This is a genomic window from Dyadobacter endophyticus, from assembly GCF_014641595.1.
Classification (GTDB): Bacteria; Bacteroidota; Bacteroidia; order Cytophagales; family Spirosomataceae; genus Dyadobacter; species Dyadobacter endophyticus.
The window spans coordinates 1,211,103-1,268,773 of sequence record NZ_BMIA01000001.1; the positions used below are offsets into that span (position 1 = coordinate 1,211,103).

Here is a 57,671-nt window from a genome sequence, read left to right on the forward strand (position 1 = left end):
TGCCCGTGACGATCCCGGACTTCAAGGCAACGCAGCTAAGCCCGGAAGAACTGGATCTGTACGCGGGTACTTATGCGAGCCAGCAGATTCCCCTGAAAATGACAATCACCCATTCCAATAACAAGCTGTTCGGACAGGCAACAGGCCAGCCCGCGTTCTTGCTGACGCCCGTCAAAAAGGACGTATTCAAGTTCGATGCTGCGGGCGTAATGATGGAATTCCGGCCCAAAATGCGTGAACTCACCATTACGCAGGCTGGACAAGCCTATCTGTTTACTAAGTGATCGGCGCTGAAATATGATAGGTATGTGAAATTTAGTATGTTAGCGAAACCCTTTGCTGTCAAACATCCGTCTATCCTATGTCGTCAACCAGCGAAACCACCAAAAAGGCGCTCCATGCGATGAGCGCCCTGCAAGATCTTGAACAGCTATTAGAAGACATCAAGAACAAACCGGCCAGTAAGACGCCGCCGGAGAGTTTACCTGCCGAACTACCTGTTACGGTCGAGGGGATCAGGAAACGACTTGAATTTCTTCTGGAAAAAACAAACAGCGATTTCCCTTATCTGAGCGGGGAACAGCAATTATCGGATCTGGCGAGGTTGGAAGGGAATATTGAAAACTATATAGGGATGTCGATGGTGCCGACGGGCATCATAGGGCCGGTGTCGGTGTTGGGGTCCATGGCAAAAGGCGATTTTTATGTGCCGCTGGCGACCAGCGAGGGCAGTTTGCTTGCATCGTACCATCGCGGCGCCAGGGCATGTTACCTGGCCGGTGGCGCAACGTCGGTATGCCTGATCGACGGCGTACAGCGGTCTCCGGTTTTCAAGTTTGATAATTTGGGTAACCTGGGCACTTTTTTGGTTTGGATATTGGGTCAAATCGAAGAATTTCGCAGCATTACTGAATCGGCCAGCCGCTATGCGAAGCTGATCGACCTGAAATCCAATGTCGAGGGCAACCACCTCATTCTTACATTCGAATATCACACAGGCGATGCCTCTGGCCAGAATATGGTCACGATCTGTACAAACGCCATTTGCCAGTATATTATCCAAAACGCGCCGGTACAGCCGCAATTCTGGTTCATAGAGAGTAATTTCTCGGGCGATAAAAAAGCTACTTCACAATCATTCGCGAATGTGAGGGGCAAGAAGATCACCGCCGAAATTACGCTCACGCAAAAAATCGTGAACAGCGTACTGAGAACGACCCCTGAGGCAATGGCCGAATATTGGCGGTCTTCTACAATCGGCACTATTCAAAGCGGTTCGATAGGAGCGCAGGGCCATTATGCGAACGGACTTACGGCATTGTTCATCGCCACGGGCCAGGACGTAGCGTGCGTTTCGGAAGCTTCCGTAGGCATTACCCGCATGGAGCTTACCGCCGATGGCGGCCTGTATGTGTCGGTGACCCTGCCCAACCTGATCGTCGGAACCGTGGGTGGGGGAACTTCGCTGCCCACGCAGAAGGAATGTCTCGAACTGCTAGGCTGTTATGGCGCTGGCAAAACCCGGAAGTTTGCCGAAATATGTGGAGCATTGGTCCTGGCAGGCGAAATATCCATCGCGGCCGCGCTATCGTCGGGTCAGTTTTCGGCGGCACACCAGAAATTCGGCAGGAAGAAATGAAGCTGCCGATCCAGGGAAATGCGTTCAGCAACGCGGAAGAGAACGGTGCACCGTTTTTCCGCAGGTTTTATATTTACCAAAAAGAGCGCTTTCCGTTGCTGGGGCACGGCTTGCTGGTGGCTGCATTCAGCTTTTCGGCTATTTCCTATTCGCGTATATGCCGGGGTGCCGACGGCTTCGTGGCTATCCGGACATTCGTGGTCGGTATTTTTACGACCATATCGCTTTTCCTGCTTGTCAGGATCTTCGACGAATTCAAAGATGCCGATGACGACGCCCGATTCCGCAAAGAGCTGCCGGTTCCTCGCGGGCTCATTACGTTTCGGGAGCTGGCCGTAATCGGCGTGGTGGTAGCCCTGGTGCAGATTGTCGTAAACCTGGTTTTCTTCCCGAAAATGCTTTGGATATATGCGGTGGTCGTCGGGTACCTTTTGCTGATGGGGAAAGAGTTTTTTGTGGCCGAATGGCTCAAAAAGCACCAGTTCTGGTATGTAACCTCGCATATGTTCATCATCCCGCTGGTCGATATTTACGCGAGCGGCCTCGATTGGCTTCTGGCCGGTGTGCAGGCGCCTGTGGGGTTGTTCTTCTTTTTCGCCGTGTCGTATATGAATGGTATTGTACTGGAAGTGGGCCGGAAAATCCGCGCGCCTGAACGGGAATCAGAAGGCGTGCTGACCTACACCTCGATGTTGGGAGTGCCCGGAGCCATCCGGCTTTGGCTTGCCGTGCTCACGGTAACCCTGTTGCTGAGTATTGCTGCATCGGTATTTGCGGGTTATGGAAATGGCGTGCTGGCGGTACTGATCATTGTATTTCTCATCTGTGCGCTCCCGGCGGCGTTTTTTCTAAGGAGCCGAAATGTGAAACTTTCAAAAATGATCGAATATGCATCGGCGGCCTGGACGATCGCGATGTATCTCACGTTGGGAGCCGGGCCTATGATCTCAAAATTGCTGTTCCATTGATGCATTTTATATCCGATACAGAGCCACAAAAAGCGGCTGGCGTCACGATTGGCGGCAAGGCCGAAAACCTGTTTCGTCTGAAAAGGTTCGGAATGCCTGTACCGCGCTTCGTCGTAATCCCCTGGGAAACGTTGCTCGCCGGTTTTTCGGAATCCGAAATGGTTGCTTGCCTGACGGATGCATTTGGTAACACCAGTCAGTTCGCCGTGCGTTCGTCGGCGACCGGCGAAGATGGCGAGGCATTTTCATTTGCGGGCCAGTTTGAAAGTTACTTGTCGGTGCGGCCCGATGAATTGGCCGGGCGGATCGAAGATGTCCGTCGGTCCGCATTTTCGGAGCGGGTAACTGCCTACCGGAAACATCACGGGCTTCCCGGGGTGAGTGGGGTGGCGGTGATTGTTCAGGAAATGGTCGATGCAGATGCGGCGGGTGTAGCATTCGGGGCAAACCCGCTGACGGGCAACCGGCATGAGAAAGTGATCAACGCTGTTTTCGGGCTGGGCGATGGGCTGGTTTCCGGCGAGCGCAATGCCGATCAGTTTGTTTTGAACGGGGTTGAAATACAATATATTCCATCCAATGACCAGGCTGAACCTGCGCTCACCGATGCGCAGATCTACCGGCTTGGCGAAATACTGGATACGCTTGCAAGGGAGCTAGGCCAGTCGCAGGACATTGAGTTCGCGGTCCGGAACGACGAGATTTATTTACTGCAAACCAGGCCTATCACGACATTAGCGGAAAGGCCGGCAGGTAACTACATTCTCTGGGACAATAGCAACATCGTTGAATCGTACCCGGGCGTAACCACCCCGCTGACGTTCTCTTTTATCAGCAAATCGTATGAGGTTGCATACAAGCTTTTCAGTGCTTATCTGGGAGTGAGCGAACCGGTTATCAGGAAAAATGAAAGAGTGTTTGCTAACACGCTCGGTTTCCTGAACGGACGGGTTTACTATAACCTTAAAACCTGGTATCATATGCTTGCGATGCTGCCCGGTTACAGCATCAATGCCCGGTATATGGAGAAAATGATGGGCGTAAAGGAGCAGTTCGATATCCCGGAATCCTACCGGTTGCCGAAGGGGAAGGCCTGGTGGAGCATTCTGAAAATGGCTGTGCAAATGCTATTCCGGTTCAAGGCCCTGCCGCGCAAACGGCGCGAATTTATGCAGCTCGTCGACAGCACGATCGCTGCGTACAAGGCCATCCCTTTTGCAGAAAAAAGTGCCGGCGAGCTCATGCAGCTGTACCTCGATTTTGAACAAAAACTATTGCTGGAATGGAAAGCCCCGCTGCTGAACGACTTCTTTGCCATGATTTGGTTCGGTATGCTCCAAAAGCAGTGCGAGCAGTTTACGGGCGGGAAGAATCCCAACCTGCATAACGACCTGCTATGCGGTAGCAACGATATAATCTCGGTCCAACCGGTACACCGCAGCATTGCTATCGCCGCACGGATTGCCGGGGCCCCTGCGTTGAAAAACCTGTTTTTGCGACAAAATGAACACCAGATCCACCAAACACTGCTCGCCAGTACCGACCCCGAATTCGCAGGGGTAAGCGCCGATATTGAGCGCTACATCGCCGATTTTGGCGAACGCTGCGTAGGTGAGCTGAAACTGGAAACGATCTCCTACGGTCAGGAACCGGCAAAGTTCATTAAAGTGCTGAAATCCTACGTGGAAACGGGCATTACCGGGGCGCAATTTTCAGGCGCAAGAGAAGATGTGATCCGTACGAATGCGGAGCAGGAAATAGCCAGGTGCTTGAAAGGCAAAACCTTGCAGCGGTGGAAAATGGGGCTCACGCTGCGCTACACGCGTGAGCTTGTGAGCGCCCGCGAGAACCTGCGCTACGAGCGCACACGGGCATTCGGGATTGTTCGGGAGATTTTTACATTTATCGGTAAACGGTTTTATACCGATGGCGTGCTCGGCAATGCAAGGGATATTTTTTACCTGACCAAAGAGGAAATTTTCGCGTATATCGAAGGCACGGCGGTTACGCAGGACGTCAAAGCGCTGGTTGCGCTCCGGCAAGAGGCATTTCAAACCTACACCCGGCGTGGCACGTTGTCAGAGCGATTTGCTACTTATGGTGTACCCTACCAGGGCAATGATTTTTTCAGTACCGATAGAATTGAAAAGCCGAAGGGTGATTTGAAGGGTATCGGATGTTCGCCCGGGAGGGTGACCGGCCGGGTGAGGGTGGTGCTGGACCCTGCGGAAGTACCTTCGCTGAATGGCGACATTCTCGTCGCGTCCAGCACTGATCCGGGCTGGGTCACGCTTTTCCCCGGCGCGCTGGGTATCATCGTCGAGCGCGGGAGTTTGCTGAGCCATTCGGCGATTGTTTCTCGCGAAATGGGCAAGCCTTGCATTGTAGGCGTAACCGGCTTGCTGAAAATGCTGAAAACGGGCGATGAAATCGAAATGGATGGCAGTACGGGCATAATCAGAATGATCGCACGATGACGAAAGAAGATTTAACGAAAAGGGTCAATTTTGAAATTATCCGGTATGCCAACTGCTGGGAGGACGCGGATATTCTGCTGGCCGGCCTTTCACCCGCGCCGGGCAGCCGGGTGTTGTCGATCGGTTCTGCCGGGGATAACAGTTTTTCCTTCCTGGCAACGGATCCCGAACTGGTCGTAGCCGTGGATATTAACCGTACCCAGCTTTTCCTGATCGAATTGAAGAAGGTTTGCATTCAAAACCTGGAATGGGAGGAGGCGCTGGCATTCCTTGGTTTTTTGCCTTCCGAAAACCGGGCGCATTGCTTCCATTCTTTGAAAAGCCAACTGGGCAGCGCCGCGCGAGCCTATTGGGAAACCAATCTTGCACTGATCGCGGACGGCGTCATTCATCAGGGAAAATTTGAGCGATATTTTCAACTGTTCAGTGGAAAAATACTTCCATGGATCCATTCAAAGCGGGTAGTGAATGTACTTTTCAAATGCAAAACAGAAGATGAACAGCTGCATTTTTATCAAAACAAATGGAATACCTGGCGCTGGCGGCTATTGTTCCGCATCTTTTTCAGCAGATATGTGATGGGGAAGTACGGGCGCGACCCCGAGTTTCAGAAACAGGTGCAAGGTTCTGTTTCAAAATTTATCTTCGAAAAGGCGTCCAGCCATCTTGCTTCGGTAGCCGCGCAGGACAATTATATTTTGAGATACACCCTCACAGGCGGCTTCGATGGCCTTTTGCCGCATTATCTTCAAAAAGAGCATTATCCGCTGATCCGAGCGAACCTGGGCCGGCTACATTTGAAGGAAGGCTTCGCGCAGGCTGCTATCGGGCATTACGGCAAATTTCACTGCATGAACCTCTCCGATATTTTTGAATACATGGATGCCGGTCTGTTCCGCGAAGCGGCCCGGACGCTCCTGGCAGGTACCGAAATGGGCGGAAGGCTCGGCTACTGGAACCTGATGGTGCCGCGCCGGATTTCCCAAATTTTGCCAGAAAGCGCCGAATATATGCAAACGGAAGCCGAACGTCTGACGGCGATCGATAAGGGCTTTTTTTATAAAGGGTTTATTGTCGATAAGGTAATCCGGTAATACGCCACATTGATTAGCTATGAAAGAAATCATCCCTCCGCTCATTCTTGCCTGCTGCTTCCTCGCGCTGTTCGGCGTTTCCGAATGGCTGTACCATGTCGGAAAGGTAAAGGCCGAATGGACACGTAAGATCGTACATATTGGTACCGGGTTGTTGACATTGCTTTTCCCGGTGGTGCTCGCCAGTCACTGGCAGGTACTGTTCCTCTGCGTCAGCTTCCTGGTAATTTTGCTGGTCAGTCTGAAATTCACCTGGCTGCCTTCCATTAATGCGATCGACCGTTTTTCCTACGGCAGTATTTTGTTTCCCGTCATCGTTTACGCGCTTTTTCTGGTATTTCAAATGGCGGGTAAGGGGTTGATCGTCTTCTACTTGCCGATCCTGATCCTTGCGATTTGCGACCCGGTGGCCGCGCTGGTCGGGAAGCGGTTTCCTTTCGGGAAGTATCAGGTTTTGGGGGGCGACAAATCAGTTACCGGCTCGCTCGCTTTCCTTGTGAGTGCATTGCTGGTGACGGCAGTCACGATTTTTGCATTCCATGATGTGACGTCGCGGATGCTGCTGATACTCCTGGTGCCAGCGATCGCAACAGTTGCGGAGGGATTGGGCGTCAAGGGAATGGATAACTTCACGATACCGGCAAGTGTTGTGTTAACCCTGTTGATGACATGATGATCACGATCACCGAAACCGACCCCGGCCACGCAGATTTTCATTTGTTTACGGAGCTGCCAAAGCGCATTTACCCCGCGGATAGCCTCCGTTTCAAAACACAGGACTCCATTCCAACCGACTTCCTGAGAGCGTGCTATTTGTTGAAAGATGGAGAAAATGTAGTGGCAAGGGCAAGTATTTATGACAATCCGCTCCTGCAATATGAGGGAGATCACGCTTTTTTGATTGGTAATTATGAGTGCGCCGACCGTGGGGAATATGCCACGGCGCTGTTGGCGCACGTTGTTTCCCGCGTAAAAACCTGGGGAGGCAAGTACCTGATCGGCCCCATGAATGGCAGTACCTGGGAGAGTTACCGCTTTCTCGCCGATCACGACAACCCGTTGTTTTTTACGGAGCCTTACCATCATTTGTATTACAATAAGCAGTTCGCGCAGGCAGGTTTTGAGACCATTGCACACTATTATAGCAATATCGACCGCGGTATAGTGCTTGATGCTCCCGAAATATTGGTCCGTGAGCGGGAGTTGCAGGCCCTGGGTGTGACCATCCGGCCGATTGACCTTGCAAATTTTGAAGCGGAAATCGTGCGGGTTTATGACTTTAACTTGCTGGCTTTCAAGACCAACTTTCTCTACACACCGATCAGCAGGGAGGCCTTCATGAAAAAGTATATGCAAACAAAGGCCTATATCAATCCGGAACTGACGCTGCTGGCGGAGGACGCGGAGGGTAACCTGGTCGGCTACTTTTTCTGTATCCATGATTTTTACAATACGGAAAGCAAGTGTTTGATCGTCAAGACCCTGGCTCGCCATCCCGGCGCGGAATGGAGAGGGCTGGGGCACGTGGTAGGGAATGTGATTTACCGCAAAGCTGTGGAACTAGGCTATACAAGCGCCATTCATTCGTTTATCTATGAGCAGGGCACGTCCACGAAGTTATCCACCCATTTCTCCGGATCCCATTACAGGGATTACCTATTGTATGGAAAACGTATCGCCTGACCGGTTCAACGTCGTCGACCTTTTTGGTGATGCGGCCCGTAGCACCCCGCGTAAAGCGGCGATCATCGACCACGACAGGACGATTACTTTCGGGGACCTTGAAAGAGCGGTAAACGAAACCGCGGCCCATTTCCTGGCCAGGGGCATCCGCAAAGGCGACCGCGTGCTGGTATTCGTACCCATGAGCGAGGACCTGTACCGTACCGTGCTGGCGCTTTTCAGGATCGGGGCCGTGGCGGTATTTCTTGATGAATGGGTGAGCGTCAAAAGGCTGGTTGCTTGTTGCCGGGTGGCTCAATGCGCTGCATTCATCGGCACATTTAAGGGACGTGTGCTCGCCCGCCTTTTGCCTGGTTTGCGATCAATTCCGCTGCATTTGGGCTTGAAGTATAATGTCTGCCGGGACATTCCGGCCTTTCCCGAAACTGGGAGGGACGATATCGCGCTCATTACTTTTACAACCGGCAGTACCGGCATTCCGAAAGCGGCGATACGGACGCATGGGTTACTTTTCGAGCAATTCCAGGCACTGATCCCACTGATCGAGCCGACTCCCGACGATGTTAGCATGCCGGTTTTGCCAATCGTTTTACTCATTAACCTGGGCGCGGGTGTAACGTCTGTAATCGCCGACTTTAATGCGCGCAAACCGGACGCGATGAAGCCGAAGAAAATTTTCGATCAGATTCACCGTTACAGAGTCACTTCGATCATCGCTTCGCCTTTTTTTGTCAAGCAATTGGCATTGTATTCGAGCAGTAATAGGTTGATTTTAAATACAATAAAAAAAATACGAACTGGCGGTGCTCCCGTTTTCCCCACGGAGGCGAAAAGCTACCGGGATGCATTCCCGCGTGCGGATATCGCGATTGTGTATGGCTCAACGGAGGCTGAGCCGATGAGCGCCATTTCGGCCGATGAACTGATCGTCTCCGAAACGAACAGGGGATTGAATGTAGGAAAAGTCGAACCCGGCGCGACGGTAAAAATCATTTTCATCAGCAACGATGCCATCACCGCGGTTGACGAAGATGCATTTGCAAAACTGGAAGTGCTACCCGGCACGATCGGTGAGATCATTGTCACAGGAAAGCATGTTTTGCGGGATTACCTGCACAATCCCGAAGCTTTAAAACGAAACAAGATTTTTGTAGGAACCAAATGCTGGCACCGCACAGGCGACAGCGGTTTTTGGGGCGACGATGGCAATCTCTACCTTACAGGCAGGTGCGCATCCCTTATCCGTACACCCAAAGGCCTGCTATCGACTTTCCTTTACGAAAACAGATTCCAGGCAATTGAAGGGGTGCTGATGGGCACGATTATGTTGTTGGGTGATCGACTCACGGCGATTATTGAGGTAAGCGACCCGTCCCGCGAGGCAGCTGTTAGATCGATGATGAAGGCATTGCCTGAGGCGTTCGCAGACATTGTCTTCGTATCCAAGGTGCCGAGAGACCCGCGGCACAACTCGAAGATCGACTATGAAAAGTTAAGGCTATTACTACTACGCAGAAGCTAAAAGCCGACCAGGATTGCTCCCGGCCGGCTTTTGTTCATGGTGAATTGATCAGTCAGACAAGATCGAACCGGTCCAGGTTCATCACTTTGTTCCATGCAGCCACAAAGTCCTTGACAAACTTCCCGCTGGAATCGGAGCTGCCGTATATTTCGGAAATCGCCCTGAGTTCCGCATGCGAACCGAAAACCAGGTCGGCGCGGGTGGCAGTCCATTTGGGCTGGCCGGTAGCACGGTCGGTTCCAAGATAGGTTTCCCTGTCGGGCCCCATGGCTTTCCAGGAGGTGCTCATATCCAGCAAGTTTACAAAGAAATCGTTCGTGAGTACACCCGGGCGTTGCGTGAACACGCCGTTTTTCGAACCATCAAAGTTGGTATTCAATACACGCAACCCGCCGAGTAGAACGGTCAACTCCGGTGCGCTGAGGGTAAGCAATTGCGCTTTGTCGATCAGCAGCTCTTCTGTCATTACCCTGGAATTCGTACCGCGGTAGCTGCGGAAACCATCGGCGAGCGGTTCCAGGTAGCCTACCGATTCTACGTCGGTCTGGTCCTGGGAGGCGTCAGTGCGGCCAGGCGTGAAAGGAACGCCAATAGCGTGTCCGGCATCCTGCGCGGCTTTTTCTACACCGGCTGCACCTGCCAATACGATCAGGTCAGCAAGTGAAATCTTTTTCCCTGTCGACTGCGTGCTATTGAACTCCTGCTGAATGCTTTTCAGCGTGCCCAGTACTTTTTGCAGTTGTGCGGGATTGTTTACCTCCCAGTCTTTCTGCGGCGCAAGGGCAATGCGGGCACCGTTGGCACCACCGCGTTTGTCGGAGCCGCGGAATGTCGAAGCCGAAGCCCAGGCAGTCGAAACCAGCTCGGAAACGCTTAAACCAGATGCAAGAATGTTGGATTTCAGGCCGGCGATATCGTTTTCGTTTACCAGCTCGTGATCCACAGCCGGAACCGGATCTTGCCAGATCAGGACTTCCGTGGGCACATCTGCGCCCAGGTAGCGGGCACGCGGCCCCATATCGCGGTGCGTAAGCTTGAACCAGGCGCGCGCAAATGCATCGGCGAATGCGTCAGGATTTTCAAGGAAATGTCTTGAAATCTTTTCATATGCAGGGTCGAGGCGCAATGAAAGGTCGGTTGTCAGCATCGTAGGACGGTGCTTTTTGGAGCTGTCGTACGCATCTGGAATGATCTCGCCTGCGTCTTTGGCTACCCATTGGTGCGCGCCGCCGGGGCTTTTGGTAAGCTCCCATTCGAATGCAAAGAGGTTTTCGAAGAAATTGTTGCTCCATTTAGTTGGTGTGGTGGTCCAGATCACTTCCAGGCCGCTTGTGATCGTGTCCGCACCCTTGCCTGATCCGAAGCTGTTGTTCCAACCCAGTCCCTGATGTTCGAGATCGGCACCTTCGGGCTCTGCACCTACATGGTCGGAAGGCGCTGCTCCGTGGGTTTTTCCAAAGCTGTGGCCGCCGGCGATCAATGCAACGGTTTCTTCGTCGTTCATCGCCATTCGGCCGAACGTTTCGCGAATGTCACGGGCAGCGGCGATCGGATCGGGGTTACCGTCCGGGCCTTCGGGGTTTACGTAAATAAGCCCCATATGTGCCGCACCAAGCGGTTCTTCGAGGTGACGTGAATGAATGTTGCCGTCCGCGTTTTCATCGGCAGGTAGCACCGCTTGCTCTGCAGGGCCGGGTTTGCCGTGCGCATAACGGCGGTCGTTGCCAAGCCAGGTATTCTCCGATCCCCAGTATACGTCCTCATCAGCCTCCCACACATCGGCACGTCCACCGGCGAAACCGAATGTCTTGAAGCCCATCGATTCCAGTGCAATATTCCCAGCCAGGATCAGGAGATCGGCCCAGGATATTTTGTTTCCATATTTCTGCTTGATTGGCCACAGCAAGCGACGGGCCTTGTCGAGGCTGACGTTGTCGGGCCAGCTGTTCAGCGGCGCAAAACGCTGCTGGCCTGAGCCGCCACCGCCACGACCGTCGAACACACGATAGGTTCCCGCACTATGCCATGCCATGCGGATAAACAATGGCCCGTAATGTCCGAAATCAGCCGGCCACCAATCCTGCGAATCGGTCATGAGCGCATGAAGGTCCGTTTTGACTGCTTCCAGATCGAGGCTTTTGAACGCTTCTGCGTAGTTGAATTGTTCGCCCAATGGATTGGATAAGGACGAATGCTGACGCAGGATGCTTAATTTCAATTGGTTTGGCCACCAGTCGCGGTTCCTGGTGCCGCCACCGCCTACGTTGTGATTCAGTGTCCCGTTGTGAAAAGGACATTTGCTAATGTCGTTTGATCCGTTTTCCATTACGATTAGTTCATGTGTTAAACCATATTGCCTGCTTCTGGTATTTGTGCAGCGGGATAAAGGTATAATACTGAAATTTATTGTCAAAATCGATTAATTCTATAATTCAATAGTGAAAATCTATTTCGCTGCACATTCAGCCTGTTATAGTGCAAGTTACCTGGCATTAACACAGAAATTATCTTGAGTTGTAGGAACGGGACGGGGCAATGCGGGGTCAGGAAGCTGTCAGATAGCCTGCCGTAGCAATGTCTGTCAGCAGGTCCGGGGCACATGGTTGCCAACCGAGCACTTCACGCGTTTTCGCGCTCGACGCGACACAGCTGATGGCCGCAAAATGTTCGAACCAGGTGAAATGTGCCGCGGCCGCTTCGCCGGTTTTACTTACCACGGGCAGTTTCAGGCCTGTTCCGATTGCCTGCGCAATATCCCTGAACGCAATGCCTTGCTCTGCCGCCGCATGCAGCACCTTCAGCGCCGGACGTTGCTCCACGACCAGCCGGTACAGCACGGCCGCGTCGAGCCGGTGTACTGCCGGCCATTGGTTGCCGCCGTGGCCAATGTAGGCTGATTCGCCCTTTTCTTTGGTAATGCCAATGATCATAGGCACAAATCCGTGGTCGCCCGCGCCATGCACACTGGGAGGGAGGCGCACAAGATACACGTCCACTCCTTTGGCCGCCACGGCACTCGCCGCCTCGTCGGTGGCCGCACGGGGGATTGCGTCCGACTTGACATTCAGGGCATCGTCTTCGGTGACTGGCCGGTCGTACCGCAAAAGACCCATTCCGGTGGTGATCACAATTGGTTTCCCCGAGCCCGCCAGGGCTTCGCCCAGCGTTTCAATCACTTTGCGGTCGGCTTCGCAGCTCGCCTTGAATTGGGAAAAATCGTGGTTGAAAGCAGTGTGAATGACGGCATCGCACTCTGCTGCACCTCGGCGCAGCATCTCAGGATCGTTTACATCACCTTGAAGCGGTATCGCACCGGCGGCTTTGATTTGTACGGCCGCATTGGTGGAGCGCACCAGGCCCAGTACTTCATGGCCGTTCTTGATCAGTTCATTCAGGATAGCGGAGCCTACAAATCCCGAGGCCCCCGTTAAAAATACGCGCATGTTGTTTCAATTTTGTTTGATGCAAAATTGAAACCCTGCCCATGGGCAAACAAGGTCATTTGTCCATAATTCCGGCCTCGCGTTGCTGCTTCGCGTGGCGTATGCGCGTGAGGGTTTTCAGGGAAATACCCAGGTAGGCGGCCACCATGCGCAGCGGCAGCCGTGCCAGGTAGTCGGGGTAGGTGTTTATAAAATCGGCGTAACGCTCCTCCGGCGTTCCGCTCAGGATTGTGAGGATGCGGTTGCGGTTGTGGTAAATGGTCCTGGCAATGAGGCTTTCAGAAAACTTTTTGAGTGCTGGAATATCTTTTAGCAACTTGTCAAAATCCGGTCTGGTCCAAAGCAAAACCACACTCCGTTCCACTGCTTCAATATTCACCAGCGCCGGCGTTTGCTTGTCGTAACTTTCCACGTCGAGCGTCCACGTGTGCTGAGGAGAAAATTGCAGGATATGCTCGCTGCCATCCGTCCGGAGATAGTATGACCTGAGCATTCCGCTTATAATGAATACTTTATGACGGCATATTTCCCCTGCGGTCAGAAGCGCCTCGTTTTTGGCTAATCGCCGTAAGGTAGCCACACTACCGATATGGCGGATAGTTTCAGCAGGCAGATCGGTTTGGGCAGCCAGATAGTTTTCGAATTCGGTATGCATTGTGCCATATATAATTGGATCCCGCAAAGATATCCCCGCAGGCCCAATTACGGATATGTCTTCAACTAAAACTCACACCATCGCAGATCGCCTGCGCGAAGGAGAGCGTCGGCTTGCCCCTTTATTTGTACAAGTAGTCTAATATCAGAACCTGCCTTCCCGGACCGGGCAATTGATTTTTAGCCGGGCGGAAGTTTTTTTTAAATAAATCAGGCCGCGGTTGTGGTTTTGCTACGGTTACCTTCTTACCTTAGGCGCCACAGAGGCCGGCATTTCCGGTAGTACTACCCCGACATAGTCAATTCAATGCGTAAAACAGCACTGATTACCGGGCCCACATCGGGCATCGGCCGCTTTACTGCCCTCGAACTTGCGCGCAGGGGGTACGATTTGATACTCGTAGCCCGCAATGAGGCAAAAGCCCGCCAGCTGCAACTGGAAATAGGGGATGCGGTGAGCACCGGCTTTATTCAATGCGACCTTTCCAGTATTGGCTCCGTCAAGCAGGCGGTGGAGGAAATCACCACCAATTACCACCGGATTGATCTGCTCGTCAACAATGCAGGGCTTATCGTGCAGCACCGGCAGACGACCGCCGATGGCATCGAGCTTACTTTCGCAACCAACCACCTGGGGCCGTTCATACTGACGACGGGCCTGGTCGATCTGCTCAAAGCGGCTGAGTCCGCGCGGATTGTAAACCTGGCGTCAGCAGCGCATTTCTTTGCATTCAGGTACCGGACGGCCAAACTGGCTAACCCGCAGCATTACCACGACCTGTTGATTTACAGCCGCTCTAAACTGGCCAATATCCTCTTTTCCAATGAGCTTTCGGAGCGACTGGCGCCATTTGGCATTACTTCCAATGCCGTACATCCGGGTACGGTATCGAGTAGTTTCGGCGGCAACGGCAATGGGGCCACATCGTGGTTTATGAAATACTTCAAACCCTTTTTTCGCACGCCCGAACAAGCAGCCGCAGACATTATCCACGTGGCTACCGCACCCGAGCTGAATGCTGTCACAGGTCGTTATTTTGCCAATTCCAAGCCGGCCAGGTCGTCGGCAAAAGCTAAAAACAGGGCGCTGGCGAGGGAGTTATGGGCGTTTTCCGAAGTGCTGGCGGAGGCTGTTTTGATTTAAAATCTATTAAATCCATAGACTTTAAATACTTTTTTACTTAAATGTTTGGAAATTGAATAGCCGCTGCATTAACTTTGCATGCAGTTTAATCAATCAATCGAGCTGAGAACCACCCGAAGCTGTGTCCAGTTGCTAACGACATCGCATATGCGTTCGATTCAAATTTCACATATCGCCCCTTTATCCGGCCGTCCCGCCGCCGTTCTGTCTGCTGCCAACTGGGCAGAGTGTTGTTGTTGCTAGTAAAGTCCTTGTACGCCGGATGTTTCCGGTAAGCTCCCTCTTTTTCTCTTTACCAACACGTCGCCCGTCACCGGTGCGACCAATACTTTCTATGCAACATGAAATTCACTGACAGTCATATCTATTACGAAATTCTCATTCTTTTTGCGGTTATCAGCATTGCGGAAGCAATTACAGGCCTTTATAAAAGCGAGAAATGGTCTAAAAATGAGTGGTATATCAACTTTGCCGGCCTTTTCCTGTCCAGTATCATCACGCGGCCACTCAGCTTCCTGCTTTCGGCCTACGTGCTCAATTATTTCTTTGCGGATTACTATAATGTCTTCGAAAACGTGCCGCTATGGGCTGCGGTGCTGATTACCGCATTGCTGGAAGACTTCACACAATACTGGTGGCATCGTGCCGCGCATACCTACACGTGGCTTTGGAAGGGCCACCGTGTGCATCATAGTGCGCCGGAGATGAGCGTGTTCCTTACGGGCCGCAATTCCTGGGTGTACCTGCTGCTATTCCCGCCGCGCATTGTTTCCACGGTACTGATCTTCCTCGGTTTCGGACAGGCGTTCCTGATCGGCTACTTTTTCAAGGCACTGATCGGCATTTCTGCGCATTCCAGCGTGCGCTGGGACAAGCCGCTCTACGCGATCAAATGGCTGCATCCGCTGATGTGGGTACTCGAACGCACCATTTCCACTCCTGCGACGCACCATGCACACCACGCCGCTACCGACGCCGACGGCATTGGCGTTATCAACGGCAACTATGGTAACATGTTCTTTATCTGGGACATGTTGTTCGGTACCGCGAAAATCACCCGCGAATTCTCGGAACACATTGGTCTCGAAGACTACCAGGAAGAACCCTGGTACGTGCAGCTTGGGTACCCGCTGTTTAAGTCCAGGGACGAGCGGAGCGAGCTTTCGAAGTGAATTTTAAATGGCTGAATGACCCGGTTATTCAGCCAAAATTGAACACCCCCATGGTAAAGACTCTACTCACCGCCTTGCTCCTAACGTCATTTCTCGCCCGTGCGCAGGTCGCAACTTTTGATGTTATCATGGCCGGGCATACGATCGGATCGGTGAAGGTGCTGGAACTGAACGGTACGGAACGCCTGCGGAAGCGGATCGAGGCGGAGTTCAGCGTTCCCTTCTATTCGGGGAGTTTCGTCTCCGAAAACCAGTTTTCCGATGGCACCCTGCACAGTTCGCTCACCGAGCAAACCGTAAATGGCAAGCGACGCGAACAGACGATCACGACACGGGTGGCCTCACAGCATTACCGGTTCGATTTATCTGAGAAAGCCGACCGAAACCGTAAATGGGAGGTTACAGCGCCCATCGCGCACACCATCACCGGGCTGTATTACCAGGAGCCGGCGCAAGTGCCGGCGGTCTATTCCGAGAAGTACGGAGCCATGTGCAAGATCCGGAAGCTAGGAAATGGCCAATACAGTGTGGAATTACCCAATGGCAAGGAGAGTGTTTACAGTTATGAGCACGGGAGTTGCGTGCGGGTAGTGACCGAGCTGGCAGGCGTGAAACTGAGTATTGTCAGAAAGCAACGACCACTTTGAGCGGCAAGCTGCCGTGGCTATAACTTCGTATAGATATCACCGTTCGAGTGTTGCAGAGGTTGTTATTCGTGTACAGAAAGACTGAATCTAACCGCGTGGTGGTATGGTACCGGATTTCCTTACACCCGGGTTGCGAAATTTACCCCGGAGCGGGTTAATTTTTTATTTTTGTATATTAAATCTATAATTATACTAGGTTATTATATTCCAATGAAAAAATTATCCATTGTGATTATCTTCTTGCTGGCATCTGTGCAGGTTGTGCAGGCGCAGCAACCTGCACCCAAAAATATTGTCAAACCCGATCCGCAGGCATTGGCGCAAATCAAAGCCGGAAAAGCTTATCTCGTGGATGTACGCACGCCGGAGGAATTTGACGGCGGACATTTGCAGTATTCCAAAAACATCAACTTCAACAGTCCGGACTTTAAGGCGGAGGTTGCCAAGCTAGACAAAAGCAAACCTGTTTACCTCTATTGCCGCTCGGGTAACCGCAGCGGAAAGGCTGCTGACACGCTCAAAGCATTGGGTTTTCACTCGTATTACAACATTGGCGGTTTCGAGCAGCTGAAAACCGACGGCTTTCCGGCTGAACAATTGCAAACCAGCGCATCCAGGAAATAACGCACACATCGTTTTGCTCGAAAGTATGATGAAACGGGCCCGGTGATTCTTTTTGCTTCGCCTGTGTGAAATTTCCCAGCTGTTATGACGCTCATGGGTGTACGATTTTGTGCACCCAAAGAGAAATAATAACTTTGGGGCACATCATCGACAAATCGGCCGGCCATTTATGTTTACAATTAAGAACCTGCTTTCAAAATTCAGAGGATCCAATGCGGATCAACAGGCTGATCCTGAATATTATTTATCTATTTGCTGCATTGTAAAAGACGAAAATGACTACCTGGCCGAATGGCTGGATTACCACCGGAAAATCGGTGCGGAACATTTTTATATTTATGATAACGGGAGCAGAAAACCTGTCAAAGAGGTAATTAATGCGCTGGGTTATGGTGAGTTGGTGACGGTTACGAACATTCCCGGGCAGAATATGCACGTGAAAGCCTATCAGCATTGTCTTGATACCTTCGGTTATAGATCGAGGTGGATTGGGTTCATCGACATGGATGAGTTCATCGTACCTAAAAACGAAAGTGCCAGCCTGTCGCAACTGCTTGAAAAATACGAGGATTACGGCGGATTAGGCGTTTCGTGGCTGATATTTGGCTCCAATAGCCATATTGATAAACCTGCCGGGAGTCAATTGGAGAATTTCACCAGGCGATCGGAAGCCTCGTTTCCGCCGAACAGGCATATTAAAAGTATTGTCCAGCCGCGGCATGTCCAATCCGCTTACAAATCGCATTGTTTTAAATTCAAGCGGGGGTTCTCCTGTGTGAACGAGCATTTTGAGCCCATCGAAGAGGCGCTGGCCGACGTAAGCGTAGACACGATCCAGCTCAATCATTACTACTGCCGGTCGTTGCAGGAATACCGTCAGAAAGTAGAACGAGGGATCAGTGACACAAAGCGTAAACGAAAGCTGGAAGAATTTCATAACCACGACAACGAATCGAATGTGGTAGAAGACACGACGATCTTAGAAGTTCTGGAAAAACTGAAAAAAGCTCAGAATAGCGGGTCGGGTGTAAACAAATAACCCCGGGAACGTTATCCCGGGGTCGTACTTATCCAATAACCGGAGTCCTATTCACTCGACGGTGTCCCGCTCGTTTGTGTTGCCTGGTTGCGGTAATTCCCGGTCACGCCTGTGTGGTTTTTTGTGTTTCGTTTAGACGATCCGCTTCCTTCTTTTATTTCCCTATCCGGTTCAGTGAGATTCTTGCGGCGTATCGCAATGGCTTCTTTGGAAAACAGCATCGAATTGGCGTCTTCACGATCGGAATACTTGCCCACGTCATTGGCATTCTCATGCGTGGCGCCTCCCGGGCGGTTACTACCGTCGTTTTCACTGCTTTTTTGGGCCACCTGGTCGGTAGGATTGGGTTTGTCCGACTTCCCGCCCTGGTCAGTACTTTTTTTCTCGCCTTCGGGCGTAGGTGTTTTTAAGCCCTGTCCTGCCGCTTTTGTCGATTTGGCTTTGTCGGTGGAGCTGGTCGTACTTTGTGCATACGACACCGTAGTTGCGCAGAACAATGCCATTAACGCGGTTATCATCACTTTTTTCATAATAAATTATGCGTTGATTGTTGATTTCGTATGGCTGATACAGCCAAAACTATGCCAGCAATCGGGGGAATCCGCGTGCCGGATCAGGGCGTTTTGTCGATAAATTTCACTTTCGATTTTGTATCGGTCCGCAGCACGCTTTGCTGGCGGAAACGGCGCAGGTAGCGTTGTGCAATGCTGTCGAGCGCGGCGCTTCTTTCTTTGGTTTTCTTGCCAAAAAAAGTGACCACCTTGGTCGGTTCCGTAATAGTCTGTTTAGTGTCGGTATCCTTCCAGCGTCCGTTGGCGTCCCATTCGGTGTAGCCTTCGGGGAAATAATTGCTGATGACGCTGTCGCTGAAATTTTTCCATTGCTGTTCGCTCACGGCCCCGCCTCCCGGAATATCCCTGCCGAAATAAAGGTCGCTTCGCTGGTAGCCGGCGCAGGAGGCAAGGCCCAGGCAACCGACCATCGCCCATTGTTGAAGTCGCTTCAAGTTTGTCATCGTTTAGGTTAATGCAGTGGTTTTCAGGAAGCAATTTAACTTACCCTCAGACTTACTACAAGTTACTACCGACAAAAGGGCCGTCGAAATAAAGCGACGGCCCGTAGCATTTCACTGATCGCGGTCGTTTTTAATTCTTAACTTTACAATTCTCCCATCAGTGCATCCGTTCGAGTTGTCATCTTAAATCAAATGGTTATGCAGAAAATAGTCCCGCATTTATGGTTTGATAAGGAAGCTGCGGAAGCGGCGGAGTTTTACGCATCGGTATTTCCGGAATCACGGGTTACCAGCATTACGCGGATGGAAGATACGCCGTCCGGCGATTGCGATATGGTCTTATTCGAGCTCTGGGGCCAGAAGTTCATGGCCATCAGCGCCGGCCCGATTTTCAAGCCCAATCCTTCCATTTCTTTCATGGTTAATTTCGATCCGCTGCTGTTTGGCGGCTCGCAGGAGTCGGCGCGCGCGAAAATTGACGAGGTCTGGAACAAGCTGATCAACGGCGGAAGCGCACTGATGCCGATCGACGAATATCCATTCAGCAAACGGTATGGCTGGGTGCAGGATAAATACGGTGTTTCGTGGCAGCTGATCCTCACCAATCCGGAAGGAGAACCCAGACCGCCCATTATCAACTCTTTGATGTTTGTCGGGGACCGGTGCGGCAAAGCGGAGGAGGCCATCAATTTCTATTGCTCTGTCTTCAAAAATGCCAAACTGGGTTCGTTACACCGCTATCCCGAAGGTATGACGCCGGATAAGCCCGGTACTGTCATGTTTGCGGATTTCAAACTGGAAGACTCCTGGTTTACGGCTATGGATAGCGCGCATGAGCACAAATTCAGTTTTGACGAGGGTGTGTCGATCGTCGTCAACTGCGAAGACCAGCAGGAGCTCGATTATTTCAGCCAAAAACTATCCGCAGTGCCGGAGGCGGAGCAATGCGGCTGGATCAAAGATAAGTTCGGGGTATCTTGGCAAATATCTCCGATCATCGTGGAAGAAATGATGGTTAACGGCACCCAGGAGCAGGTCAACAGGATCACCCAGGCATTATTGCCCATGAAGAGGCTGGAAATAGCGCCTCTGGTGAAGGCATTTGAAGGAAAATAAGGTATTTGATAGGCCGACGGCGCGTTTTTGTCACGCTGAGCAGACCGGGCCGCCCGCTCAGCGTGATAACCCAATTGCCGCTTAGCTTCCCGCAGGAACGATAAACTCGAACGATGGTCCGATCGTGTAACCGGGTTTGCCGGGGAAAGGCGTTGCACACAGTTTTTGGGCGGTTAGTTTGAGGTCATACATCACGCCCACCGTGTTGTCGAGGTTTTCAGGTTGACCGTTGAAGGTCGCATGAAGCCCTGAAAGCAGCGAATAATAGCTGGTATTGAACTCGTTCATCCGGTTCAACTCTTCACCGCCGGCCGGAAGCATGCTGGTTTTAGTGTTGGGAAACAATGGAAAGACATCTTCCGGGGTATACGGAATGTCGGGCCCCGAGAAGGAATAGCCGTTTGGTGCGGCATCGTTTTTCACTAATCTCTTGCCTTTATACAATTCTTCAAAACGGTAGTAATGCGCGAGCTCATCTTCCTGGTCGAGCGGGGAGGTGGAAGTTCCTTCGCCTTGCTCGATGATGATGTTGATCGCGTCGATCGCGTTTTGTTTGGTATAAATAGGAAAAAGCTCGTCGGCAGGGAAGAACGATGACGTGACTTGCTTACTTTTGTCGCCCGGCAGGTCATGGGGCGCCAGTTCATCTATTTTCTTTTGAATGGCCTGATAAAACTGGCCTATCGTGCTGAATGTGGGCAATGCTGCCAGGCTCACCGATTTGAATACCAAAGGATTCTCCGGCTCTTCAATCTCCATAAATACATTTTTGACGACATCCGTCGAGTATTTTTCCAGCCCGACGATCAGCCCGTTGCCAATGCCCATCGGCAATGGGCCGGGGTATTCCGGTACGAAATGGCTGTTATCGATCGCCGGCTTCCCGCCCAGGGCATTCAGGATGTTGGCCGCGATGGTCATATGCAGCATTTCTTCGATCACGATCGAATGGATGATCTGCCGCTGCACCAGATTGGTGCCGGGTTTCAGCGAAAACATCGCCGTCAGGTAGGGTGGGATCGTCGAATGTTCCAGTTCGACGGCTTTTTGAAGCAGCGGATAAAGCTCTTCCAGGGCATTGGCGGTCAATGCCTTTTCAATATATTTTGAATCTATTTGTAGCATGGTGAATTAATTTAAAACCGTAAATCACAGATTTTCAAACAAATCGTCGCTGGCCGAAAAACCCGGGAATGAGCCGTTTTTCGCCTTCACAGCCTCGCGGTACCTGGTTTGTCTGTCGGTCAGCGGCGTGCCGGGTGCAACCGGATTGACTGCCTTGGTCTCTCTCGCCTCGGCGCGCACTACGGGTTTCGGGGCGACCTGCGGATTATTAAGCCAGTTCAGAATGGTATTTCGCTTGGCAGTCGACAAATCGCGCGTGACAGGCATGTGCATGGTGTCGTTCATGCCGCGCGAGAATGCGAAAATCAAGATGTTCTTTTTCTCTGCCAGCGCCAGCGGGTCGGCCAGGTTCACCACATATTTGCTCATGATCGGATATAGGTTGCTGTACTGGATCATCATCTCCGAAATGTCGTCCCAAACCGGGTTCGCTATTTCCTCAAAATAGTCGCGCAGGTGCACCACCACTTGTTCCGGACCAAATGCCGGATCGGTATTTGCGGTCTGGTAGTCAATGGAGTAGATCTGCCCGTCGATGTAAACCCGCGGGCTGTAAATGGCATTGCCGGTCAGCCGAATTTGCGCTTTGCCTTGGGGGTTGCTCGAAACCTGGCCATTGAATGACAGTCCATCCACGGGGAAGTTGTTCCCGTAAAGTTCGGAGATGGGGTTTTGCGGGCCGACGGGCGTATCGGGGGTAGGGGGCTGGAGGGTAGCGGTGATGCCGGTGTTCGCAAGCGGTTTCCCCCATTGGTAGGTGTAAAAATCGACGTCGACCGATTGGCCGTAGTCCAGGCGCAGTATGAAATTGTCGGCCCTGGCCACCAGGCCGTCGATTGCCTCGCGCGCGATGATCGCATATTGTCCCGGCAGACTTGTCGACGGCGTGACAAGTATCAGCTGGTTGTTATCCAATGCGGATATGGTGGCGTCCGGCAGATCGTTAAATGAAACGATCCCGCCTGTCTGGTTCAGCCAGTTCGGGTCGGACTGGTAATCCAGCGCCCCGATTTCAGTAAAATCATTTGGACTGATATAAAAAGTCGGAGTCTGGCGGCTCGCCACACCAGTTTGCGGTACCTTGCTCACAGCCAGGCGCAAATCCTGCTTGTAGCTGATCGTCCCGATAGAATCGGCCACGGGGAAACTCGACCCAAAATCGACGCTCACGCGTTTGGAGTCAGGCTCAACCAGGAAATTGGAAGTACTGAAATAGGTACCGCGGGCGCTCGGGGTGTAATTGATGCCGTACAACCTGCGCGCTGGCGCAAAAGTGAGCGGTTCCCCTTCAAAATACGGGCCAATGGAGCCGATGATCCTGCCCAATGAAAAACGGCCGTCATTATGGTTGTAATAATAGCCGAACGGGTTCATATTAATGGCCAGTGTGTTGCTTTGCGTGGTCGCACGCAAGGTTTTCAGGAACGCAGACTGTTCGGCCACTTTGCCCCATTCCACGTTTGTAATGACCGACGTCCAGGTGGCGCCCAATGGTTGGCCATTGCTTTTCCCACCGTCAGTCTGCCGCATCTGAATGTCCCTGAACGAGGTGGTGTTGATGTCGCCTTTGAAAAGCAGGTTGCCTTTGGCATCACAGATTCGCAACTGCACGCACCATAATGCGGAATACATCTGAGCGTCGGGGTCCAAATCGACCATTTTGCCGGTGGGGCGACCTTCGGCACCCACTACGGCCTGACCGATGATAATGTCTTCGGATTGAGAAGTCTGCGTGCTGCCGTCCGGCAAGAATAATTGTCTAACCGAACAATTCTGGAAATCGAAAACCGCGCCTCCCTCGGGATTCCACCAGCCGTTGGTGGCACCCTGTCCCGGTTCTTGAAAGTTCGGTTGGAAAGTGGCGTTATTGTAGTGGGCCGTGTCGTTGTTGACCGTACTGACATCGGATAGGAAATCGCCCGTAAAGACGAGCCTTGGAGCATGAAGGTAAGACATGATGCTTTAAGTTATTGTGAGGATAATATTCTTTAAGCGGCTGTATTCCAAATGATAAAATGTTGCAGCCATGCTCCATTGTACTTCTTGTAAATCCAAAGCATTCTGCCGATTTCGGACGCTTTTTCGCCTGTTTTTTTATCGGTAGTAGCCTGGTGGTAAACCGCCCATTCATAAGCGAGGTCTTCCCGGATCTCGATATCCTCCGATTCGTAAGAGATCTCAATGTAAAATGCATCGAACCAGGATCGCAGAAAGTCCACACCGCCTGCCTTAGTGTTTATGACGGGCGAACCGGGGGCGATCACCGTAATATCATCGGCGAGGATAGCGGTCATCATATCCAGGTTGCCGGTGTTTTCCGCTTCCTGGACGATGAGCCGCAGTTTTTCAATTTGTTGTCGGTCGTTTGTTATGTTCATGGAGATAAAGGTTGTTTGAAGGACGAAGTAACCTCTGTTCTATTTTTTACTTACTAATTCGATGCATTTGTAGAATTAGTTATTTAACGGTCGTGCGCGCATCATCAGGTCCGCAAGTACGCTGTCCGTTTTGGCACGCCAGTCGTTCGAAAGCGGACATTTCTTATTATCATGAATTTGTGAAACAAAGGCTGGATGCCTCAGGTAGAGGGTTTCTCAAAAGCTGGCATGCCATTAGTGATGCGCGAAGCAAACATAAACGTGCAGGTCGGTCATGATCAAAAATTATTTAACCATCGCATTCAGAAGCTTTTTGAATGGCAAGGGCTATTCTTTCATTAATGTAACCGGCCTCGCCGTCGGGATGGCCTGCGCAATACTGATCTATCTGGTGATCAGGCACGAGACGAGCTACGACTTGTCGCAAGCAAATCTGGACCGAATTTACCGGGTCGAAACGGAGAATATTAAAGAGAATCACACATATCCGGGTACCTACACCGGCATGGCCAACGCGCTGCGAACCGACCTGCCCGAAGCAGAGACCATCGTACCGCTCATGCAGGTAGGCGGCCGTACCATGACGGCGGCAGGCAGTTCGGAAAAGAAGTTCAGAGAGTCGTTCGTATTTGCGGATAATGCCCTTTTTCGGACGCTGGATTACACCTGGGTTGCCGGCGATCCCGGCCAGGCATTGGCACAGCCGAATGCGATCGTACTCACGCGCGCTTACGCGACCAAATATTTCGGAAACGTGGATGTGCTCGGCAAGTCGATCCGGCTGGATAGTAAACACGACCTGACGGTAACTGGCGTCGTGGAAGATTATCCGGTCACAACCAGCTTCCCGTTCAATATGCTCGTTTCCTTTCCAACCGTCAAGCAAGTCGATACCGGTTTTGATGAAAATAGGTGGAACGGTTGGAATGACAATTTTCAGGTATTTGTATTACTGAAAAAGGGCATCGACGCGACGCAACTGACGGGCCGTTTCGAAGCCGTGGTACTGAAATACATGGGTAAAGAGGCGCTTTCCGACAAGCGGTTCAAACTGAACCATTTGTCGGAGGTACATTACGCTGGCAACCTTGGTGGAAGAACCGCTAATGTAGGACTGCTGAAAACCCTTGCCGCTATCGGGGCGCTGGTCCTGCTGATTGCCTGTTTCAATTTCATCAACCTTAGCACGGCCCGGGCATTCAAGCGGGCAAAGGAAGTGGGGATACGCAAGGCAGTGGGCAGCAGCCGGAAATCGCTGATATACCAGTTCATTACCGAGGCGGGGCTTATTACCGTTTTTGCGGGAGTTCTTGCCCTGATACTTAGTGTACTGGTGCTGCCCATTCTTTCCGCGGCACTTGCCATACCGCTAACGATCCAGGACCTGTTCGTACCTCAAACCGCGCTGTTTTCAGGCATTCTCGTACTATTGACCACCTTAATGGCTGGTGTTTACCCGGCCTTGCGGTTGTCGGGCATGGCGCCGATCTGGGCGTTGAAAAACAATGCCACTTCGAGCTCCGGCCAGGGGTTTTCTATGCGGGAAGGACTGGTGGTGGTGCAATTTACCGTTTCGCTCGTGCTGATAAGCTGCGCGATGCTGATCGACCGGCAACTGGATTTCTTCCGCAATGCCGACCTCGGCTTCAATAAATCGGCCATCATCACCGTGGGACTGCCGGATAACAGGCCCGACAAGCTGCAAACGCTCCGCAGCATGCTGTCCCAATCAGCGCAGATAAAGGATGTAAGTTTTTCGTTCAACAGCGCATCTGCGGAAAGCAATTGGATGCAGGGGATGGAATACCGGCAAGGGCCTAAAACAGTGCAGGTCAAAACGCAGATGAAAATGGGCGATTCGCACTACCTCGATACCTACGGCATCCAACTGCTGGCAGGGGAGGCGTTGAAAGACAGCGACACTACCAATTTCAAGATTATTGTCAATGAGGTATTTCTGGGCCGGATAGGCATTTCCAATCCCGCCGCCGCCATCGGACAGAGAGTCTATTACGGCGACGGGAATGAATTTGCAACAATCGCCGGCGTAGCCCGCAACTTCCACGTCAATTCGCTGCATCAGAAGATCGACCCGACCATCATTCAGGTCGTTCCCAATAACTTCTATCAGGCGGGTATCAAGCTGCAAAGCGAAAATGCGATCGCTGCTGGCATTCAGTCCGTGCTGGTCACCATTGAAAAGGCCTGGACAGAAGCGTTCCCCGACCAGGTATTTGAATACAGCTTCCTCGATGAGACCCTCGGAAAAGCCTATCAATCGGAAACCCGTACTGCCAGATTGATCGAAGTCGCGACCATCTTGGCGTTACTGATAGCCAGCATGGGACTTTTCGGCCTCGCTACATTCACCGCCGAGCAACGCACCAAGGAAATAGGTGTAAGAAAAGTACTTGGTGCGTCTGTCGGCAGCGTCGTGGTATTACTTTCGAGAGACTTCCTCAAACCCGTCGTTGTGGCGATCATCCTGGCTTCGCCCATTGCCTGGTATCTGATGAATCTTTGGTTGCAGAATTTCGAGTTTAAAATTTCGATATCCTGGTGGCTTTTCCTTGCATCAGGGCTGATGATGACGGCCATCGCCCTGATGACCGTGAGCTTCCAGAGCGTGCGTGCGGCGATGCTGGATCCGGTGCGGAGTTTGCGGAGTGAATGATCATTGGTCAATCCAGGCAGTGACCACAGCTATTCCAAATATGCGGCTACCCATTTTGCCTTGATATCGGCGCGGGCGTTGATGAACTCCAGGTCGGTACCTTGCGCGATGGCGTCGAGCGGGAACCGCAGCGGCCGCTGGCCAGCCGGCATTTCGATCAGTCTGAGTATGCCGTCGGCGATGGTTTGCGGGTTCATTTCAAAGGCAGCCATTTTTCCGAAAAGGCCCTGGCCAAGCGCATTGAACTGTTCCGAGGCCAGCGGATCGTATTGCTGAGCGATTTCAGGTTTATTCCCGTGAATGCCTGCTTTCGCGCCCGTATTCATTTCGGTCGGGTACACCCCGGGCTGGATCGACACATTGTCGATCCCGAATTGCTTCAACTCGTCCTGCAAACCCTCGGTAATGCTTTCCACGCCGAATTTCGAAGCCAGGTAAGGGACCATAAACGGCAGCGTATGGCCGCTGGCACCGGAGGTAATGTTGATAATCAGTCCGCTCCGGGCCTCGCGCATGGAAGGTAACACGGCCTGGTAGGTCCGCACGACACCATAGAAATTGATTTCGAACATTTCGCGGATTCGGTCGACACTGTACGATTCGAATACCCCGAAACCGCTCATTGCGGCGTTATTGACGAGCACGTCGATTTTGCCATGCCGGGCCAGAACTTGCCCGAACGCCGCGTTGACGGAAGCGTCGTCGGTCAGGTCTATTTCCACTACCTCTATATTGGGGATGGCACTCAGCTCTTCTGCCACAGCGCGGTTTTTGTCGCTGGTGTTCCGCATGCCCGCTATGACGGTAAGGCCTGCATTAGCCAATGTGATTGCGGTAAGTTTACCAAAACCGGTACTGGTTCCGGTAATAAAAACTGTCTTGTTCATCGTCGTAAATTTTAAAGTTGACGATGCAAAGTTGCAACCCCGGCAGGCCGGTTTCCATTGACATTTGATTGAAAAAATAACAAGCAAATGTCAATGGAAATAGTCAAAACGCCTATTTGCCCGTGTTGTTACGCCTGATCCGCGTGAGCGTCTCGGGGGTAATGCCGATGTAGGAGGCGATCATATGCTGCGGTATCCGGTTGGCGATTTGAGGATATTGATCCAGAAACTTCTGGTATTTCTCTTCGGCCGACAGGCTGATGCCCGCGTGAATGCGGTCCTGCGATACAATGAAGCTTTTATGCAAAATCGCATTGACCAGATCGTTCAGTTGCGGGATCGTGCGGCAAAGCAGGTCGAAATTTTCCTTGGTGATTAAAACCAAGTCAGTGTCTTCGATGGCCTCGATGTTGAACCTGGAAGGCTTCCCGGTCATCAGGCTCTCCCGGTCGCCCGACCAGTAGTTTTCCGGAGCAAAATTCAGGATATGTTCATTGCCTTTGTGATCAATAGAATAGGTTCTCAGAAAGCCGCCGCCGACAAAAGCATTGTATTTCCATACATCGCCCTCCTGCAACAGCAGTTGCCGCTTGCGGATTTTCTTTGGAATACACACCTGAGCAATCTGCGCTGTTTCTTCGGCAGAGAGCGTGATTTTGTCGGTGAGGTATCGGATGAATTTGTCAATGACCGGACTCGGGTTCATGTGCTGTTTTGTAAATAGGACTAACTGGTATGCATATAAAAAATAATGACGGATTGAAGGTTCATTCCGCTATTACAAACTACAATGAAATTATTATGAGTGCATTCCGACCCGGTCAGTCGGGTGCATTCCGGGAACATCATTTATATCGATGACCTTTGCACCCTGGATGAATACCGCGGGAAGGGCCTGGCTAAACGGTTACTGGACCACGTGCGTGAAATTGCCAGGCTGAACGATCAGGATGCGCTCGTGCTCGACACGGATTTTACCAATAACACCGCTCAGAAAGTGTGTTTCAAAAGCGGTTTCAAACTGGCCGCACTGCATTTGGCAAGCGCGTTGAAATAGCTGCGGGCTACTCCGCGATCCTGATATTTTTCATCTTCACGGGCAGCCACACCTGCATCGGTCCGCGGCCGCGGTTGGCCCAGGTGTAATACGGGATCGCAGTCACAGTCTGCGGTTCCGCCTTCACATTCAGGCCGTCGGGTGTGGCTTTTACCACTTGCAGGTTCGCCTGGATGGAGATGACCGATTCGTTCAGGATCTGGCTTTTTTGGGTATTGAATGAAGGGTTTTCGGGTACCAGCAGGTTCCATACTTCGCCTGCATTGTCGGCGCCTTCGACGCAATACACAATAGGCCCGCGTTGGAGCGCAACGCGATCGGCATCCGCTTTCACCTCCTTGCGCGCCCTGATTTGCCGTACTTCCATGGGCAGTTTCACTTCTACTTCATCGCCATTCTTCCAGGTACGGTCGATGACCGCATAACCCTTATCCGTTTGGTAAGTAACGGGCATGCCATTCAGCAGTATTTCGATCTCCGCATGACCCGCACCTGCAAAATTGTACAATCCTCCGGGAACAGCCGTTTCAGCCGCCCATCCCGGAATGCGGATGTTCAATGCATATTTGACCTTCTGCGCGGGCGACACCTTGATCTTAACATTGCCATCCCAGGGATAACCGGTATCCATTTTCAGTGGCACCGCCGTTTTTCCAACCTGAAAATTCGTATTGCTGCCCACAAATAGGTTCACCCAGATCTTCCCCTCCGATTTACCATAAATGTAATCTCCCACCGAAGCCACCAGCCTCGCGATGTTGGAAGGGCAGCACGCCGTACCGAACCACGCACTGCGGGCATTGTTACCCACCGAGGAAAGCGGGTTTCCGTAAAAGAAAGTATCTCCGCCAAGGCTCAGGCCGTCTAACGCGCCGTTGTACAGGCTGCGTTCGAGGACGTCGATGTATTTGGCGTCGCCGGTGAGCGCGTTCATACGCTGGTTCCAGAATACCATTCCCACCGACGCGCAGGTTTCGCTGTACGCGGCGCCGTTGGGCAGGTCGTAATCGTCGGTGAAGCCTTCGTTATGGCCAGAGGAGCCGATTCCGCCCGTCAGGTACATATTGCGGTAAACGACATCTTCCCATACGGCGGTCATGGCATTCATGTAGCCCGGATCCTGCGTGACCGACGCCACATCAGCCGCACCTGTGTACTGGTACATGGCGCGTACGGCGTGGCCGGTGATCTCTTTCTGCTGCTTCACGGGCACATCGTCCTGGCAGTACTTCGGGTCTTTCCATTGGTCCCAGATCACGCCTTTTCCATAGCCATGGCCGCGCTGGTCGAGGAACCAGTCGGCCAGTTTCAGGTAGCGGTCCTCTTTTGTTAAATGATACAACTTCATCAATGCCAGCTCGATTTCCTGGTGGCCTGAAACCCATGGACGGTTGGCGACGCGGAATGTGGCATCGATATGGTCGGCGAGGCGGATGGCGACGTCGAGCAGCTTCCGTTTGCCGGTGGTGTTGTAATAGGCCACTGCCGCTTCCATCAAATGCCCCGCACAGTAATCTTCATGCTTTTCCATGTCGGTCCAGCGTTGTTTGAGGTCAGTCAGTGTGTAGTAGGTGTTCAAATAGCCGTCCGGAAGCTGCGCCGCTGCGATCTTGTCGATCCATTCATCCGCTTTACGTTCCAGGGCGGCGTCAGGACGATTTTTCAGCGAATAGGCCATAGCTTCGATGGCCTTGTACACGTCGCTGTCGTCGTAATAAATTCCTTCGTGCTTTTCGCCCTGCTTGCGGGCCACCTTTTCAAAATTCCGGATGCGGCCCGATTTTTCTTCGGTTTGAATGATACAGGCATTCAATGTCGCTGTCGCTACTTTTTCCTGTTTAGGTTTCCAGAACTGGTCGGTAATGTTTACCTCCGAGAACCGCACAGGCTGGATACGCTGCTGGGCTTGCGCAGGGATCGTCAGCATGCACCATACAAGCGCCGCGCCGACATATATTTTAGGGATTAACTGCATTTTAATATTCGTTTTAATCAAAAGAAACTACTTTTTACGGATAACCGGAAACTGTGAAATCCGGAGATTGGTGCAGCCATATGGGATCAGCACGATGTCTTCCTCCTTGTCCTCGGTTTCGAGCTGGTAGGTGACGCTGTACGGAATCGGGCCAGCCATTTCGTTGTACAATCCCCACGACGGAATGCGGCGTGCTTTGGTCCTGATCTGCAACGGGGCATTCTCGGGATTCCACGGATAATTTGAAACCGGTTTCGCTGCTTCCCATTTGTATTGCTCTTCCAGCTTGTTGCCCGGTGTTAGTATTAATCCATAATTCCATGGCGTAGTTGGACGCACTTCGGTGTAGGACGAGCCGTAATCGATAGGATCCTTATCGTTTTTCACCAGTTTGGAGGTTTCTCCTACTTTCAATGCATAGGTTAGCGGCCCGCGCTCGACGGAAATCGAGTTTTCAACCCAGGTATTTTTGAAAATATGCATGGGCAAAGTCAGTTCCACCACATCGCCTTTTTCCCACTCGCGGGTCAGTTTCACGACCTGGTTGCCGTCCGGTTCGAGCCAGAGCTTACCATTCACTTTGACAGCACCCTTTTTACACCAGGCCGGAATCCGCAAATGGAAAGGGAATACCGCTTTGGCAGAAGGGTTTAGCGTGAATTTAATGGTTTCCTCAAAAGGGTAGGAAGTCTCTTCCTTCACCGCCACATTTACACCTTCCGCAAGCTTAATAGTCGCCTCGCTGGCCGAATAGGCCAGAGCTGCAATGCCCTTGTCGGCGGTGGCATACCAGAGGTTTTGGACAAATTTCGGCCATCCCTGGTGCATGTTGGAAGTACAGCACGGATAACCCGTGAGCAGGCCCATGCACACATCGGTACCACCGTGGTTCACGTCAAAATTACGGTGGTGCCGGGTCATCATCACCTGGTTGGCCTGCTGGAAATACTGGCGGGTCATGAAATCGTCGGAATGCTGCGTCGGTAATGCATTGAATGCCACTTTTTCGAGCATATCGGCATAGCCTACGTCGCCGGTGATTTCGAGGATGCTTTCGAGGGAGAACATCATTTCTACGGCGGAGCAAAGTTCGGAACCTTGCGTCGGATCGTTTCCGTGCAATGCTTCGTCGCCGCCGTACAGCCCATGGGCCATGCCGTTGAACTTGCGGAGGTCGGCGAAACCTTTCTGGGTGGCGTCGAGGTATTTTTGTTCCGGGTGATGCTGGAAATAGATCAGCGGTGCTTTGATCCCCTGCGCGAGGTTTACACAGTGAATGCTGCCGCGCGTGGAAAGCAAGTCGGTATTCAGGAATGCATTCGTGTAATCGAAAGTTTGCAGGTGGATGAGATTGCCGAGATCGAGCAGGAACTTGTCGCCGGTGATGTTGTAGAGCCAGTACACCACAGCCAGATTATCAGCACCGCGGTACCTTGCCCAGAATGTCCAGTTATCGAGCGGCTTAGAGGGCAGTTCTTTAAGCTGGTATTTGAAATAATTGGTCATTAAGGTAACGACCCGCTTGTCGCCGGTGGCGGAATAGTATTGTTTCAAAATTTTAAGCATCACCATTTTGGGCCACCAGTCGCGGCTGTTGTCGCGCTGCACGCCGGGCTCGTGGCCGTAATCTTTGGAGGGGCCAAAATAACCGTCCGGTTGTTGGCTCGAAATGGCCCATTCTACCCAAGGTTTGGTTTTGGCGATAAGTTCTTTGTCGTCGAGGATATATGCGAGCGGGAGCAGTCCGTCAATCCAGTAGGGACCGCGTTCCCATTGGTCGCCGTCACCCCCCAACCAGCCATTGCGTTTGCCCATTACGAGCGGGTAAAGTTCGTCGAGTTTGCCGGTGGAGCCGTTTTTCTGGCGAATGAGCATTTCTTTGAGCCAGCCCTGGGGCTTAACGGCGCCTAGTGGCAGTTCGCTGTATGGGTTGCTTCTTAGCGGGGACTTGGCGGGGGTGTAGGTGGCTTCCTTTTGGGCAGTGGCCGGCAGGGAAGCGATTAGCAAAAGGGAGAATAGGAGTTTTTTCATTGGTCGGCTTTAGTTGGGTATTGTCAGGTGTGGTCAGGGATGTTGAATCAAGAAATCGGTGGTCCATGGTCAGGTTTTGTCAGGGCTTGTTTTCGTTGGTTAAATCTTTGGAGGTGGCTAATGCGATTACGCGACCGTTTTCGCCTACTGCATTGTAAAAATGGTATACCACGCCGTTCCATTTGACTACCCAGGGCTTGTGGGCGTAGGTTTTGTCGTAGGGTTCGGTGGAGGAAATCAGGTCGGGGCCGGACCAGTCGGTCCAGTTTTGGAGGTCGTACGAGCAGGCGAAGCGTTCGAATGCGCCCGGTTTCCAGAATGCCCCGAAATAGAACATGACGTACACATCGCCGATTTTGGCGATCTGCGCGTCGCCGCAAATGCCGGTATTGCGTGTGATCAATGGCTTGTCGCCGAGGCGTTTCCAATGCTCCATATCGTCGGAAACAGCCAGGGCGATGCTTTCGAAACCATTGCCCTTGTCGTCGCCTTTCTCACCTTTGGCATTATAAAACATCACAAACGGATGGCCGGTTTTGCGGGCTTTGTCGCGGATTACCAGGCTTTTGTAAATGGTTTTATCGTCGTACCAGCGCGCGTCTTTGTCAATCGCCGAAAGTACGGGCTGCGGAACCCGGGTTACTTCTTTGGGTTTGGTTAAATCAGTGCTGTTGGCAATGCCGATGCCTAAACGGCCTGCCTCGTAGCCTTTCTCCGAACCGCCGAGGTAGGAAACCCAATCCTTATTTTTATACTTTTCCACTTCGTAACTGCCTCCCCATTCGGTATCGACCAATGCCACGTAACCCGCTTTCTGCGTGGCATCCCAGGTATTTTCGGTGAACGACATGATTTTTCCCAGATGCGTCCATTGCAGCAGGTTATCGCTTTTGGAAAGCCAGGTTTCATAACCTTTTCCATCGAAAATAATGTAGGTCATATACCAGACGCCACCTTTCCGGAACACCGTCGGGCTGTCGACCATCCGGCCGCTGTCGGGCTGGGGGACGACAATGCCGTATTTGTATGGGGTTTTGACTTCTTCGAAAATCCTTTGCATTACCTGTTGCGGTACTTTGGTCCGGCCGCCGGACGCGCTGCCGACCGATTGGGCAAACGCTTCGCTGGCTAAACCAAAGCCCGCAGCAAAAAACAATACACATCCAGTCAGCACTCGCTTCATATATCAGTTATAATCAGGATTTTGTTTCAGTTTCGGGTTAGAGTTAATGGCGATTTGCGGGATCGGGAATACGGCCCTGAATGCGCCGGTGGGCTTGTGAGAGAGCCAACTTTTGGTAGTATACACGCCGAAACGGATCATATCGCGGCGGCGGAAGCCTTCCCACGCAAATTCCCAACCCAGCTCGTCGAGCATCCTGCCGTACTGCACCGCGGCCGCATTGCCGGGGTCCACCACTTTATAATTTTCGACATAACCATATTGGTAGCTACTCCCTTTTTGCAGGTCGGCGCCGGTAACCGTCGCTTTGGCGGGTTTTGTCGCGAACGCTCGTGCGCGCACCTGCGACACGACGGTAGCGGCGTCACTGGCCTTGCCCGTACGCAGCAGGCATTCGGCTTTCATCATGAGCACCTGCGCATAGCGGAACACCGGGAAATCGTTGCCCAGGCTTCCCTGCGCCTGGGTTTTTACTTCGAACTTATTCATCCGGTAGCCCTGTGCTTCGCCTGTGTACAGGCCATCGGGGAGCTCGTTGGTGAGTACCACATTCTTGCCGGCCTGGTCGTAGGAGCCTTTTAATGGCGTCACGCCGTCGGCTGCAAACTGCGGACCGGTCATCCAGGTCGCTTTCAGGCGCTGGTCGTCGGCGTCGTAGGTATTGATAAACTGCGGCACACCTTTCGCCGAGCCCGCGCCCCAGGGTGTTGCCAGCATATTGACCTTGTTTTTCAGCGAAGCATGCCACGAAAACATGTGCGCGCTGAACCCGCCGGCCAGGTTTTCTTCAAAGGGAATTGCGAACACGATCTCTGCCGAATTTTGATTTTCGGTAACAAAAGGCGCCGACAGGCTGGTTTCTAACTGGTATTTACCCGAGGCGATGACGTCGTTGCATTGCGTAAGGCATTCTTCCCATTTGGTGTCTCCGGCATAAATGCCGGCGTTGAGGTACACGTTCGCAAGAAGCGTTTTGGCTGCCCATTTGTTGAAACGTGCATACAGCAGCGTGTTTCTTTCTTCACTCAGGTTCGGGATGGATTCGGTTAATTCCTTCACGATGAACTGGTAAATTTCCTTTCTACCGGTTTTTTCGGGCAGTTCCTCGGAGCGGTCGGTGATGAGCGGCGCCTCGCCGAAGTTGTCGCAGATCATCCAGTAGAAAAACGCCCTTACCGTGCGCATTTCGGAAATCAGCGCCTCTTGGGTGACGCCCGCCGGGATTGTGATTTTGTTGTTCGATAGCTGGTCGATCAGCCGGTTGGCATTAATCACCCCTGAATAGAAGGTGTTCCACATGCTGCTGATCTGCGGGTTTTCGGAATTCCACGTGTGCAGGTGCATGCGCTTATAAATCCCGCCATCGTCCCAGCCCGATGCATTGGCGGGCATCACAATGCCGTCGGCGGTCGATTCCTGCGCCATATACCAGTGCGTGTGCGAAATAAGGCCTCGCATGGTAGCGTAGCCGATGCTCATGGCCTGGTACGCATTGGAATAGTTATAGGTATCCTCCGTCACTTCGGAATAGATTTTCTCGGTCAGGTCGTTGTTGCAGCCGCTCGCGGCGATCATCAGCAAAAGCGCTGTTCCTATATATGGTTTCAATGGCTTCATTGTAAATAGTTTTTTGGGTTTGAATAAAAACTAGAATGTCAGCGAGGCGCCTGCGGTGAAGCTGGTAGTGGCAGGGTAGCGGTTCTTGTCGTCGATACCCGGGAACAGGCCGCTGATTCCAACTTCCGGATCGATACCCTTGTAACCGGTGATGGTATAGAGGTTGGCCACCGCCAGGTAAATGCGCGCATGCCGGAGGTATTTGTTTTTCAAACGGAGGTTGTAGCCCGCCGTGATGTTGTCGATCTTCCAGTAGTTGCCATTCTCGATGTAATAGCTCACGTAGTTCAGCGACTGGTCGTCGGCGAGCGGGCGTTTGCCATAGATCGGGTCGTAGGCGTTTGCGCGCAGGTTGCCGCGGGTGAGCATGACGGGCGCACTCCAGAACATCTCGGTCATATTCAAAATCTGGAAACCGAATGCGCCGCGCATGGTAATGTTCAGGTCGAAGTTTTTGTAGGTCAATGTGTTATTCCAGTTCAAATAGCGCTTAGGCAAGCCGTTGCCGATGATCTGCTTGTCGTCGGCCTGTTGCTGGGCGATGGGTTTCGGCTCGCCGTTTTTGCCTTCGATGATCCAGTGGCCGGTTTCGTCGATATCGATGGTTTTGAAACCCCAGAAATTACCGAGTGGCTGACCTACCTGGACGCGGTGTGTGGTTTGCTGAATAGGCTCGCCGGTGTTGCCGGTATCGAAATAGCCGCTGGCTAATGCAAACTTGTCGTTCGATAACGAAAGGATCTTGTTCGCATTGGTCGAGAAATTGACGGAAGTGGTCCAGCGAAATGCGGCGGTTTGCAGGGGGATCGCATTCACCTGGACCTCGATACCCTTGTTTTCCATCGAAGCCGCATTGGCGGTGATGGTACTGTACAAATAGGGCGGGGTAGGTACCGGAAAGTTGGCGATCAGGTCGCGGGTAGTGCGGCGGTAGAGGTCGATGGAGCCGGACAGGCGCTCATTCAGGAAGCCGTAGTCGATCCCCACGTTCACCTCTTCCTTACGTTCCCAGCGGAGATCGGGGTTGGCGTTGTTCGACGGGTTGATAGCCTGCACCCACTGGCCATTGATCAGCACATTGGTATTGAAATTGATTTTGTTCAAAGAAATATAAGAACTGCCGGGTTCCGTACCGGTTACGCCGTATCCCGCCCGGAGTTTCAAGTTCGAAATAGTATTCGAATTTTCCAGAAATGTCTCCCTTTTCAAATTCCAGCCGACAGAAAATGCGGGAAAGCTTCCCCATTTGTGATTAGCTCCGAAGCGCGAGGAGCCTTCGTGACGGATACTGGCCGAGAGCAGGTATTTATTCATGAAACTGTAATTAACCCTGAAAAAATAGCTGATCAGTTTATTCTCCGACTGCTCCGACAACTCCGGGGCCTGCCCGCGGCGTAATGCGAGTCCGGCGTTGATGTTGTTGTAGGAAAAATTGTCGGTGGGGAAATCCCAGTTCTGCATCCAATAGTTCTCGGTGTTGTACCGCCGCCACGTGTGACCGGCCAGGATTACGAAATTGTGGTCATGAAGGGTTTTGTTATAGTTGGCCGTAAATTCGAAGAGATCGTCCTGCGAGCGGGTGGCACCGCGTGACGCGAAGCCATTACGGCCATTGCGGCTGGTGGAGTAGTGGTTTTTGGTTTCATAATAACCGCGCGTGCTGTTGAACATATCCCGCGCAAACAATGCCTTGATTTCCAGCCCTTCCACCGGTGCGAGTGAAATCGTACCATACGTGCGGAGGTTGTTGTTGCGGTTCAGGCCGTTCGATTCTTCTATTAATGCTACCGGGTTCATGTAATCCGTTTTGTCGGTGCGCTCCGTCCATTTGCCGTTTTCGTCCTTCAATGGCTCAGTGGGGTTGAATGTAAGCGCATTGCGGTAAACGAGGCCGGAATAGGGGCCGCCGTCGACGGAGAAGTATTTCTGTTGGTAACCGCTCAGGTTTGCATTGATCTTCAACAACCCGTTGAACATCGAATGGTTGACCTCGATGCGCGGAAATACCGTGGTATTATCCGATTTCTTCATGATGCCATTCAGCCGGCGGTATTCCATGCTTACAATGTAATTGGTCGTGCGCGAGCCGCCCCGGAGACTGATATTGTGGACCTGCGAAAGCGGTTTCTGGGTGACGGCTTCGAGCCAGTTGGTACTGTGGCCATAATCGATGGCGCCGGGTTTGCCCTGGGCGGCCAATGCTCGGTACTGGTTTACGTCCATGAAATCGAGCCGGCGGGTGAGCCTCTGGGTCGTGAAATAGGAGTTCACTTCGAGCGTGGCAGGTGTTTCGCCTTTCACTTTTCGGGTGGTAATGAGTATCACCCCGTTGGTACCACGTGTTCCGTAAATGGCGGCAGCGGAACCGTCTTTCAGCACGTCGATGGACTCGATGTCTTCCGGCGCGACGGTGTTCAGGCCTCCGGGCACACCATCGATGAGCACGAGCGGCTCCGAACTGGCATTGATGGTGGCGTTACCCCGCAATGTGATTTGAGCAATGGCGGTGGGGTCGCCGCTGGGAGTGATGACGCTCAACCCGGCTACTTTTCCGCGAATGAGCTGGGCGGCATCCTGTACCGGACCTTTGACAAAATCCTCGGATTTGACGCTGGCAATGGCACTGGTGATCTGTTCGCGTTTTTGGGTGCCGTAACCGACCACCACCACTTCTTCAAGGCTTTTCAGGTCCGGCGCCAGGGTAATGTCGATCGTGGAGCGGCTGCCCACGGTCACCTCCTGGTTCTGGTAGCCCACATAGGAGAATACCAGCGTCACTTCTGCCGTGGGATCGTCGCTGAGGGCAATGCTGTATTTGCCGCCCACATCGGTGGTACTGCCGCGTGTGGTGCCTTTGATGAGCACGCTTACCCCCGGGAGCAATTCGCCGCCGTCGCCTTTCACAACGCCGGACACGGTCCTGTCGGCTGTTTTCCGGGTTAGTTCCAAAGTGGAGTTAATGCTCTGGATCGACATGGTATAGTTTTGCTGCGTGGCCGGAGCATCTTCCGGAGTGATTGGCTCTATCTGGTGTGCGCCCGGCTTGGTTTCGTCAGCAGTTGTCAGGATCAGGTAAGTTTGTTTGCTGACCTTCTTGTACCGCAGGCCCGAGGGTAGGATATTGTTGAGTTTGGTCTCGATCGTCTGCCCCGCCTGGACCTGCGCCGGCGCAACGAAGAGGCCTTCCAGCAGTTTTTCCTCGAAAAGGATATCGACTTTGTATTGTTTCTTAACCTGCATCAGTGCATCCCGCAGCGCGATCCGGCTTCCCGGGATTATCGTGGTTACCGTATTGGTTTTTGGCGGGCGGTTCTGGGCCATGAGCTGGGCTTTAATCGGGGCGCCATCCAACAGGCATCCCACCATTAAGGTTACCAGAACTTTAACGTGTAATAGTTTCGTCATGATTATGAATGATTAAGGAATTACAAATGATTCGAGTCGATCACGAAGGTCTCGGCCCCGTCTTCGCCCGGGGGCGAGTGGGTAACTCGAGCATTGAGAACGTCGGAAAGGACTTTCAGCACATTGGCCGGGTCGCTGGCATTGAATGTGCCGCCTATGGTGCGACGGGCCAGCGTGGAGTCGGTCACGACCACGTTCACGCCGAAATGCTCGCTGATCTGGTAGGCAATCTCTGAAACCGGCGTGTTTTCGAACATAAACAAGCGCTGTTTCCAGGCCTGGTGCGCCGAAAGGCTCGCGCTGTGTTTCAGGGTCAGCGTCCCCTGCGTCGACATAGTGGCCACATCGCCGGGTTTCATCAGCATGGGCTTGGGGTTCAGCTCATTGAGTGAACGCAATTGCACGCTCCCCTGGCTGAGCACCACTTTAGAACCGCGCTCGCGGCTGTATACGATAAACTCTGTTCCTAAGACCCTGACTTCCAGCTTGTCGGGCGTGCGTACGATGAACTTGCTGTGGTTGGTGGTGTGTTTCACCGCAAATTCGGCTTCGCCTTTTAATTTAACTTCCCGGGTACCGCCCGCAAAACCGAAACGCGGGATACTGAGGGTGGAATTGGCATTCAATGTCACCCGGCTGCTGTCGGGTAGCACCACCGTCCGGATCTCGCCGTAGCCGGTTTCATATTGTTTATACAACCAGAAATCGGAGAGCAGCCAGGCACCCATTATTAATGCCACCGAAGCCGCTGCTGCCCATTTGACTACGAAAATCCTTCCCCGCCACGTGCCGGCGCCCTCTTGCAGCGGGTACGTGCCTGCGCCCGGGCCCTCCGCATTTCCTTGAACGGTATGCAATGAACGTTGGTAACCCCGCTCCACATCCGGTGTGTACTGGGGGTTTTCGGTTTCCCATTCATCCAGCCATTGAAAATACAGCTCGCGGTGGGCAGGGCTTTCCAGCCATTCCTGGATCAGAATGTTCTGCATCCGGGTGGTTTTCCCTTCGAAGAAGTTCTGGATGATCTGTTTGGAGAGAAGTGATTTCTTCATACTTCGTTGAATTCAGTGTTGACATATATCCGATGGCGCCAGGCCGTCAGACGAATAGGAGTAAAATCTGGATCAGTGAGAGCAGCCCGTGGTTCTGCAATGCCTTCCGCAGGATCGACAATCCCTTGGTAATGTGTCCCTCGACGGTTTTGACCGAAATTCCCAGCTCTTCGGCAATGGTGGCGTTCCGTTTCCCTTCAAACCGGCTCATGAGGAATACCTTCTGGTTTTGGGGCGATAATGACCTGATCACCTGTTCGATTTTTAATACGAGCTCCTGGAATTGCAGTTCCTGTTGAGGCGAACTGGCCGGGGTGGCTACTGGTAGGTCATGAAGTTCTTCGGTAACCGCTTCTTTGCCAAAGTTTTTTCGCATATGATGAAACGCCGCATGCCGTACCGTGGTGAACAGGTAGGACCGGTATGAAGTAGTAACCGCCGTATGCAACTGCTTCGACCAGAACTGGCTGAACACTTCCACCACGATATCCTCGGCTACGTCGCGTGCATATACAAACCGTACGGCATGGCTGCACAATTGCTTGTAGTAGCGTTTGAAAAGCAACTCATATCCCCGGCCGGGGTCGGTTGCGAATGCCTGTTTGATAAACAATTCCGAATCGACGAAGTCTGCCGACAGCTTTCTGACCTCCGGGAAATCGGATGCCGGGCCCGCGGTTTCACTCGCACCAGTCTTATTTTCAACGGAATACTTCTGGTTCATACAAGTCATGTAAGTAGGTTATTGATAAGAGTATTTTGCAGCTGCACTACCCTCGATCGTTTTGTGAAATTTTTATTTTTTTTGGGATTTTTTGGGAGGGGCTTTGGCGATGCCGACCGCCGACCATAGACCATGGATTTGTTTTGTAGGTACAGGCGAATAAGGTTTCCTGACTAATGCCGATCAGGATTCGGCGTCGGCGGTCGGCGGCCAGCGGTCGTTCAATAGTTCACAGGCGTACGTACGTTGTCCGAATTTGGACAGTAGTGGTGCAGGGTTTGGTGAAAAATAAGCCTCAGGTAATAAGAATGACCTTTTTACAGGGCGGGCGCGCTTTTTTCTGGAAATATAGGAAGTCGACCCTGGCTATTTCTGACGATATATGACTATTCCTGACTACTCTTGACAACACCTGACCTTTCCCTAAACTGCTTCGAACCATGCTAAGTAACTACCTGAAAGTCGCGTTTCGCCAGTTGGCTCGGAACCGGGCCTATTCATTCATCAACATCGGCGGGCTTGCTGCTGGTATGGCGGTGGCCATGCTCATCGGGCTGTGGGTCTATGACGAGCTTTCGTTCAATACCTACCATGAAAACTACGCACGCATTGCGCAGGTACGCTCGCGGGAGTTCGGGGAACACGGGGTGGGGATCAACTCTTCTGTGCAATACCCGCTGATGACGGAGCTGAAAACTAATTACAAGGAGCATTTCAAACATATTGTAGCGGCTTCGTGGGACGTCGATTATGTGCTGTCTGCCGGAGAAAACAAGATTTCACGTTCGGGGTTGTTCATGGATCCGGAGGCGCCCGAAATGCTTACGCTGCGTATGGTGTACGGTACCCGTGCCGGCCTGCGCGACCCGCATTCGGTCATGCTTTCCAAATCGACCGCGCTAGCATTGTTCGGGGATGTCGATCCGGTGAACCGCGCCCTGAAGATCAGCAACAAGCTGGATGTGACAGTCACGGGTGTGTACGAGGATCTTCCGCAAAACACGCAATTCAACAAGGTCAGGTTCCTGGCGCCGTTTGCACTTTGGGAACTCGATAATCCGTGGATCGGGGAGCGTGCGATGACCGACTGGCAGAACCATTTCATGAAAATTTATGTCGAGCTTCGCCCCGACGCCGATTTCGAGCAGCTTTCTGGGCATATTAAAAATGCGGAAATGAAAAACCTGGTAGGATTTCCCGATGAAGCCAAAAACAAACCGGAGGTATTCCTGCTGCCGATGCGCGACTGGCATTTGCACAATTTCAAACGTGGCCAGCCGGATGAAGGCCCGCTGCAAATGGTGTGGCTGATCAGCATCATCGGCGCATTCGTGCTTTTGCTCGCTTGTATCAATTTTATGAACCTCTCTACTGCCCGCTCCGAAAAACGGGCGAAGGAAGTCGGCATCCGCAAATCGATCGGGTCGGTGAGGGCGCAGCTGGTCAACCAGTTTTTCAGTGAATCATTTGTGGTGGTGATCCTTGCATTCCTGCTGTCTCTTTGGGCCGTCTCACTCGCACTCCCGTGGTTCAACGATCTGGCTGCCAAGCAGATGTTGATTCCCTGGACGAACGGGGGTTTCTGGGCTATAAGTCTGGGATTTATTGCCGTCACAGGCATACTTGCGGGAGGTTATCCGGCATTGTACCTGTCGTCGTTCCAGCCTGTGAAGGTTTTGAAAGGTACATTCCGGGCAGGACGTTTTGCTTCGATCCCCCGGAAAGTGCTCGTGGTGCTGCAATTCACCGTATCGGTAACGCTGGTGATCGGCACCATTATCGTATTCCGCCAGATCCAGTTTGCGAAAAACCGGCCTGCCGGCTACACGCGCGAAGGACTCCTGATGGTGGAAATGAAGTCGGGGGATTTCTACGGCAAACACGAACTGCTTAAAGACGAACTACGGCGTACCGGCGCGGTAACGGACATCGCCGAATCCATGGGGAAAGTCACAGAAGTATTGTCGGGCAACGGCGGGTTCGAATGGCGGGGAAAAAGCCGGGTCGCCGGATCGCCGGCCGCGGATGAAAGTTTCGGCACGCTGATGGTCAGTTCCGAATATGGCCGGACCGTCGGCTGGCAGTTTGTACAGGGCAGGGACTTCTCCGAAACGCTGGCCTCCGATTCGTCGGGCATGGTTGTCAACGAGGCCGCGGTGAAGTATATGGGCCTTAAAGACCCGGTCGGCGAGGCGGTAAGCTGGAAATTCCAGGAGCGGCCCGTCATGCATTACCGTATCCTGGGTGTGATCAGGGACGTGGTCATGGAATCGCCCTACGAACCTACGTACCCGACGGTTTTCATGATCAAAGCGCACGGGGGACCAAACTGGATGCATATCCGGATCAACCCTGCTATGAGCATCAGCGAAGCTTTGCCACACATTGAAGCTGTATTCAAAAGGCTTATCCCGCTCGCACCTTTCGAATACAAGTTCGCTGATGAGGATTATGCGTTGAAATTCGCCGCCGAGGAACGGGTGGGTAAACTGGCCTATTTCTTCGCTGTACTGGCCATTATGATATCCTGCCTGGGGCTTTTCGGTCTGTCGTCCTTCATAGCCGAGCAGCGTACGAGCGAAATCGGGGTTCGGAAAGTGCTCGGCGCATCGGTATTCAATGTCTGGAAACTGCTGTCGAACGAATTTATTATGCTCGTCACGATCGCCTTCGGGCTTGCTACGCCCATCGCCTATTACCTGTTGAGCCAATGGCTGGAAAAGTACACCTACCGCATCGAGCCTTCCTGGTGGATTTTTGCCGCGACAGGCCTGGGAGCCATGGCCATCACGCTGTGTACGATCAGTTTCCAGAGCATTAAGGCGGCATTAATTAACCCGGCAGTATCGTTGAGAGCAGAATAGTAACGTCAGTACGATAAACCGCTTCTTTGCAATCCCCGCCAGCTCACCCTGACGGGGATTTTTTTCAGGAATAAAAAGGTAAAAGCTTGACATTCCGTTTAAATAAAATATCTTTGCAACTAAGATATTTAGAAACAAAGATAATATGAACCAAGAAACGCTCGACCGGCTGAGAAAACTCAGCCAGCAGTATGCATTCGACTCCATCCAGATGCACGAAGCCATTGGACGGAAGGCAGGTCTTTCGGGTACCGATCACAAGTACCTGGGCTTTATCATTCAGAAAGGACAGATGACAGCCGGTGAACTTTCGGCACTGACAGGCCTGACTACCGGTGCCGTTACGGGTTTGATCGACCGGTTTGAGCAGAAAGATCTGGTGAGACGGCGATTTGGCAACGGCGACCGGCGAAAGGTGATCGTGGAACCGAATACCGAAAAGATTATGGCGGTTTTCGAACCGCTTTACAAGGAATTCCGGAGCAAGTCGGAGCAGGTAATGGCGTCGTTTTCAGAGGAGGAGCTGGCTGTTATTGAAAGCTACTTTTTGAAAGCGACTGAAATAATGAATGAAACAACCAGCAAACTCAATACTAAACAATCGTAAAATGGGGACTTACGCTATTGGTTTTCAGGAGATTGACAAGGCGGCGACAGCGGTGGCCGGAGGGAAAGGTGCGAACCTGGGAGAGCTCGCCGGGATTGGTGGTATTCATGTGCCCGATGGCTTTTGCGTCATTACAGAAGCCTTTCGGCAGGTTGCGGGAAAGGCTGGAATAGGCGGCTTGCTGGAACGGCTGGCACTTTTGACGGTTGCGGACAGAAATGAGATTGCCGCGCTCGGACGCGAGATCCGCGGGGCGATAGAAACGGCCGGGGTGCCGTTGGCTATTCGTGATGAAGTCTTTCGTTATGTTGCGAAGCTTGGAGAAGATCATGCATATGCCGTGCGGTCGAGCGCGACGGCAGAGGATTTACCCGGCGCCTCATTTGCCGGTCAGCAGGATACATATTTGAACGTGATCGGGCGCGATGCCATATTGGAACACATCCGCAAATGCTGGGCATCGCTGTTTACCGACCGGGCGATCGCATACCGCATTCAAAATGGTTTCGATCACAGCCAGGTGAGCCTGGCTGTCGTGGTTCAGCGGATGGTTTTTCCGCAGGCATCGGGAATTATGTTTACAGCCGACCCGGTGACCGCCAACAGGAAGGTGACATCCATCGATGCCAGCTTTGGTTTGGGGGAAGCGCTGGTTTCCGGCCTGGTGAATGCGGATGTTTACAAAGTACGCGATGGTGGGATCATAGAGAAAAAGGTTGCTGCCAAAAAACTCGCGATTTACGCATTGCGCGACGGCGGTACGTACGAAGCGGACATCGTGCCGGAAGAGCAAGAGCTTCAAACGCTGACCGACGGGCAGATTTTACAACTTGAACAAATCGGCAGGAAGATCGAGGCGCATTTCGGGCACCCACAGGATATCGAATGGTGCCTGGCCGAAAATGAGTTTTACATCGTGCAGAGCCGTCCGATTACAACTTTATACCCTGTGCCGGAGGCAAATGACGAGGAAAATCACATTTACGTATCGGTAGGTCACCAGCAGATGATGACCGACGCGATGAAGCCGTTGGGATTGTCGACGTGGCAGCTGACGTCGCCCCGGCCGATGGCTACTGCGGGTGGACGAATTTTTGTGGACGTCGCACAGGACCTGCTCTCACCTGCGGGGAGAAAAGTGGTGCTGGACGTCCTTGGAAAGTCCGATCCGCTCGTCAGGGTGGCAGTGACCGAACTTTTGGAACGGGGAGACTTTGTCAAAGACATTACTGGTGGGCCGGGCCCCGGCGAACCGGACCAGCGCCAACCAGCCCAGGGGCCGCCGGCGCATGATTTTTTCACCCTCGATGCCTACGATCCTTCCATTGTGCATGAGTTGATCGGGCGCAGCGAAGCTTCCCTCGCAGTGTTAAGCGAAAACATCCGGACGAAATCGGGAACGGACGTGATCGATTTTATCCTGGACGATTTTCAGCAAAGGAAGAGCCAGGCCGACCCGCAAAGTTTTGGCGTGATCGTGACGGCCATGAATGCCGCTTTTTGGATCAATGAAAAAATGAATGAATGGCTGGGAGAGAAAAATGTCGCCGACACGCTTTCGCAGTCCGTTCCGAACAATGTGACATCGGAAATGGGTTTGGAGCTGCTGGATGTAGCGGATGCGATCCGGCCTCATCCGGAAGTCGTTAACTATTTGCTGGATGCCGGTGGCGACAATTTTCCGGACGGGATGACGGTGCTGAATGGGGGAGCAGAAGCTTCGAAGGCGATCCACGCGTTTCTGGCCAAATATGGCATGCGCTGTGCGGGGGAGATCGATATCACGAGAACGCGTTGGAGCGAAAAGCCTGCTATCCTTATTCCGATGATCCTCGGTAATATCCGACACCAGGAGCCTGGCGCCGGCAAGCTGAAATTCGAGCAGGGGAGACAGGAAGCCGCCGAAAAAGAGACCGAGCTATTAAACAGGCTCAGGCAATTGCCTGACGGTGAGCAAAAAGCGGAGGAGACGAAGCGGATGATCGGGCTGCTGCGCAGCCTGGCTGGTTACCGGGAATATCCCAAATATGCCATTATAAGGAGGTATTTTGAATATAAGAAAGCGTTGATGCAGGAAGCCGGGCGGCTTGTGAATGCAAACGTCATTCGTGAAAAAGAAGATATCTACTATCTCGGATTGGAAGAAATACGCGAGGTGATTCGTGCTCAAAAGGCAGATTATCATATTATTAATCAGCGAAAAGAGGCATTTAGGTACTTTGAAAAACTAACCCCGCCCCGCGTGATGACCTCAGATGGCGAAGTCATCAGAGGTAAGCATAGCCATGAAAATCTGCCCGAGGGCGCCATTGGCGGCCTGGCGGTTTCGGCGGGCATTGTAGAGGGGCGGGCGCGTGTGGTCCTGAATATGGAAGACGCGGACCTGGAACCGGGCGATATTCTGGTAACCGCATTTACCGACCCGAGCTGGACGCCGTTATTCGTTTCGATCAAAGGCCTTGTCACCGAAGTGGGCGGATTGATGACCCACGGGGCGGTGATCGCACGCGAGTACGGCTTGCCTGCTGTTGTAGGGGTTGATAATGCTACCCGGCTGATCCGGGATGGCCAAAAAATACGTGTGCACGGGACGGAAGGATATATTGAGATCCTGTAACGTCACGCGCACACGGGCTAACGGCAAGTCATTGGCTAGTTTTTCAGCCAGGCCTCGTTTAGTGCTTTTTTGGAATCGTCGCCGAACCGGAAACCGTCACCGTCCTTGTAATTGAGTTTCACGGTACCTTTCAGCTCTGTATCCCTACCATTCCGGTTCACTTTAACGGTGATAGGGCTTCCTTCATCGAGGTCGTAACCGAGGTAGACGAGCGCCATCAGGTTTTTCGGATCGACGGGAATCCCATTGAATTCCACGAAAATATCGTTGTCCTGGATGCCCAGACTTTTGTAAAATTCGTTCTGATTGTCGGCCTCATGGGCGAGTACGTGAGTACGCGAGGCATCGGGTTTAATGTAAATGACATCGTTCCGAAGAAAAACGATCGGCTCGGGGAACGGTATGGTCTGCTTTTTGAGGCCTACCTTACCCACAAAGTCCTCGTAACGGATAGGTTCGCCCATTACCACATGTTTATCGAGAAATGCGCCTGCTTCCGGGCCGGCTATCTGTGTAATGACCGGGATCAGCTCGGCGTCGTCGAAGGGCTTTTGAGGGCCGTATTTTTGAGATAATTCGCCCATGAGCCACAGGAGGCCGCGCTGGCCCTGGGTTTTTTCACGGATCACAATATCGAGACACATGGCAATGAGCGCGCCCTTCTCATACACATTCGGGTATTGGGATTTTAACTTGGGGTCGAGGATATTGCGGCTCATTTCGGTAAAAGAAAGGCTATCGGAGTAGGAGTGCGACTGTTCTACTTTTTTGGCCATCATATCATAGAATGCGTCCGCGCCGATCAGGCCCTGGTTTACCTGGAAAAGGTTGGAGAAATACTCGGTAACGCCCTCATAAAACCATAAATGCTGACTCATTTTAGGTGCATTGAAATCGAAATAATGGATTTCCTTTGAATGCACTTTCAACGGCGCGATGGTATGAAAGAACTCGTGGCTGATGACGTGGATCAGGTCCTTGCTTTTCATAGGATCCCTGAAAACCGCTGTCGTGGAAGCGTTGTGTTCCAGCGCGCCAATGCCCTTGGCGTCATCGTTAGCACCCGACGACACATAAGTGAGCACCGCGTATTTAGGGGTATCGTTGATTTTTCCCATGAATTTTTTCTGGGCGCGCATCATCTTTTCAAGGTCCGGCTTCAATGCCGATGCATGGATGTTGCCGCGCTGGGAGTAAATGCCCAACAGCACCTCCATTCCATCGACTTTGAAGGAGAAAGTGTCGGGCGCGGCGTACATGACGGGGTTGTCGATCACATCGGGATAGCGTGGGATCTGGTACACGTCTTTGCGGGTGTCGGCGTCGGTATCCACGAGCGCGGTCGTGCCATAGAGCGTTTCAGGATGCGAAACGGTGATCCGGTAAGGCGTTTCGGTTTGGCCAGTAAAGTAGCCGACAAATCCGGCCATGTTTAGCAGGAAATGCTTCCCGGCCTCGATATTGGTTCCAGCCGGAGAGAAAATGGTTTTGCTCTTTTCGGAAAAAGGATCGCTTTCCTCTTCGGTGTCGAAAGTGTCGCCGACCAGGTAGGACATCCGGGCGAGCTTCCGTGCTGGGGAAATGGTGACCGTATTCGAGTCGGTGCGAGTGACGCGTAGCGCCTTGCCCTTTTTGTCAAAAGCCTGAACATCCTGGACATACCTGCCGTAGTTGGCAATGGCGTAGGTGCCGGGGATGATTTTCGGGAAATTGTAGGTTGCAACGTCGCCGGTTTGCGCGGGTGGCGTTACGGTAACCCGCACGCGGTCGGCATCGACGTTGACCAGATCTATCCCTACTTCCACTGCTTTGGAGCCGGAAGCAGGTCCGGGTTTGCTGCCTGCGCAGGAATACAAAAGTGCGGTAAGCAACAGGCCGGGCAAAAATTGTGATTTCATATTAAGTTAAACAGCGTTCAGTGAAACCGGTATCCGATTCCCAGGTTAAGGTAAATATTATGCAGGCCAAAATCGATGCTCCGGAAGCCGGGCTCCATCAGTGGCGTTAATGCGTAGTTAAGGTTTGCCGAAATAAAAAAGTTGGAACTCAGGCGGTAGTCGGTACCGACTTCGATACCGGCATTGACCCGTCGGACGTTGTCCGAAAAATCGTACGAAGCGGCATCGATATCCTCCCTTTCGCCCACGGGCGTCTGGTTGCGTATGTACCCCTCGCGCGCGTCGCCAGAGAACCGGTTATCGAGGAGCAGCGATACAAAGCCACCTGCTTTGAACGTGAATGAGCTGTTGTTATGATAAGTTAAATGCAAGGGAAGCGTGAGATAACTGTTTTTGATTTTTGTTTTGACACGTCCGGTAAAATAGCCTGTCACGGATTCGTTCCCGTTGCTGCCCGCTTCATTGAAGGTCGTATAGTAGGCTTTTACGCGTGCATCCGTGGTCATGCCTTTTTGTTCAAAACGCAGTCCTGTTGCAAGCCCGAATTTTGCGGAAAACCGGTAACCCAGCCCAGCCTCCACAGTCGGCTGGAATCCCGGATTGTAAGATTCTATTTTCCTGACCGACACCGGTATGCCCACGGGTGTCGCAGCCCCGATCGAGACGCCCGCCCGAACATTAAGCGAAACTTTTTTCCCGGTCTGGGCCGTAGTTTCGAGCGCAAAGGCCAGGAAAAGGATCAACAGGTGGAGACGTTTCATCAGGCTGATTTTGAAATACTATTGCGTTACGATCTTCACGTTGTCGATATACAACTTGCTGCCGACAGCTCCTTCAAAAGCCGCACCGTTCTTGCTGGAAGAAAACACAATGGCGATTTTGTAGGCAAATGCAGACAGGTCGGCTTCGTTAACCGCAGATTTATAATTGAATGTGAGGTCGAATGCCTGATAGCCGGAACCCGATGTCGCTACGCCGGATGGGAGTTGAGCAATGGCAACCACACTGGGGTCGGTGAGCACGTTGCTGCCGTTCAGGAATGGTTTTTCTGTCGAAGCTTTGAAAAGCACGGCATAAATATCGCAAAGGTCTTGTTGCGCCGGTATGACCGGCTTGCCGGTTTTATCGGTCACCGGCCCTCCCGAAACGTATTTGTACGAGCCAGTCAGCCGCAATGGCTTTTTATTGAATGGGATACCGAAAATGGTTGCTTCCAACGGCGCGGTTAATGCTTTTGCACCATCGAAACTACCCAGAAAAAGGTTTCCCGCAGCGATAGGCATGCCCACGATTGCGCCGAGCGCGCCGGTGGACTTGGTTTCGAGGTAGGCGGCATATTGCCCTTGGGCGGCGTCGGCAGTGCGTTGGGTAGGGTAGGCCTCGGGTCGTTTTTCCGGCGCAATCAGCGAAAAGCCGCTGTTACCTGAGGCCCAGATATTCTGGTGCTCGGATTCGACGAGTTCATAAGGTATGTAATAGTTGCCGTCTGGATTGATCACCCAGTTTTCAAACATGAAATTGTCGGGCGCAACGTTTCGCAACAGACTGACCCGGTATTCCTTCTTCCAATGGCCATCTTCGGAAGTGACTGTGTAGGTCACAGGTTTGGAAAAATCCTGGGGCGTACCGGACGCGGGCTGTATACTGGCGCCCTCCGTAAGGGTGAACTGCGGCGTAACGGCCTTTATATTGAGTTTCTCGAAATTGACGAAGGCCGTAACGCTGGTATTGGTAATGGACGGCGGTGAAATCAGTACGGAATCGGGTAGTGTCATCACCAGAATATCGGCCTCCATATTTTCCGCTTCCGGTTTGATACACCCGGTTACGGTCAGCAATGTGCCCAGAAAGACCAATAATACTGTTCTTCTCATACGCAATACTAAGCATTTTTTTAGTCACCTGGATTTTACCAGCCAGGAATGCAATTCGATTCTGTCAAGCGGATTAACCATACCCGTATTTTTACGCTAAAAGCGTTTGGGCATATTTGGTAATTTCAAAGCAGCATCTAAAACGTCCTAAGATCATGAAGTATCAATTCATTTTAATCGTTGCATTTCTATTGACAAGCCTGGCCGGCTGTACCCTGGAAGACCACGAAATACCCTCTGGGAACGTCAGGATCGTTAAACGCGAGCGGGTTGGCTATGGCGCTTACCGTTACACGCACGATGCGATGAACCGGCTCGCTACCGAGGTTTTCGAACCGACAGTGATGATTTCGCCTTACGACGTTGCTTTCACCGGCTTCACGGCCGACAACCGGCTGGCACAGGCCGTCGAAAACTTCCCGGCACCGTTGAACGACCTCGGCCATGAAGTGCAGCGGGCGCCCGACGGCAAAATCGAAAGGATCAGAAAGTATTGCGTGGGAGGTCCAACCTGCACCTCGGGTATCTGGTATTTTACCTATCCTTTGGCCAATGTGGTGGAAGTGAAGTTTTGGGATAACGGTTCTCTTTTCAGGGGAACAAATACGTATACCTTCAATTCGGCGGGCCAGATCACGGAAATCAGGCAGTACAATGCCAGCGACGTGCTCACCACCACCACCACACACCTCACTTTCGACGACAAAAAGAATATGCTCAGCTTCTACCCCGAAGGCTACCTCACCCTGCCCGCGAGCAATAACAACGTCGTCGATTTCACGGTAACCAACCACCTCACTTCGGATGTCACCTCCGCGTCATACGCGTATGAGTACAATGCGGAAGGCTGGGTGACGAAGCGGACGAGGACTGGTTTTGCGGCTGAGGTTTTGGAGTATGAGACGTATTAGCCCTGCTGCCCAACTCGCCTTTACTCCGTCAATTTCTCTACCAGGATTCTCCGGGCCACTTTGTTTATGCCGAGTTCATTTTCAATGAACGGCTCCATGCCGCCATAGGTACTGTCGATGGCGTTGAATGTGGCGTTGATGAAACTTTCGTCGACGGTGGAAAGGATTTCGATGGCGTCCATATTCAGTTTCGGTTTGATAATGCGGCCGAGTTTGGCCTTGCCGAGGGTTTTCTCTGCTCGGGCGCGCCGGTAGTAATTGGAAACCATGAAGTCGTCGACGATTAACTGCCTGTCGACGTTCAGGATCGAGAGGATCAATGCGGATATAATGCCGGTCCGATCTTTTCCTGCCGAACAATGGTAAAGTACCGGCTGGTCGGAGCTGGTGATCTGTGTTAAAATGTTTTTCACGCTGCCGATGTTGACAGTAACCGCGTCGGCGTAAAATTTGGCCGTCATGTCCCTGGCCTGCTGTTCGGTAATTTCGCCGTTGAGCACACGTTTCTTTAAACCCTTGATTTCTCCGGCATTGTCCTGCACCACAGGCGTGTGCTGATAGCGTACGTTGGCAGGTAAATGATCTTCTTTTCCTTCGATTTCATGGTCGGTACGGAGATCGTACACGGTGGCGATGCGCAATGCATTGAACCTGCCGAAATCCTCAGTTTCTAGTTTCGAAAGATTATCGGAGCGGTAAATGAAACCTTTTCGGACGGTTCTTCCATCTTTGGTCCTTAACCCGCCGAGGTCCCTGAAATTGATAGTATTTTCCAAGCCGATGTAGCGCGCGGACACGGCGGCAGAGTCGCCTCCACGCGTTGTCAGGTCGTTATAAGCTGCTTTTCCATTGTGTTCCGCCGGGACGCTTACTTTGCAGGAAAACATCAAACCGGCCAGAACCACAGACAGCCCTAAGGATGATTCATTTCTTTTCATAATCTGTTGATGCCAATAGAGGAAGGCCCATTCGTTGCATGCATGCGATGCCCTATTGAGTCACCAACAGATTACCCTTCAATTAGGTTTGATACCAACCCGAGATTCTTGCTGCAATAAGACTTATTCCGAGCGCAACGACTTCACCGGATTGGCGAGCGCTGCTTTCAACGATTGATAAATGACTGTGAGCCAGCATATCAGTAATGTTGCTACGCAAGAGGCGATAAAAATCCAAATGCTCATGTCCGCTTTGTAAGGAAAACTCTGCAACCATTTGTTCATCGCAAACCAGGCGACCGGAATGGCGATCGGGAAAGAGAACAGGACGAGGCGGGTGAAATCTTTAGACAACAGTAACACCACGCTGGCCGCCGAGCCACCCAGCACTTTCCGTACGCCTATTTCTTTCACGCGCTGTTCGGTAGTGAATGTGGCGAGGCCAAAGAGCCCCAGGCAGGCGATCAGGATCGTGAGGCCCGAAAATGTCGTGCAAATCTTGCCGCGCAACTCATCGGCATGGTAGGCATTTTCAAAATCCTGGTCCAGAAAACGGTACTCGAAAAGCTTGTCGGGATAGGTTTGCCGCCATTTCTGGCCGATATATTCCAGGGTTTGGGCTGTATTTTGGGTCTTGATTTTTATATGGATGACCCCATTGGCCCTGCGGTAAACCATAATCATCGGCTCGATCGGGTTGTACAGCGACTGCTGGTGAAAATCCCGCACCACACCAGCTACCTGGGTCGTTGGCGGCGGGTTTTTACCGTCGGCTGGCACGGTACCGAGGATAATCTTCTTGCCGATGGGTTCTTTCCAGTTCATCCGTTTCACAGCAGCCTCATTGATCAGCACACTGTTGGCGGTGTCGGCGGGCAGTTCGTCTGAGAAATTCCGGCCGGCTATGAGCTTCATACCCATTGTTTTAAGATAGTCGTGATCGATTGCCGTCGGTTTGAAACCCATTTCTTTCATTCCTGTATTGGATTCGACCGTGAAAATGATCCTGCCGCCAATATTGCTGACCGGCGCCGACGCGGACGCGACGCTCTGGATATTGGGGTTGTCGAGTAGTTCTTTCCGGAATGCATTGTATTTGTCCTTGGGCTGGTTGTCCTGATAATCAATGGTGAGAACCTGCTCACGGTCGTAGCCCATATCCTTGTTACGCATATAGTTGAGCTGCTGGTAGACAATCCAGGTGCAGATCAGCATGATCAGCGAGATCGAAAATTGTGTTACCACCAGTGCTTTCCTGAAAAAACCGCCGCCTCGCGCCTTGAATGTGCCTTTCAGCACGTTGGCAGGTTCGAACGACGACAGGTAGAATGCAGGGTAACTCCCACTGACCAGCCCGGTAAACACGACGACCGACAATCCGATGAGCACGAATTGCGGGCTGAGCAACTGCATATAGCTGATCGCCTTTCCGGAAACATTATTGAAAAACGGCAGGAGCAAAGCCACCAGGATGAGACTCGCCACCAGGGAGATAAGTGTGATCAGAATCGATTCGGTAAGGAACTGTCGGATGAGCGCACCTTTGAGCGAGCCCATTACTTTCCGCAATCCCACTTCTTTCGCCCGCCGGGCCGATTGCGCCGTCGCCAGGTTCATATAGTTGATACTGGCAATCAGGAGCATGAAAAATGCCACAGCACTGAACGTGTAGACATATCCGATATCGCCATTCGACTCGCCGTCGAATTTGGAATGTAAATGAATGCTTGTGAGCGGCTGCATCTGGTAGGTAATATGAATGCCCATCCGTTTGAAAATGCCGGACATATACTTTTCGTAAAGACCCGGGAAACCGGCTTCCAGCTTTTTCAGGTCCGCATTTTTGGATAGCAGCAAATAGCTATTGATATAAAACCCGCCCCAGCCGTCGGCATTGCGCTGGTTTTGATTCAGGGAAACTAATGCATTGAATGTAAAATGAGAGTTTTTAGGCACGTCCTCTATCACGCCGGTGATTTTATACGAGGTGCTGTCGTTGGTCTGAAGAATCTGGCCCAGAGCAGGGGATTTGCCGAAAAAGCGCTCCGCAACGCGCCGGGTGAGTACTACACTACCCGGCTGCTGCAATGCTTTGGGGTTACCTTCTATGAACTTGTAAGTAAAAACGTCGAAAACAGTGGAATCGACGGCGTAAATGTCTTCTTCATAAAACTGGCGCTCACCCTGGCGGAACATCATCCGGCCGTTCGAAAAAAACCTTACGTAGTTCTCTACAAACGGGTAATCCTGTTTCAAAGTTTTAACAAGGGGCGGCTGTGTGCTGACCCATTTGTTGACCTTGTCCGGCTCCCGGATGTAGGAAACGATCCGGTAAATCTGCGATGCTTTTTTGTGATAACGGTCGTAGCTCAGCTCGTCTACCACGTATAGGAACAGCAGCATGCCGCAGGTCACGCCTATGGTAAGCCCGAGAATGTTGATCAGGCTGTAAAATTTGTCTTTAACCAGGTTACGAAAAGCCAGTTTGAGATAGTTTTTTAACATCGGGTCCGGATTGGGTTCGGAGTGGCTGTGCAAATTTCGTTCCTGTTTTTTAACGAATTGACTAGTAGTGAAATACGGTGCCGTTTCTGTTCGAAAATGAACGTTTTGGATGCCGGAACGTTCGCCGACAGCCGACAGCCGACAGCCGACAGCCGACAGCCGACAGCAAGCGGCGGTCCGCGGTCGGCTGTCGGCTGTCAACCAATCCTCTCCTTTGCTACTTCCCCTGCCGGTCGTACCATTCCAGGAACTCCTCCTTGTCGAATGGCTCAGGATTGAGCAGGAGCTTCTGCCTTACTTGCTCTTCGAGCAGCAATGCCATTTTCTTACGCACATCGGCATATTCGGGGTTATGGGCGAGGTTGTCGTATTCAGTAGCGTCCGGATTGCGCAGGTCGTATAGCTCATATTCGTCGGGATAGCCTCCGAGCGCATCGAAGTAATGCGTGTATTTCCAGTCTTTGGTGCGTACGGCGCGGATCCGGTTTGCTGCTTTCACCACACTCGGTTTATTGGAAGCGCTGGCCTTGGTATCGTCAAATGTGAACAGGATCGCTTCCTGCACCGGCTGGTCGGTTTCGAGCAATGGCACGAGGCTGGTTCCCCTGATTCCCTGCGGTGGTGCCGCTCCGGCAATCTCGGCGATCGTCGGCAGAATGTCGATCAGCGACGACAGATGATGGGTGGATTTGTGGCCGGCGTCTTCGGGGAAGAGGATAGGGTTCGAGATCACCATCGGAATGCGCGTTGCCTCTTCGTAGGCGACAAATGCCTTTTGCCGCATGCCTCCATGTGCCATACCCATTTCCCCATGGTCGGCCAGGCGGATTACCAATGCCTGATCGGCCAGTTTGCTGCCTTCTACTTCCTGGTAAAGCTCTTTGATCAGAAAGCCGATCTCAGTATCGACCACGCGAAGGAGGTTCCCGTAAAAATTAAGGTAGTTGGTTTGCTTCGCCGGCGAATGGAGCGGGCCCAAGCTCAATGCGCCCGTTGCCTTCACTTGCGCCTGTGCGGAAGGTTTGCCATTGTTGGCAAGGTCTTCGTTCACTGTGGCCGGCAGGGTAATAGGGCCTTTGAGAAAATCGTCGCCATAGCCGTAATTGAAACCTTTGGGATAACATAGCACATCGTGCGGATTGACGAGCGAAACCACCAGGCAGTAGGGCTGTTTATCGCCTTTTTTCCTTCTTTTCCGTACGTTTTGCAGGTACGCAATGGCCTGCTGCACATATGCTTTGTCGTGGTTGGCAAAGCCGCCTCCAAAATTTTCCGGAGCCGTGTCCTCGCCGGCATCGGGGGCGATCCAGCCTCTGAAACCGTACATGGCAATGTCGGAAGCAGCCGGACTACCTCCATCGGTGCCTTTGCTCACATGCCATTTCCCGCGGTATTGCACATCATAGCCTTCGTCGAAAAGCATGCGGGCGATGTTGGGCAGGGTGTTATCCAGCTCGATTTCGGCCGGAGAATATCTTCCGCCTTCGGTGAGTGTTTGTGTAACATGGTGTTGAGCAGGGTAAAGGCCCGTGAGCAGCGTCGAGCGGCTTGGCGAGCACATGCAGGTATTGCAAAATGCCCGGTCGAAGCTGAAACCATTCTTTTTCAGGAATGTAAGCGTTTTGAGATTTTCCTTTTCCCAGTTCTCGGGGAAATGTTGCGTCGCCCTTTCCTGGTCGGTTAGGATAACGAGAATGTCCGGCTTGCCGGAGAGGTTACTGAGGCGTTGTCTGAAAGTCATTTTTGCAGTTGTTGAATGGAAGATGGCATTAAATTAATTCGCTAAAAAGTAGAACTAATTTTAGTGCCTAAGGAGGGGAACCGTAGAAGTTAACTGCATTGTAGCGAATTTATTAGTTAACGGTTACTTGGCGAGAGGGCTTTTTTGAACATGCGGTGGACGGATTGTCCCAGGCAGGCCAGCTTCGGGAATGGTTTTTGTTCAACTGCGTCGGCCATTAGGCTGAGAAACAATAAACTTGAAAATCATGAAGAAATTAGCATTTTTAGTAGCATTCGCCATCGTGTCATCTTTTGCCTGTGCGCAGGATGATGCAAAGTCGAAAGCAGACAAGGCCGCGGCCGAGACCAAAGAAGCAGGCCGCAAGGCAGGAAAGGAGATTAAGAAAGACGCTAAATATGTGGGCGACAAGGCCGAGGATGGCGCTGAAAAGGTAGCAGATGGCTCGGAAAAGGCCTACAAGGCGACCAAGAAGGGCGTTAAAAAAGGCGCCAAAAAGGTTGAGAAAGGGGCCGAAAAAGCCTACGATGCTACCAAAAAGGAAGGCAAGGAGCTGAAAGAAAAAGTCGATGATAACCGACGTTAACCGTTAAAGTAGAAATCCCGGCCGGAGCCATCCGGCCGGGATTTTCGCATGATGGCTATTTGTAAGCAATCGCGGCGCTTGACGGCCCTGCCAGCGGAATAACCTCGACCCTGCGGAATCCTGCCTCTTTCGTCCATCTTTCGAAATCGGCACCCGTAAAGTCGAATGCAACCCCGAATTCGATCAGCATATTGAGCGACATCAGAAGTCCGAATGCGTTTTTCCTACGATCGTCGTCGATCAGCGCTTCGATGGCGATGAATGCGCCACCTTCCGGTAGTGCATTATACGCTTTACGGATCAGCATCTTTTTATTGGGCAAATCCCAGTCGTGCAGGATCATACCCATGGTAATCACATCCGCTTGGGGAAACTCGTCTGTGAAAAAATCAACGTTTTTCGTCTTCACCCGATCGCTCATGCCCTTCGATGCAATGTACTCATTTGCAATGGGCTCGACCGTGGGCAGATCGGCAGATATACATGACATATTCGGATGCTGCTTCGCCACCTCGACGGACAGTATACCTGCGGCTCCGCCAATGTCACACAGCGTCGAGTAAGGGGAAAAATCAAACTTCCGGGCCAGGGCCATGAAGTTGCCGATGGAAATGCCCGACATGGCATCGATAAACTGTTTCAATCGCTCGGGTTTCGCATAAAGCTCTTCAAACAGCGGCTTGCCGTTATGCTTGATCTCATTCTGCGGCTGGCCGGTAAGCAGAGCTTCTTCGAGCGAACCCCAAAATGGGTATAGGCGGTCGTTGGCCATTTCCACAAATCCA

General features: G+C 52.2%; 45 protein-coding genes (2 of these 45 cut by a window edge). 21 read left to right on the plus strand and 24 right to left on the minus strand.

The genetic code is table 11. The features are described from left to right. The 8 genes from IEY24_RS04995 to IEY24_RS05030 form a co-directional block, all read left to right on the plus strand. On the plus strand, positions 1–284 hold the end of the coding sequence (locus IEY24_RS04995; protein ID WP_229221403.1) for a serine hydrolase domain-containing protein. 1,036 nt of this gene lie to the left of the window's left edge; the window shows 284 of its 1,320 coding nt (coding positions 1,037–1,320); the start codon falls outside the window, past its left edge; the stop codon is at positions 282–284. A 77-nt stretch (positions 285–361) separates the two neighbouring features. Continuing rightward, entirely contained in the window at positions 362–1,639 is a 1,278-nt protein-coding gene (locus IEY24_RS05000) for a hydroxymethylglutaryl-CoA reductase (RefSeq protein WP_188929239.1), read from the plus strand. After that, positions 1,636–2,607 carry a UbiA prenyltransferase family protein gene (locus IEY24_RS05005; protein WP_188929241.1) on the plus strand — a complete coding sequence of 324 codons (972 nt, stop codon included), beginning with the start codon at positions 1,636–1,638 and terminating at the stop codon, positions 2,605–2,607. Before IEY24_RS05000 ends, IEY24_RS05005 begins: the two co-directional genes overlap by 4 nt. Then, the gene (locus IEY24_RS05010) at positions 2,607–5,084 is read left to right on the plus strand and encodes a PEP/pyruvate-binding domain-containing protein (protein WP_188929243.1); all 2,478 of its coding nucleotides are present in this window, start codon (positions 2,607–2,609) and stop codon (positions 5,082–5,084) included. The genes IEY24_RS05005 and IEY24_RS05010 overlap by 1 nt, the downstream gene beginning before the upstream one ends. Continuing rightward, the gene (locus IEY24_RS05015; RefSeq protein WP_188929245.1) at positions 5,081–6,178 is read left to right on the plus strand and encodes a DUF3419 family protein; all 1,098 of its coding nucleotides are present in this window, start codon (positions 5,081–5,083) and stop codon (positions 6,176–6,178) included. The genes IEY24_RS05010 and IEY24_RS05015 overlap by 4 nt, the downstream gene beginning before the upstream one ends. A 19-nt stretch (positions 6,179–6,197) precedes the next feature. Continuing rightward, positions 6,198–6,851, plus strand: coding sequence for a diacylglycerol/polyprenol kinase family protein (locus IEY24_RS05020; RefSeq protein ID WP_188929247.1), 654 nt, complete (start codon positions 6,198–6,200; stop codon positions 6,849–6,851). Further along, positions 6,848–7,861 (plus strand): hypothetical protein, encoded by a 1,014-nt coding sequence (locus IEY24_RS05025; protein WP_188929249.1) that lies wholly within the window; start codon positions 6,848–6,850, stop codon positions 7,859–7,861. The genes IEY24_RS05020 and IEY24_RS05025 overlap by 4 nt, the downstream gene beginning before the upstream one ends. After that, positions 7,842–9,383, plus strand: coding sequence for an AMP-binding protein (locus IEY24_RS05030; RefSeq protein WP_188929250.1), 1,542 nt, complete (start codon positions 7,842–7,844; stop codon positions 9,381–9,383). Before IEY24_RS05025 ends, IEY24_RS05030 begins: the two co-directional genes overlap by 20 nt. A gap of 52 nt (positions 9,384–9,435) precedes the next feature. Here the strand turns inward: IEY24_RS05030 and katG are convergent, their stop codons facing one another. The 3 genes from katG to IEY24_RS05045 all read right to left on the minus strand — a co-directional run bounded on the left by katG (position 9,436) and on the right by IEY24_RS05045 (position 13,481). Then, positions 9,436–11,709 (minus strand): catalase/peroxidase HPI, encoded by a 2,274-nt coding sequence (gene katG, locus IEY24_RS05035; protein ID WP_188929257.1) that lies wholly within the window; start codon positions 11,707–11,709, stop codon positions 9,436–9,438. A gap of 217 nt (positions 11,710–11,926) precedes the next feature. After that, complete coding sequence (locus tag IEY24_RS05040; RefSeq protein ID WP_188929260.1) at positions 11,927–12,826, minus strand: SDR family oxidoreductase; 900 nt, start codon at positions 12,824–12,826, stop codon at positions 11,927–11,929. Positions 12,827–12,881: 55 nt separating this feature from the next. Next, entirely contained in the window at positions 12,882–13,481 is a 600-nt protein-coding gene (locus tag IEY24_RS05045) for a Crp/Fnr family transcriptional regulator (protein WP_188929262.1), read from the minus strand. 306 nt (positions 13,482–13,787) lie between these two features. On the opposite strand from IEY24_RS05045, the gene IEY24_RS05050 reads away from it, so the two are divergent. From IEY24_RS05050 to IEY24_RS05070, 5 genes are all read left to right on the plus strand, one after another. Continuing rightward, the gene (locus IEY24_RS05050) at positions 13,788–14,624 is read left to right on the plus strand and encodes an SDR family oxidoreductase (RefSeq protein WP_188929264.1); all 837 of its coding nucleotides are present in this window, start codon (positions 13,788–13,790) and stop codon (positions 14,622–14,624) included. 341 nt (positions 14,625–14,965) lie between these two features. Continuing rightward, positions 14,966–15,796, plus strand: a complete 831-nt coding sequence (locus IEY24_RS05055) for a sterol desaturase family protein (protein WP_188929265.1) — start codon at positions 14,966–14,968, stop codon at positions 15,794–15,796. Between the two features lie 50 nt (positions 15,797–15,846). Continuing rightward, entirely contained in the window at positions 15,847–16,443 is a 597-nt protein-coding gene (locus IEY24_RS05060) for a DUF6134 family protein (protein ID WP_188929267.1), read from the plus strand. 210 nt (positions 16,444–16,653) lie between these two features. Next, on the plus strand, positions 16,654–17,067 hold the full coding sequence (locus tag IEY24_RS05065) for a rhodanese-like domain-containing protein (RefSeq protein WP_188929269.1): 414 nt from the start codon (positions 16,654–16,656) through the stop codon (positions 17,065–17,067). 169 nt (positions 17,068–17,236) lie between these two features. Next, positions 17,237–18,106, plus strand: coding sequence for a glycosyltransferase family 92 protein (locus tag IEY24_RS05070; RefSeq protein WP_188929271.1), 870 nt, complete (start codon positions 17,237–17,239; stop codon positions 18,104–18,106). A 47-nt stretch (positions 18,107–18,153) separates the two neighbouring features. Here IEY24_RS05070 and IEY24_RS05075 read toward each other — a convergent pair whose 3' ends face one another. Both IEY24_RS05075 and IEY24_RS05080 read right to left on the minus strand, forming a co-directional pair. Further along, on the minus strand, positions 18,154–18,636 hold the full coding sequence (locus IEY24_RS05075) for a hypothetical protein (protein WP_188929273.1): 483 nt from the start codon (positions 18,634–18,636) through the stop codon (positions 18,154–18,156). Between the two features lie 83 nt (positions 18,637–18,719). Further along, entirely contained in the window at positions 18,720–19,112 is a 393-nt protein-coding gene (locus tag IEY24_RS05080) for a DUF3574 domain-containing protein (protein ID WP_229221405.1), read from the minus strand. A gap of 207 nt (positions 19,113–19,319) precedes the next feature. Here IEY24_RS05080 and IEY24_RS05085 point away from each other — a divergent pair, with 207 nt between their 5' ends. Next, positions 19,320–20,237 (plus strand): VOC family protein, encoded by a 918-nt coding sequence (locus IEY24_RS05085; RefSeq protein ID WP_229221407.1) that lies wholly within the window; start codon positions 19,320–19,322, stop codon positions 20,235–20,237. A gap of 81 nt (positions 20,238–20,318) precedes the next feature. Here IEY24_RS05085 and IEY24_RS05090 read toward each other — a convergent pair whose 3' ends face one another. The 3 genes from IEY24_RS05090 to IEY24_RS05100 are packed head-to-tail and all read right to left on the minus strand — an operon-like array spanning position 20,319 to position 23,740. Further along, positions 20,319–21,362, minus strand: coding sequence for a ferritin-like domain-containing protein (locus IEY24_RS05090; RefSeq protein WP_188929279.1), 1,044 nt, complete (start codon positions 21,360–21,362; stop codon positions 20,319–20,321). A gap of 24 nt (positions 21,363–21,386) precedes the next feature. Continuing rightward, positions 21,387–23,318: a hypothetical protein gene (locus IEY24_RS05095; protein ID WP_188929281.1), complete on the minus strand. Its 1,932-nt coding sequence runs from the start codon at positions 23,316–23,318 to the stop codon at positions 21,387–21,389. Positions 23,319–23,350: 32 nt separating this feature from the next. Beyond that, entirely contained in the window at positions 23,351–23,740 is a 390-nt protein-coding gene (locus tag IEY24_RS05100) for a YybH family protein (RefSeq protein ID WP_188929283.1), read from the minus strand. 274 nt (positions 23,741–24,014) lie between these two features. On the opposite strand from IEY24_RS05100, the gene IEY24_RS05105 reads away from it, so the two are divergent. Continuing rightward, on the plus strand, positions 24,015–26,414 hold the full coding sequence (locus tag IEY24_RS05105) for an ABC transporter permease (protein WP_188929285.1): 2,400 nt from the start codon (positions 24,015–24,017) through the stop codon (positions 26,412–26,414). Between the two features lie 29 nt (positions 26,415–26,443). On the opposite strand, the gene IEY24_RS05110 is transcribed toward IEY24_RS05105, so the two are convergent. Beyond that, the gene (locus IEY24_RS05110; RefSeq protein ID WP_188929287.1) at positions 26,444–27,301 is read right to left on the minus strand and encodes an SDR family oxidoreductase; all 858 of its coding nucleotides are present in this window, start codon (positions 27,299–27,301) and stop codon (positions 26,444–26,446) included. A gap of 112 nt (positions 27,302–27,413) precedes the next feature. Next, the gene (locus IEY24_RS05115; RefSeq protein WP_188929291.1) at positions 27,414–28,007 is read right to left on the minus strand and encodes a Crp/Fnr family transcriptional regulator; all 594 of its coding nucleotides are present in this window, start codon (positions 28,005–28,007) and stop codon (positions 27,414–27,416) included. Positions 28,008–28,106: 99 nt separating this feature from the next. Here IEY24_RS05115 and IEY24_RS05120 point away from each other — a divergent pair, with 99 nt between their 5' ends. Further along, a complete protein-coding gene (locus IEY24_RS05120) occupies positions 28,107–28,358 on the plus strand; it encodes a GNAT family N-acetyltransferase (protein WP_188929293.1) in 252 nt (83 codons plus the stop codon). Between the two features lie 7 nt (positions 28,359–28,365). Here IEY24_RS05120 and IEY24_RS05125 read toward each other — a convergent pair whose 3' ends face one another. The 7 genes from IEY24_RS05125 to IEY24_RS05155 all read right to left on the minus strand — a co-directional run bounded on the left by IEY24_RS05125 (position 28,366) and on the right by IEY24_RS05155 (position 40,345). Beyond that, a complete protein-coding gene (locus tag IEY24_RS05125) occupies positions 28,366–30,333 on the minus strand; it encodes a glycoside hydrolase family 127 protein (RefSeq protein ID WP_188929295.1) in 1,968 nt (655 codons plus the stop codon). A 27-nt stretch (positions 30,334–30,360) separates the two neighbouring features. Further along, on the minus strand, positions 30,361–32,364 hold the full coding sequence (locus IEY24_RS05130; protein ID WP_188929297.1) for a beta-L-arabinofuranosidase domain-containing protein: 2,004 nt from the start codon (positions 32,362–32,364) through the stop codon (positions 30,361–30,363). A gap of 79 nt (positions 32,365–32,443) precedes the next feature. Continuing rightward, a complete protein-coding gene (locus IEY24_RS05135) occupies positions 32,444–33,547 on the minus strand; it encodes a glycoside hydrolase family protein (RefSeq protein ID WP_188929299.1) in 1,104 nt (367 codons plus the stop codon). Between the two features lie 3 nt (positions 33,548–33,550). Next, entirely contained in the window at positions 33,551–35,164 is a 1,614-nt protein-coding gene (locus IEY24_RS05140) for a RagB/SusD family nutrient uptake outer membrane protein (protein ID WP_188929305.1), read from the minus strand. Positions 35,165–35,194: 30 nt separating this feature from the next. After that, positions 35,195–38,569 carry a SusC/RagA family TonB-linked outer membrane protein gene (locus IEY24_RS05145; protein WP_188929313.1) on the minus strand — a complete coding sequence of 1,125 codons (3,375 nt, stop codon included), beginning with the start codon at positions 38,567–38,569 and terminating at the stop codon, positions 35,195–35,197. Between the two features lie 20 nt (positions 38,570–38,589). Next, positions 38,590–39,621, minus strand: a complete 1,032-nt coding sequence (locus IEY24_RS05150; RefSeq protein WP_188929316.1) for a FecR family protein — start codon at positions 39,619–39,621, stop codon at positions 38,590–38,592. A 46-nt stretch (positions 39,622–39,667) separates the two neighbouring features. Then, the gene (locus IEY24_RS05155; protein WP_188929318.1) at positions 39,668–40,345 is read right to left on the minus strand and encodes an RNA polymerase sigma-70 factor; all 678 of its coding nucleotides are present in this window, start codon (positions 40,343–40,345) and stop codon (positions 39,668–39,670) included. Positions 40,346–40,785: 440 nt separating this feature from the next. Here IEY24_RS05155 and IEY24_RS05160 point away from each other — a divergent pair, with 440 nt between their 5' ends. The 3 genes from IEY24_RS05160 to ppsA all read left to right on the plus strand — a co-directional run bounded on the left by IEY24_RS05160 (position 40,786) and on the right by ppsA (position 46,433). Further along, positions 40,786–43,209: an ABC transporter permease gene (locus IEY24_RS05160; RefSeq protein WP_188929319.1), complete on the plus strand. Its 2,424-nt coding sequence runs from the start codon at positions 40,786–40,788 to the stop codon at positions 43,207–43,209. Between the two features lie 145 nt (positions 43,210–43,354). Beyond that, positions 43,355–43,816, plus strand: coding sequence for a MarR family winged helix-turn-helix transcriptional regulator (locus IEY24_RS05165; RefSeq protein WP_188929321.1), 462 nt, complete (start codon positions 43,355–43,357; stop codon positions 43,814–43,816). A gap of 1 nt (position 43,817) precedes the next feature. Beyond that, a complete protein-coding gene (ppsA, locus tag IEY24_RS05170; RefSeq protein WP_188929324.1) occupies positions 43,818–46,433 on the plus strand; it encodes a phosphoenolpyruvate synthase in 2,616 nt (871 codons plus the stop codon). Positions 46,434–46,468: 35 nt separating this feature from the next. On the opposite strand, the gene IEY24_RS05175 is transcribed toward ppsA, so the two are convergent. From IEY24_RS05175 to IEY24_RS05185, 3 genes are read right to left on the minus strand one after another with little or no spacing between them, the layout of a single operon-like run. After that, positions 46,469–48,331: a M61 family metallopeptidase gene (locus IEY24_RS05175; RefSeq protein WP_188929325.1), complete on the minus strand. Its 1,863-nt coding sequence runs from the start codon at positions 48,329–48,331 to the stop codon at positions 46,469–46,471. Between the two features lie 17 nt (positions 48,332–48,348). Then, the gene (locus tag IEY24_RS05180) at positions 48,349–49,092 is read right to left on the minus strand and encodes a porin family protein (protein WP_188929327.1); all 744 of its coding nucleotides are present in this window, start codon (positions 49,090–49,092) and stop codon (positions 48,349–48,351) included. 18 nt (positions 49,093–49,110) lie between these two features. Continuing rightward, on the minus strand, positions 49,111–50,205 hold the full coding sequence (locus IEY24_RS05185) for a PCMD domain-containing protein (protein WP_188929333.1): 1,095 nt from the start codon (positions 50,203–50,205) through the stop codon (positions 49,111–49,113). A gap of 155 nt (positions 50,206–50,360) precedes the next feature. Between IEY24_RS05185 and IEY24_RS05190 the strand changes: the two genes are divergently transcribed. Further along, complete coding sequence (locus tag IEY24_RS05190) at positions 50,361–51,116, plus strand: hypothetical protein (protein WP_188929335.1); 756 nt, start codon at positions 50,361–50,363, stop codon at positions 51,114–51,116. Positions 51,117–51,136: 20 nt separating this feature from the next. Here the strand turns inward: IEY24_RS05190 and IEY24_RS05195 are convergent, their stop codons facing one another. The 3 genes from IEY24_RS05195 to IEY24_RS05205 all read right to left on the minus strand — a co-directional run bounded on the left by IEY24_RS05195 (position 51,137) and on the right by IEY24_RS05205 (position 56,300). Beyond that, positions 51,137–52,054: a tyrosine-protein phosphatase gene (locus IEY24_RS05195; RefSeq protein ID WP_188929337.1), complete on the minus strand. Its 918-nt coding sequence runs from the start codon at positions 52,052–52,054 to the stop codon at positions 51,137–51,139. A 123-nt stretch (positions 52,055–52,177) separates the two neighbouring features. Further along, positions 52,178–54,559: an ABC transporter permease gene (locus IEY24_RS05200; protein ID WP_188929339.1), complete on the minus strand. Its 2,382-nt coding sequence runs from the start codon at positions 54,557–54,559 to the stop codon at positions 52,178–52,180. Positions 54,560–54,776: 217 nt separating this feature from the next. After that, positions 54,777–56,300: a sulfatase family protein gene (locus tag IEY24_RS05205; protein WP_188929342.1), complete on the minus strand. Its 1,524-nt coding sequence runs from the start codon at positions 56,298–56,300 to the stop codon at positions 54,777–54,779. A 247-nt stretch (positions 56,301–56,547) separates the two neighbouring features. Between IEY24_RS05205 and IEY24_RS05210 the strand changes: the two genes are divergently transcribed. After that, on the plus strand, positions 56,548–56,886 hold the full coding sequence (locus IEY24_RS05210; RefSeq protein ID WP_188929344.1) for a hypothetical protein: 339 nt from the start codon (positions 56,548–56,550) through the stop codon (positions 56,884–56,886). Positions 56,887–56,941: 55 nt separating this feature from the next. Here IEY24_RS05210 and IEY24_RS05215 read toward each other — a convergent pair whose 3' ends face one another. Continuing rightward, on the minus strand, positions 56,942–57,671 hold the 3' portion of the coding sequence (locus tag IEY24_RS05215; RefSeq protein ID WP_188929346.1) for a methyltransferase. 311 nt of this gene lie beyond the right edge of the window; 730 of the gene's 1,041 nt are visible here — the last part of the coding sequence; its start codon lies beyond the right edge, outside the window; the stop codon is at positions 56,942–56,944.

Excerpts from the sequence above, each read along its gene's own strand:
- IEY24_RS05000 (WP_188929239.1), top strand. The coding sequence starts at position 362 with ATGTCGTCAACCAGCGAAACCACCAAAAAGGCGCTCCATGCGATGAGC.
- IEY24_RS05005 (WP_188929241.1), top strand. The coding sequence starts at position 1,636 with ATGAAGCTGCCGATCCAGGGAAATGCGTTCAGCAACGCGGAAGAGAAC.
- IEY24_RS05010 (WP_188929243.1), top strand. The coding sequence starts at position 2,607 with ATGCATTTTATATCCGATACAGAGCCACAAAAAGCGGCTGGCGTCACG.
- IEY24_RS05015 (WP_188929245.1), top strand. The coding sequence starts at position 5,081 with ATGACGAAAGAAGATTTAACGAAAAGGGTCAATTTTGAAATTATCCGG.
- IEY24_RS05020 (WP_188929247.1), top strand. The coding sequence starts at position 6,198 with ATGAAAGAAATCATCCCTCCGCTCATTCTTGCCTGCTGCTTCCTCGCG.
- IEY24_RS05025 (WP_188929249.1), top strand. The coding sequence starts at position 6,848 with ATGATGATCACGATCACCGAAACCGACCCCGGCCACGCAGATTTTCAT.
- IEY24_RS05030 (WP_188929250.1), top strand. The coding sequence starts at position 7,842 with ATGGAAAACGTATCGCCTGACCGGTTCAACGTCGTCGACCTTTTTGGT.
- katG (WP_188929257.1), bottom strand. The coding sequence starts at position 11,709 with ATGGAAAACGGATCAAACGACATTAGCAAATGTCCTTTTCACAACGGG.
- IEY24_RS05040 (WP_188929260.1), bottom strand. The coding sequence starts at position 12,826 with ATGCGCGTATTTTTAACGGGGGCCTCGGGATTTGTAGGCTCCGCTATC.
- IEY24_RS05045 (WP_188929262.1), bottom strand. The coding sequence starts at position 13,481 with ATGCATACCGAATTCGAAAACTATCTGGCTGCCCAAACCGATCTGCCT.
- IEY24_RS05050 (WP_188929264.1), top strand. The coding sequence starts at position 13,788 with ATGCGTAAAACAGCACTGATTACCGGGCCCACATCGGGCATCGGCCGC.
- IEY24_RS05055 (WP_188929265.1), top strand. The coding sequence starts at position 14,966 with ATGAAATTCACTGACAGTCATATCTATTACGAAATTCTCATTCTTTTT.
- IEY24_RS05060 (WP_188929267.1), top strand. The coding sequence starts at position 15,847 with ATGGTAAAGACTCTACTCACCGCCTTGCTCCTAACGTCATTTCTCGCC.
- IEY24_RS05065 (WP_188929269.1), top strand. The coding sequence starts at position 16,654 with ATGAAAAAATTATCCATTGTGATTATCTTCTTGCTGGCATCTGTGCAG.
- IEY24_RS05070 (WP_188929271.1), top strand. The coding sequence starts at position 17,237 with ATGTTTACAATTAAGAACCTGCTTTCAAAATTCAGAGGATCCAATGCG.
- IEY24_RS05075 (WP_188929273.1), bottom strand. The coding sequence starts at position 18,636 with ATGAAAAAAGTGATGATAACCGCGTTAATGGCATTGTTCTGCGCAACT.
- IEY24_RS05085 (WP_229221407.1), top strand. The coding sequence starts at position 19,320 with ATGCAGAAAATAGTCCCGCATTTATGGTTTGATAAGGAAGCTGCGGAA.
- IEY24_RS05090 (WP_188929279.1), bottom strand. The coding sequence starts at position 21,362 with ATGCTACAAATAGATTCAAAATATATTGAAAAGGCATTGACCGCCAAT.
- IEY24_RS05095 (WP_188929281.1), bottom strand. The coding sequence starts at position 23,318 with ATGTCTTACCTTCATGCTCCAAGGCTCGTCTTTACGGGCGATTTCCTA.
- IEY24_RS05100 (WP_188929283.1), bottom strand. The coding sequence starts at position 23,740 with ATGAACATAACAAACGACCGACAACAAATTGAAAAACTGCGGCTCATC.
- IEY24_RS05105 (WP_188929285.1), top strand. The coding sequence starts at position 24,015 with ATGATCAAAAATTATTTAACCATCGCATTCAGAAGCTTTTTGAATGGC.
- IEY24_RS05110 (WP_188929287.1), bottom strand. The coding sequence starts at position 27,301 with ATGAACAAGACAGTTTTTATTACCGGAACCAGTACCGGTTTTGGTAAA.
- IEY24_RS05115 (WP_188929291.1), bottom strand. The coding sequence starts at position 28,007 with ATGAACCCGAGTCCGGTCATTGACAAATTCATCCGATACCTCACCGAC.
- IEY24_RS05125 (WP_188929295.1), bottom strand. The coding sequence starts at position 30,333 with ATGCAGTTAATCCCTAAAATATATGTCGGCGCGGCGCTTGTATGGTGC.
- IEY24_RS05130 (WP_188929297.1), bottom strand. The coding sequence starts at position 32,364 with ATGAAAAAACTCCTATTCTCCCTTTTGCTAATCGCTTCCCTGCCGGCC.
- IEY24_RS05135 (WP_188929299.1), bottom strand. The coding sequence starts at position 33,547 with ATGAAGCGAGTGCTGACTGGATGTGTATTGTTTTTTGCTGCGGGCTTT.
- IEY24_RS05140 (WP_188929305.1), bottom strand. The coding sequence starts at position 35,164 with ATGAAGCCATTGAAACCATATATAGGAACAGCGCTTTTGCTGATGATC.
- IEY24_RS05145 (WP_188929313.1), bottom strand. The coding sequence starts at position 38,569 with ATGACGAAACTATTACACGTTAAAGTTCTGGTAACCTTAATGGTGGGA.
- IEY24_RS05150 (WP_188929316.1), bottom strand. The coding sequence starts at position 39,621 with ATGAAGAAATCACTTCTCTCCAAACAGATCATCCAGAACTTCTTCGAA.
- IEY24_RS05155 (WP_188929318.1), bottom strand. The coding sequence starts at position 40,345 with ATGAACCAGAAGTATTCCGTTGAAAATAAGACTGGTGCGAGTGAAACC.
- IEY24_RS05160 (WP_188929319.1), top strand. The coding sequence starts at position 40,786 with ATGCTAAGTAACTACCTGAAAGTCGCGTTTCGCCAGTTGGCTCGGAAC.
- IEY24_RS05165 (WP_188929321.1), top strand. The coding sequence starts at position 43,355 with ATGAACCAAGAAACGCTCGACCGGCTGAGAAAACTCAGCCAGCAGTAT.
- ppsA (WP_188929324.1), top strand. The coding sequence starts at position 43,818 with ATGGGGACTTACGCTATTGGTTTTCAGGAGATTGACAAGGCGGCGACA.
- IEY24_RS05175 (WP_188929325.1), bottom strand. The coding sequence starts at position 48,331 with ATGAAATCACAATTTTTGCCCGGCCTGTTGCTTACCGCACTTTTGTAT.
- IEY24_RS05180 (WP_188929327.1), bottom strand. The coding sequence starts at position 49,092 with ATGAAACGTCTCCACCTGTTGATCCTTTTCCTGGCCTTTGCGCTCGAA.
- IEY24_RS05185 (WP_188929333.1), bottom strand. The coding sequence starts at position 50,205 with ATGAGAAGAACAGTATTATTGGTCTTTCTGGGCACATTGCTGACCGTA.
- IEY24_RS05190 (WP_188929335.1), top strand. The coding sequence starts at position 50,361 with ATGAAGTATCAATTCATTTTAATCGTTGCATTTCTATTGACAAGCCTG.
- IEY24_RS05195 (WP_188929337.1), bottom strand. The coding sequence starts at position 52,054 with ATGAAAAGAAATGAATCATCCTTAGGGCTGTCTGTGGTTCTGGCCGGT.
- IEY24_RS05200 (WP_188929339.1), bottom strand. The coding sequence starts at position 54,559 with ATGTTAAAAAACTATCTCAAACTGGCTTTTCGTAACCTGGTTAAAGAC.
- IEY24_RS05205 (WP_188929342.1), bottom strand. The coding sequence starts at position 56,300 with ATGACTTTCAGACAACGCCTCAGTAACCTCTCCGGCAAGCCGGACATT.
- IEY24_RS05210 (WP_188929344.1), top strand. The coding sequence starts at position 56,548 with ATGAAGAAATTAGCATTTTTAGTAGCATTCGCCATCGTGTCATCTTTT.